The following is a 57,671-nucleotide window of genomic DNA, read 5'->3' as shown; positions in this document are numbered from 1 at the left end:
ATATTGATAGGTAGTTTCGATATGTTTTTCCCACTTTTGAGTATGTATGAAAGAGCTATAATCTCACCTAAAAATAGAAATAAATTTTATACGTTATTACCAATAATAAGTGAAGGAGTTAAAGCTGTTTTATTTATACCAATGTTATTTTTTATTGACTATGATAAAACGCCAATAACTTTTTATAGAACAGTATTTTTAATTGTTTTTTTATTGAACTTAGTTTATTCTTTGTTTATGTTAAAAGTTTTTCCAAAGGTCAAGAATGGAAATGAATTAACAAAATCTCATTCACTTAATCACAATCCGAATAAAAGAAAGTATTTGACTGTTTTATTGAATCAAATATTGTTTTTCTCAAACTTTGGATTTGGTAGTTATTTAATTATATCTTATTATGTTAAAGAAAGTTTGAATGGAGATACTAAAATAATGTTAATTTATGAAATTATTTTTTCTCTTATTGTTTTAAGTTCTATTTTTTGGAGAAAACATATTAAAATGAATGCTGAAAAAACTTTGATAATTGGAACGTTCATAATGTCATTTTTTTATTTTTTATTGATGTTTAAAAGTTGGACTACTTTTTTCTTATCTCATGCAGTATTAGCTATTGGTTTTACACTTTGGATATCTGCAAAAGAACCACTTAAACAAGAATATGCACCAAAAGAGTTTGGTCGTTGGGAAGGATTTTTTAATGGTATTCAAATTTTTTCAAAAATATTTACTCCAATTTTAGCAGGTTTTATTGCTTCAAAATTTTCTTATTCAATGGTATTTTTAATTTCGTTTTTGGTTTTACTTTCAAATACAGTAATTACATTATTTGGATTTAAATATAAAGGAAGAGTTTTATGAAGAAAAATTATATTGCACTTTTAATGGCAGCAGTAATAATGGGAAGTACTTTTCCAATTCAAAAATTGGGTTTAATTAATATAAGCCCATTGCAGTATATTATTTTTAGATTTGGTATAGCTTCTTTAATATCATTTTTTATTTTTGGATATGGAAAATTTTTAGAATCTTTTTTTCTTGGTTTGGTTTTGTCATTTAGCTATATAACTCAAATTATAGGTTTAACTTATACAACGTCATCAAAGTCTGGATTTATTGTTTCTCAATATGTTGTATTAGTTCCAATATTTTCTTATTTTTTAGAAAGAGAAAAAATATCTAAAAATCAATTAATTTCTTTTTTACTTTCTATAGTAGGATCTTATTTATTAACTGGAGGAATAGCTGGTTTTAATTTTGGAGATATGTTAATGTTTTTATGTGCTATAGGCTTTTCTCTACATATAGTATTAATTACAAAGTTTAGTAAGGTTGTTGAGGAAAAAAAATTATTGTTTTTTCAGTTTTTTACTGTAACAATAATAAGTGTTTTTTTATCTTTTGTATTTAAAATAAAGTACGTTTTTAATTTTACTTCTTTGAATAGTATTTTGTACGTTGGTACTATTGGAACTGTTTTAGTGATTTTTTTACAGTTAAAATATCAAAAAAAAGTTGGAAGTAATTTAACTGTTTTATTATTTTTAGCTCAGCCAATTGTTTCAAGTTTTTTGTCTATTCTTATTTTACATGAAGAATTTACTATTATACAAGTATTTGGTGCTTTTTTATTAATGTTAGCAGTTGTTATTTCAACTTTAAAACTATCACAAAAAAATGTATAAAAATTTTATTATTTTTCACTTAATATTTCTATGGCTTTATTTAACTGTAAATCATTTTTAAAGTCTAAAAACACGTTAGTTGTTGTGCAGTATAAAGCTCTATATTTTTCAGCTTCACTTATTTTAGAGGTTAATTTTTCTTCATAATCAACTATAATATCTGGGATTATTCCTTTAAGATTTATATCATAATTTTTTGGAGTGAAGTAATGACCTACAGGCAATTTTATTTCGCCCCCATTTTTGAATTTATAAGTGCTTTGTATTGCTGCTTTCCCGTATGTTTTTGTTCCTAATATTGTTGCAGCATTGTTATCTTTAAATGCACCTGTTAATATTTCTGCAGAAGATGCAGTATTTTTATTTACAAGTATAATTTTTGGTACGTTGTTTAAAAAATAAAAGTACTTTTCAGAGATGGTTCTTTTTGTTTCATTGTAGCCATTACTGTATTTTATGTGTGTAATTACTTTGTTTTTCATGAGCATTGAAGCAATATCAATTGAAATACGTACTAATCCACCTAAGTTTCCGCGTAAGTCTAAGATAAAACCATCAAATTTTTTATCTTTAAATTTTTCTAAGGCTTTTTGCATTTCTATTGCACTATTATTTGCAAATTTTGTTAATTTTATATATAAAAATTTTTTTGAATTTTTTTCAAAAGTTTTATATTTTACTGTTGGAACTTTTATTAAACTTCTTTTAATTTTAAATGCTTTAGGGTTTTTCCAAGTGTTTCTTTTTATTTTTAAGGTTATGTAAGTATTTGGTTTTCCTAATATTTTTTTTTCAGCTTGTTTCCAACCTAATTCAGATACAGTTGAGCCATCTAAACTTATTATTTTATCTCCAACTTTTAATCCGGATTTTTCGGCTGGCGAATATAGCATGGGAGCGACTACAAGAACTTTTTCTTCTTTGTTATATTTTATCATTGCTCCTATTCCAGCGTATTGACTTGAATAATATTCATTATCTTTTTTAACTTTTTCGGGATCGAGATACCAAGCAAATTTATCTCCAAGCCCTTCAATCATTCCGTTTAAAAGTGAGTCTAATATTTTAGAATAATTTGGAGTTCCATAATATTTGTTATTTATTATGTTGATCATATTCAATACTGATTTTTTGTATTGTTCATTATTTGGGTAATTACTAAAAAAAATAGCAGATATAAGAATAAAAATTAATAAGAATTTTTTTAATTTCATTTATAAAGCTCCTTTTATTTAAAGATAAATTAATTATATCAAAATAAAATATTATTTACAAATTAAAATTAATAAAACAAAAGTAATGAAATAATTATACATAGATAAAAATTTATACTTTGAAAATTAATAAAAAAATGGTAAAATTTACTTGATTAAAGTATAAAAGAGAGGAGATGTTTATGTATAAAAATAGACACGATGTTCTTCATATGATACATTCAATAAACACAATTATATCTAAAAATATAGAGTCTAAAATGAAAAAATATTGTGAAAAAGGATTAGTCACATCTCATAGTGAAATTTTAGAATATTTATATAAAAATGAAAAGGCTACGATGAAAGATATATCAAGGTTTACTGGAAGAGATAAATCAACAATAACTTCTTTAATAAAGAAGTTGAGTTCTGGAGGATATGTAGAAAAAGTTTCGGATGATAAAGATAAGAGAAAAACGTATGTTAAACTTACAGAAAAATCTAAAAGATTAAAACAATTATTTCTTGATATTTCTTCTAAATTAGATAATCAAACTTTTAGTGGATTAACAGATGAAGAAACTAATATTTTACATATACTCTTAAATAAGATGTACAAAAATTTAGAAAGGGAGGAGAAATAATGGAAAATTTTACATATTTAAATCCTACAAAAATAGTTTTTGGAAAAGATACAGTAAAAGATATTGGGAAAAATTTATATAAATTTGGTTCTAAAAAAGTTTTATTATTATATGGAAAAGGGTCTATTAAAAAAAATGGAGTTTATGATACGGTTGTAAACTCTTTAAAAGAAAAAAATATAGATTTTGTAGAAGTATCTGGGGTAAAACCAAATCCAGTTTTAACTAAGGTTCATGAAGCAATAAAAATAGCAAGAGAACAAGAAATAGATGGAATATTAGCAGTTGGTGGTGGAAGCGTTATTGATTCAGCAAAGGCTATTGCTGCTGGATTTTACTATGATGGAGATGTATGGGATTTTTTTGAAGGTAAAGCAAAACCTTATAAAGGATTACCGATTTTTACTGTTTTAACTATTTCTGCAACGGGTTCGGAAATGAATTCAGGTGGAGTTATAACTAACGAAAAAGAAAATAAAAAGTGGGCATTTGGTTCGCCATTAGTTTATCCCAAAGTTTCTATAATTGATCCAACTGTTCAATATTCTTTACCAAGAAATCAAACTATAAATGGTGGAATAGATGCTATGACACATGTCTTTGAACTTTATTTTGATAAAACAAAAAATAACGATATAATGGATGAAGTTTCAGAAGGTATAATCAGAACAGTAATGAAACATATTCCTGTTTTATTAAAAGATCCAAAAAACTATGAATCAAGAGCAAATCTAGCATGGAGTGCTACCCTTGCATTAAATAGAATAAATGGTACAGGGCGTCAAGGTGGAGATTGGTCAAGTCATATGATTGAGCATTCTTTGAGCGCATTTTATGATGTGTCTCATGGTGCTGGACTTGCAGTAATTGCACCTGCGTGGATGAAATATGTTTATAAAGAGGATATATCAAAATGGGTAAGATTTGCAGAAAAGATATTTAATATACATGATGGAACTGATGAAGAAAAAGCTTTAAAGGGTATAGATAAGTTGATAGAATTTTATAAAAAAATAGGAGCTCCAACAACTTTGAAAAAATTAAATATAATTGAAGATGATTTAGAAAAAATAGCAAATAATGCCGCATTACTTTGCCCAATGGGAAATATGAAAAAACTTGAAAAAGATGATGTTTTAAATATTCTAAAAATTGCTTATGAATAATGGTGGTGTTTATATGAAAATATTTTTAAAAGTTTTTTTATTTTTACTTTTTATCTTAACTTTAGTTTCTTGTAGTGTGCAAAAAGCTGAGATTGTATTACCAGAAAATCAATTTGATGAATTTCTTTCTTCAAATAAAGATAATGAAAAATATATTTTTATTGGTTTTGATAGTGAATATGATGATTCTGAAAAAGTTTTTTATGAAAATAAATTTTTAGAAAGTTTAATAAAAAATAATTATTCCGTATTAGATAGAAATGATTTAAAGGATATTTTAAATGAACATAAACTTCAATTGACTGGAATAGTTAATAATGAAAATATTAAAGAAACTGGAAGTTTAACTGGTGCAGATATTTTAATAAAAGGTAATTTTTCAAATTTTAATGGCAAAAAGATGTTATCAATATATTTTATAGATATTAAAACTTCTCGAATTAAAAGTTTTCATAATTTCACTTTTGAAAGTAATAATATTATAAAAGTTAATGATAAAAACAATATTCAAAATGAGGCTAAAACAAATAATAAAGAAAAAAAATATAAGTATAAAACATTTAATATGAAAGTATTTTTAGAAGATAATTCTTTTGAAAGTTTTCAAAAAGTGATGAGGACTTTTCAGAAACTTTTAATTAGTAAATATGGTAAAAGTGTATATTTAAAACCAGAGTATAAAAATACATTTATTGATGTAAAAATAAACTATAACGAGAATATTGAATTAAAAGATTTGAAAAATACAGTAAAAATATTGGAAATAAAACCAAAAATATCTTTTGCTATTGGAAAGATGATAAATGGGAAACCCCAATATAGAGCAAATTTTAAAATTCAAAATAAAATTATTAAATTGGATTTTAGATTAATTGATAAGATTAATATAGAAAAGGATAAAAATACTAATAAAAATTTTGTTTTGATTACTTTTAATAAATTTGGTGAAAATATAGTTAGTAAATTAACCTCTAAAAATATAGGAAATTATTTTTTCATATTGTTGAATAATAAAATTATTTCAAAAATAAGAATTATAGAACCAGTAAAAAGAACCGCAAGAATAAATAACTTAAATGAAGAAAAAGAATTAATTCTTAGATTTTTGTATCAATTGAATGATTTAAAAATAAAAAAGGTAATTTATAACTGAATTTAAAATAAAAGATGCCAATGGCATCTTTTATTTTAAAGATCTTTTATAATACATCTTGAATAGAGGTTTTCTAATGAAAAATAATAAAAAAGAAAAATATTTAGAAATCAAAAAAGTATTAAATATATTTTTTAAAAACATATATTTATATATTTCATACGAAATAATTTTTAAAATAATGAGTTTTTTTATAATACTTCCAATTTTTAATGGGATTACAAATTATGTTATTTCAAAGACTTCAAGTAAATTATTTTTTAATAATGATACTTTTAAATTTTTTATAAGTTTTCAAGGAATAATTACAACTATAATTTTAGGTATAATAGCTTTTATTTTTATATATGTTGAAAATGCAGGTTTAATAATAATTACATATCAAAAAAAATTAAACGAATTAATAAATATAAAATCAGCTATTATAAATTCTTTAAAAAAATTAAAAAATACAATGAGTTTGGGTATTTTACAGCTTTTACTTTATTTTTTGTTAATAGTGCCTTTTTTAGGCTTTGGAATGGTACCAACTTTAATAGATGAGTATGAATTGCCAACCTTTATAGAAGATTATATTTTCAATAATGGTATAACTACATTAATTTACATATTTGTTTTTTTGTTTTCTATAAATTATTTAATAAAATGGATTTTTGCTATACATGTTGTTGTTTTAGAAGATAAAAATTTTTCAAACTCTTTGAAAAGAAGTAAAGAATTAGTAAAAGGTTCATTTTGGAAAATTTTGGGTGTTATGCTATTTTGGCAATTTGTTATTTTATTTATAATTATTCTAATAATTATTTTAGGTGTTTTATTAATAACATTGATTTCTGGTTTCTTTGGAGAAAATTCTATTGTTTTTGAAGGTATTGAATATATATTTACATCTTTAAGTATAAGTTCTACATTTTTAATTTCAATATTTACAGTTCCTTTAAATATGATAGTTATAACGGATTTGTATTTTAAAAGGTTAAAAAGTATTAAAAATAGTGAATTTGAAATAAAAAAATTTAAAGTATATAATTCTAAGTTTGAGTTAGATAAATTCATAAAAAAACATATAAAAATAGTAGTGTTTATTCTTATTTTAACAATATTTTTTATGGGTAATTATACATTTTCTATGGAAAAAGTAAATTTTAATTCAAAAGTATACGTTAATGCTCATCGTGGAGATTATTTAAGTGCTCCAGAAAATACTATTTCTGCAATTAAAGTTGCGGTAAAAAACAAAGCTGATTTTGCAGAAATAGATGTTAGATTAACTAAAGATAACATTGTTGTATTATCACATGATAGCTCTTTGAAAAGAGTTGCAGATAAAAATATAACTGTTGAAAATAGTTTTTATAAAGATTTAAAAGATATAAATGTTGGCGAAGATTATGAATTTGATGAAAAAATACCAACACTTGAAGAGGTGATTGAATATGCAAAAAATAAAATTAAATTAAATATAGAAATAAAAATAAAAAATCATGATTATAAACTTGTAGATGAAGTTATAAAATTAATAAAAAAATATAAGTTTGAACATGAATGTATAATAACTTCACTCGATTATAATGCTTTGAAAAGAGTAAAAGTATTGTATCCTGTATTAAAAACTGGTTTGATAATGTATGTTAAATTAGGAAAAATGGAGCCTATTTTAAAAAATAAAAATATAGATGTATTTAGTATGGAAGAATCACAAATAGATAAAAGAGTAATTGAAACAATACATAAATATAATAAAAAAATCTTTGTTTGGACTGTAAACGATGAAGAGTCTATGGATTTATTTATAAATTTAGGTGTTGATGGTATAATAACGGATTATACAGATTTATTAGTAAAAAAAATAAAAGAATATAAGGAGCATAAAGATGAAAGAAATAAAATTAAATAAAGATCAAAAGCGAGAATTATTAGATAAAATAAAAGTATTTTTCTTAGAAGAAAGAGATGAAGAGTTAGGTGATTTATCTGCTGAAATCGTTTTGGACTTTTTTCTAAAAGAACTTGGTGATGTTATTTATAATAAGGCAATAGATGATGCACATAGTTTAATGCAAGATATAATAGAAGATATTTTATCTTTACAGAGAATATGATGGAGGTATAGATATGGAATTAAATAACAATTCAATGAGTTTTGCATGGGGAAAAGAAAATGAAAAAGGATTAAAGTTGGATATTGATTTTAAAGAAGGAAAGTCTAATACTAAATTTTCTTTAAATAAAAGTTTTTGTGGTTGGGCCGATGTTATTCATGGTGGAATAATAGCTACTATTTTAGATGAGGTAATGGCTTGGTCTGTAATTTCGCTTGATAAAAGAGTTGTAACTGCTGAAATGAACATAAAGTATAAAAAACCTTTGTATAGTAATACAGAGTATAAAGCTTTTGGTGAAATAATAGAAAATAAAAAAAGAGTTTTTAAAACTTATGGAAAGATTGTAGATACAAATGGAAAAATATTAGCAGAATCTTATGGAACTTATATGGCTTTTAAAGGGTGATATTATGAAGAAAAAATATTTTCAAAGATTGTATAAATACGATGATGAAAATAATAATTATATAATAGAAGTTTCATTAAATAATTATGAAGAAGTATATGATGATTGGGATCCTTCACCATTTAAAAAAAGAGATATTGAAGAAGAATTTAATTATTTTATAATGAATTCATCAAAAGATATACCATTAAAATATGGATTAACAATTGTTTTATATCTTCCTGAATCAAAAAAAGATGATAAAAAAGAAAAAACTTTAAAAACAGCTTATTTAAACTTTTATAATTATATAAATGAAAGAATAAAAGATAAACTTTTGAAATTATATAGGAAGATATTTTATTCATTTTTCTTTTCAATATTTTTATTAATAATGTCTATGTTTATTTTAAAAGATGTAAATAATATGTTTTTTAAACTGGTTAGAGAGGGATTTTCTATAGGTGGATGGGTTTTTTTATGGGAAGCTTTTACAGATTTTTTTTGGACAAGAAATGATATAATATCAGAATATAAAATTTATAAAAGATTGAATGAAGCTAAAATAAATTTTGTTTATAAATGAGGAGAGAAAAATGTTTGTGCATGTATATACTGGAAATGGAAAAGGAAAAACAACAGCTGCTTTAGGGTTAGCTTTAAGAGCAATAGGTGCTGGTAAAAAAGTTTTTATTGGTCAATTTGTAAAAAATATGGATTATTCAGAAATAAACTCTTTAAAGCTACTTCCAAATAATAAAATTGAAAAGTATGGCGTTTCTTGTTTTATTGATAGAAATCCAGAAAAAAAAGACTATGAAGCAGCAAAAAATGGTTTGAAAAGAATTAAAGAAATTTTAAGTACAAATGAATATGATATAGTTGTTTTAGATGAAATCAATATAGCTATGTATTTTAAATTAATATCAGTAGAGGAAGTATTAAAGGTGTTAAAAGAAAGAAATAAAAATATAGAAGTAATATTAACTGGTCGTTATGCACCAAAAGAATTAATTGAGTATGCAGACTTAGTTAGTGATATAAAAGAAGTTAAACACTATTATAATAAAGGAATTTTATCAAGAAAAGGAATAGATAAATAATTGTAAAAAATTATATGCTTGTATTAAAAAAACTGTATTAATTTATAATATATGATATAATAGAGGTATAAATAAAAAAAATATTGGAGGTGCCTTTTTATGAAAAAATTTTATGTAACTACTCCTATTTATTATGTTAATTCAGAACCGCATATAGGTTCTGCTTATACTACAATAGTGGCTGATATAGTGGCAAGATACAAAAGGATGATGGGCTATGATGTTTTCTTTTTAACTGGAACAGATGAACATGGTCAGAAAGTAATGCAATCTGCAGAATTAAAAGGCATTTCTCCAAAAGAATTTGCTGATGAACTTTCAAATAAATTTAGAGTATTGTGGGAAGAAATGGGAATAACTAACGATTATTTTGTTAGAACTACTGATGAACAGCATGAAAAAACTGTTCAAAAAATAGTAAAAAAATTAAAGGATAACGGAGATATTTATAAGGGAAAATATGAAGGGAATTATTGTATTTCCTGTGAATCTTTTTTTAATGATGATGAAGTTATTTTAAAAGATGGAAAAAAACTTTGTCCAGACTGTGGAAAAGAATTAAAATGGGTTGAAGAAGAAAATTATTTTTTTAAACTTTCAAAATACAATGATGCTTTATTAAAACTTTATGAAGAAAATCCGGAATTTGTAGAACCTGAATTTAGAAAAAATGAAATGCTTTCTTTATTAAAGAAAGGTTTAAATGATATAAGTATTACAAGAACAACTTTTAATTGGGGAATTCCTGTCCCAGATGATCCAAAGCACGTTGTTTATGTTTGGGTAGATGCTTTAATTAATTATATAAGTGCTATTGGTTATGAGGAAAGTGAAAAGTTTAAAAAATATTGGCCAGCCGATGTTCATTTTATTGGAAAGGAAATAAACAGATTTCATTCATTAATATGGCCAGCTATTTTAATGGCTGCAAATATTGAATTACCTAAAAAAATATTTGCACATGGATGGTTAACAGTAAATGGAGAAAAAATTTCAAAATCTAAAGGTAATGCAGTTGATCCAAGAATCTTAATGAATGCTTATGGAAAAGATGCAATAAGGTATTATTTGTTAAGGGATATAACGTTTGGAAGAGATGGTGATTTTTCTGAAGATAATTTAATAACAAGATATAATGCAGATCTTGCAAATGATTTGAGCAATCTTGTGCACAGAACTCTTTCAATGTTAGATAAATATTTTGATGGTATTATATTAGAACCTGATAAAATAGAAAAAGTAGATGATGAACTTCATACTTTAATAGAAAAAAATTCAAAAAAATACTTTGAATTTATGGATAAATATCAATTTACCCATGCTCTTGAAGCTTTGTGGGAAATTATAAGGTTCTCAAATAAATATATTGATTTAACAGAACCATGGAAACTTGGAAAAGATGAAAGTAAAAAAGATAGACTTTCTACGGTTATGTATAATTTAGCAGATTCAATTAGAAATATAAGTATATTAGTTTCACCAATAATGCCTGAAACATCTGAAAAAATATTAAAAAAATTAAATTATAATAAAGATCATATAAACTTTGAAAATATAAAAAATGGTGGATTGCACACGGGAGTAAAAATAAGTAGAGGTGAACCTGTTTTCCAAAGATTGGATATGGAAAAATGGGAAAAGGTAATAAAAACAAATAATGAAATAAAAGAAGAAAAAAATAATGAAAATGTAATAGAATTGATTGAAATAAATGATTTTAAAAAAGTTCAATTAAAAGTTGCAAAGGTAATAACTGCTGAACCAATCCCAAAATCAAAAAAATTATTAAAATTAATGTTAAATGATGGAAGTAAAGAGAATAGACAGATTCTTGCTGGAATTTCTAAGTTTTATAAACCTGAAGATCTTATAGGAAAAAATATAATAATAGTAGCTAATTTAAAACCAGCAAAATTAATGGGACAGATATCAAATGGTATGCTGCTTGCTGCAAAAAATGGAGATGATTTAACGATTCTAACAACTGATAAAAATATAGAACCAGGATCGATAATATCTTAAATGGAGGTATAGGGAGTGTCTGAAAATAATGAAGAAATGTTGGAAAAACATTTAGTTGATAGAAGATTTACCGATGAAATGAAAGAATCGTACCTTTTGTATTCTTTAAGTGTTATAGTTAGTAGAGCTATTCCAGATGCTAGAGATGGATTAAAACCAGTTCAAAGAAGAATTCTTTATTCAATGGATGAACTTGGCTTGAAACATACATCTGCATATAAAAAATCTGCTAGAATAATTGGAGAAGTAATGGGTAAGTATCACCCACATGGAGATGCTTCCATTTATGATGCTCTTGTTAGAATGGCTCAAGATTTTTCAATGAGATATCAACTTGTAAATGGTCAAGGAAACTTTGGGTCAATAGATAGAGATCCACCAGCTGCTATGAGATATACAGAAGCAAAAATGCAAACTATCTCAGAATATATGCTTCAAGATATAGAAAAAGATACGGTTGCTTTTAATGATAATTTTGATGGCTCTTTGAGAGAGCCCGAAGTTTTACCAACAAGATTACCAAATTTATTAATGAATGGAGTTAGTGGTATAGCAGTTGGAATGGCTACAAGTATTCCACCACATAATTTAAGAGAGCTTGTAGGTGGATTCAAATATTTAATAGACAATCCAGAAGCAACAGTTCCGGATTTAATGCAATATATAAAAGGTCCAGATTTACCAACTGGAGGTATTATTGTAGATGGTGAAAGAATAAGAGACTTTTATGAAACCGGAAGAGGAAAGTTTACAACTCGTGCAAAGTATGAAATAGTTGAAAACAAAAATAAAAGTGCAATAGTAGTTACAGAAATACCTTACAATGTTTCTAAGATTGATATAATAGAACAAATTGTTGCTTATGTAAAAAGAATGAGAGATATGAAAAAAGATTCAGGAATAAGCGATTTAAGAGACGAATCAGACAGGAGAGGTATGAGACTTGTAATAGAATTAAAGAGAAATGCAAATCAAAATAGAATAATAAATGATTTATTAAAGCATACATCTCTTCAATCAACATTTTCTATACAAATGAATGTTATAGATAATAAAAAACCAAGTTTAATGAATTTAAAAGGGCTTATGAACGCTTTTATAAATCATAGAGTAGAAGTTGTAACAAGAAGAACAAACTATGAATTAAAAAAAGCAGAAAAAAGAGCACATATAGTTGAAGGATTAATAAAAGCTGTACAAGGAATAGATACAGTAATTGAAATAATAAGAAATTCAGATAATCCACAAGATGCATTAAAAAATTTACAAGAAACAATAGGTGTTTCTGCAGAACAAGCAAAAGCTATTTCTGAAATGAGATTAATTAGCTTATCAAAATTAGAAATAAATAAACTTACAGATGAATTAAAAGATTTAAATGAAAAGATAAAATGGGCAAATGAAGTTCTTGAAAACACAGATAAAAAGATGGAAATAATAAAATCAGAATTAGATGAGATTGATAAAAAATTTGGAGATGACAGAAGAACAGAAATAACATTTAATTTATCTAATTTGAAGTCTAATGAAGAATTAATAGAAGATGAAGATATAGTTATTGTTTTAAGTCAATATGGATATATAATGGCTGTACCAAGTACAGAATATAAAGTTCAAGGTAGAGGTGGAAAGGGAGTAAAAGGTCTTAAAATATCAGATAATGATAATGTTTTAGATGTTATTTTTGCAAGAAGAAAATCTAAATTAATGATAATAACTTCTGCTGGAAAGGCTTATCAATTACCAGCATATGAAATAGAACTTGCTGCTAAAAATAGAAAAGGTAAACATGTTGCAAATTATGTATCTCTTTCTGATGGAGAAAAAATAAAGACAGTTGTTCCAATAGGTTTAGATGGAGATTATGATAAATTTGTTATGTTCTTTACTAAAAAGGGAAAGGTAAAGAAAACATCATTGAGAGAATTTGCAAATGCAAGGAAAAGTGGAATAAAAGCCTTAAATCTTAAAGAAGATGACGAAGTTGTAGATGCATTAATAATTTCAAATGATTCAGAAGAAGTTTTAATAGTAACTAAAAGAGGTATGGCATTAAAATTTTCTTCATCAGATGCAAGAGCAATGGGAAGAACTGCAGGTGGCGTTATTGCAATAAAATTAAAATCAAAAGATGAAGTTGTAAATGCAGTTAAGATTGATAATAACAAAAAACTTTTAATAGTTACTGAAAATGGATATGCAAAAAGAGCAAAGTTTTCTTCTTATAGACTTCAATCGAGAGGTGGAATAGGTTTAAAAACAATAAAAGATATTAATAAAATAGGAAATATTGTTGCTGCTTTAAGTGTAGAAGAAAATCAAAATCTTTTATCATTTTCTAAAAATGGAAAAGCAATAAGAGTACCTATTTCTTCGATAAACACTTTGGGAAGGGTGACGCAAGGTGTAATAACTGTTAGATTGGATAAAGGAGATTTAATTTCAAGTGTTATAATCGTAAATGCTGAAGAAGAGGAGGAAATTTAATGAAAAAATTAACTTCTAAACAATCTTTAGTCCTTGAATTTATTAAAGATTATATATCAAAAAACAGTTATGCCCCAAGTGTTAGAGATGTTATGAAACATTTTAATTTTAAAAGTCCAAGAGCAGCACATAAACATTTAATTACATTAGAAGAAAAAGGATATATAGAGAGAAATAATGTTTCAAGGGGAATAAAATTGACTTCTAAATCAGGAGAAATTTTCACTAGTGAAAAAGTAGTTCCAGTGGTTGGTAAGATAGCTGCTGGAGCTGCTATAGAAGCTATTGAAAATATAATAGATACTGTTCCTCTTTCTTCTAATTATTTTTCAAAGAATAATGAGTACTTTGCATTATTGGTAGAAGGAACTTCAATGATAGAAGCTCATATAATGAGTGGAGATTATGTTATAATAAAAAAACAAGATTTTGCAAAAAATAATGATATAGTTGTTGCATTAATAGATGGAAATTATGCAACTTTAAAAAAATTTAGAAAGAAAGATGATATTATACATTTAATTCCAGAAAATAAAAATATGAATATTATTAAAGTAGAACCAGATAGGTTACAAATACAAGGGGTTATGGTTGGATTAATAAGAATGTTTGAATAAAAATAAACAAGAACAAGGAGGTATATTATGGAAATAGTTTTAAATGAAGTTGAAGGTAAAAAAATAATAAAGATTTCTGGTGAAATAGATATGTCTAATATAAAAGAAGTAAAAGAAAAAATTTTAGATCTTAAATTATCTGAAATGATTTTAGATTTTAAAGATGTTTCTTATTTAGACAGCTCAGGAATAGGAATGCTTATAAGTTTACATAAAACAGCACAATTAAAAAGTGGTTCTCTTGAAATAATAAATATTGAAGAAAAAATAAGAAAATTATTTGAAATGGTTGGCTTGGATAAAATATTAAATATAAAATAAGGAGGATTTTATGAAAATAGCTATTGGATCTGATCATGCTGGTTTTGATATGAAAGAGATTATAATAAATTACTTGAAAGAAAATAATCATGAAGTTGTAGACATGGGTGCATATTCAACAGAAAGTGTTGATTATCCAGACTTTGCAGAAAAGGTTGGGAAAGCTGTTGTTAATAAAGAAGTTGATTATGGTATTTTAATGTGTGGAACTGGAATAGGAATTTCAATTGCTGCAAATAAGGTTAAAGGAGTTAGAGCTGCACTTTGTTTTTATCCTACTATGGCAGAACTTTCAAGAAAACATAATAATGCAAATGTATTGGTTATGGCTGGTAGGTTAATGGGATATGATGTAGCAAAATGGACGGTTGATAAATTTTTAAGTACTGAATTTGAAGGAGGAAGACATCAAAGAAGGATTGATAAAATTTCAAAGATTGAGGAGTGATTTCTATGAAAATAGTATATGATCCCAGACATATGTTTTATAATCCAAAATCTGAATTTGATAGAATTAAAATGGTAGAAAATCCAGAAACACCAATAAGAGTAGAAGAAATAATAAAAGTTTTAAAATTAAAATATGAGGATAGTTTTGTAAAATCAAGAGATTTCCCAAGATCATATTTATATTTAGCACACGATCCAGATTATATAACATGGTTAAAAGCAAAATCTAAAACTTTAAAGGATGGAGAAGAATATTTTCCTAAAGTATTTGGATATGATAGGATATTTGATAATGGTACACCGATTTTAAATAATTCATTTGAAATGGCTTGGATTTCTATTAAAAATGCATTAACTGGTGCACAAATAATATATGAAAATAGTGACGATATAGTATATGTAGGAACAAGACCTCCAGGACATCATGCTGGGTTGAGCATGGGTGGAGGCTATTGTTATTTTAATAATACTGCCGTTGCTGCTAAGTACTTACAAACTAAAACAAATGGATTTGTTGCAATACTTGATTTGGATTTTCATCATGGGAATGGAACACAAGAAATTTTTTATCAAGATGTTAGTACATTGTTTATAAGTATACATGGTAATCCATCAAATAATTATCCATACATTTCTGGATATGAATGGGAAATAGGAGAAAATGAAGGAAAGGGGTATAACTTTAATTTTCCACTTGAAGATGGTATAGGAGGAACAATTTATCAAAGAGTTTTAGAAAAATCATTATTGGAAATTGAAAGTTTCGACCCAGATTATCTTTTAATATCTTTTGGTAGTGACACACACAAAGATGATCCTTTGGGGACGTTTAATTTAAATAAAAGAGATTATGAAGAAATTGGAAGAATGATAAATCAAATTACAATTCCTAAATTAATACTACAAGAAGGTGGATATAATCCAATAGCAAATGCTGAAGCTGTTAATTCTTTGTTGTCTGGATTGTTAAGATGAAAAGGTGAAATTTTTGAAAAATTTAATTTTATCTAAAAATATAAAAAGTGATATAAATGTATTTATAAAAGAAAATTTTCATGAAAAAATAATTGATAACTATGATGAAAAAGAAGACGTTTTATTTATTGTTGATACTAAATTAAGAAATTTTTTAAAGATAAAAAATAATATAAAATTTATAAAAGGTGGAGAAGAGGCTAAATATTTAGATAAGTATTTAGATCTTTGCCAAACTATAGAAAAAAATAAATTTAATATTGTTATAGGCATTGGTGGAGGATCTTTAATGGATTTAATTGGTTATACCTTAAACACATTAAATCACAATATAAAAAAAATTATTTTAATACCAACAACTTTAACCTCTATGATATTTCCACCAATTTCAGGTTTTTTTGGAATAGATATGAATTTTAAGAGAGATTATTTAAAAGTTTTTGGCTATGTAAATGAAGTTTATATTGATCAAAGTTTTTTAAGTTTATTATCAAAACAATCTTTAAAAAAGCAATTTTTTTGTAGTTATATTCTTGGAACTTATTTTGATAGTAATCTTTCTAAATTATCATTACATTATTCTAAAAATTTTGATAATACAGATTTAGAGGAATTTTTAATTAATTCAATAAAAAATTCAATGAAATTTTATAAAGATAATTATGAAATTCCGGGATATAACCTAATAAAGTATTTTATTAAAAATCCAATAGAGATAAACAATAAATTTTTTGAAATATACTCTTCAATTTTCTTATTATTATCGTATATTTCTTATATTGAAGGATTAATTTCTTTAGAAGAATTTAAGATGATTTTAAATGACACTAATGAGTTTGGTGTTTTTAATAAAAAAATAATTTTAAATATGAAAAATAATTATATAAATGATTATGTTACAGATATAATTCCAGGAAAAAATAAAAATACTTTAAAATATTTTTCAGTAAATGAAATAAATATTTACATAGATGATTTTATTAATTTTATAAGAGGTGAAAAAGTTGGATAAAAATTCATTTTTAAAAATAACAATTGTTTTAGTCTTTATTTTGCCTCTAATTACACTTCTTCTTACAGTTTATACTATATACTTAAAAGTTCAAATTAAAGATTTAAGTATTTCAATAAATGATTTAAAAACTAATGTAATAAAAGAAGAAATAACTTCAAACTTAAAAGAAAATATAACATTACCAGAAATTAATCCTAAAAAAACAAACTTAAAATATGAAATAAAAGAATTAAATTTTGAAAATCTTTTAAATGGGTCTTCTGGATCTTTAAAGCTCTATAATCTTGGTGCAGTAAAAGTATTTAATGATAAAATTAAAGCTTTTTCAAAAGCAGTAGAAGCTTATGAAAAAAATATTAATTATTATATCTTTATGTATAAAGATAAGTATTATTTATATAGAAGAGATTATAAATTAATTAATAGTGATGATTATAAAATTGTTGATGAAAAACAATATATATATACTGTACAATTAAGATATTTTGCTTCAGATCAAGCTCAAGCTTTTGTTACTGCAACAACCTTAAAAAAAGCAGGGTTTCCAGCTTTTATAATGACGAGAAATTATGCTAATAGTACAGAAAAAAACTTTACACTATTAAGTGGATTGTTTTTTGAAAAAAAAGAAGCAGAAGATTATATGAATAATATAAACGAAACTGAAATAAAAGATTTAATAGGTCTCAGCGTTAAGGATAGATTTATAAGAGGGATTTATTTTTCAGGAGAAAAAAATTGAAAAAATTTTTTTATGTTATAATTGTTTTGTTAGTTTTATTAATTGGATATGTAAACTTTAAAATAAATATTCCTAAAAACATGGAAGATACGGAAAATAAAATAAATATTCAAACAAGTTCTATTCATGAACTTATTAAAGTTCCAGGAATAGGATATTCTAAAGCTAATGATATAATTTTATATAGAGAAAAAATTGGATTTCATGCATTAGAAGACTTAAAAAATGTAAGTGGAATAGGAGAAAAAACATTTGAAAAAATAAAAAAGTATTTTTATTTAGAAAAAAAAGAATATATATTTGAAAAACAAAAAATAAACATAAATAATGATTCAATTGATAAATTAAAGTTATTACCAGGGGTAGGAGAAAAAACAGCTAAAAAAATTATAAATTATAGAAATATAAAAAAATTCAAAAATTTTGAAGATTTAAAAAAAGTTGGTTTATCAGAAAAAGAAACGATTAAATTGAAAGGACTGATAGAGTTTTGAAAATTTTTTTACATGTATGTTGTGCACCAGATTTAACAATATCTTATAAACGTTTAATAGAACTTGGATACACTCCAACAACATACTTTTATAATCCTAACATACATCCAAAATCTGAATATGAAAAAAGATTAAATGCTTACTATCAATTAAAAGAAATATGGAACTTTAAAGAGATAAAAGCTGAATACAATATAAAAAAATTTTTTGATAATTTAGACTTAAATAAAAGATGTGAAAGTTGTATTGAACATAGAATAATACAAACTGCTAAAATTGCACAAAAAAATGGGTTTAAACAATTTACTACTACGTTATTAGCTTCACCAAGAAAATCACATGAGATGATTATAAAGTGTGGTAAAAAAGCAGAAAAACTTTATAACATTGAATTTAAATACTTTAATTTTAGAGAAAATTCAGGTATTTCAAAAGCAGCAAAAATGTGTAGGACTTTAAATATATATAGACAAAATTATTGTGGATGTTCTTATTCTATTTTTGAAGCTAAACAAATAACTAAAAAATCAAAAGAACAAAAATTTAATGAATTAAAACATTTGATTGGTGAAGAAAAAGCAAAACAATTATTTTATTTATTTAAAAAAGATATTTTAAAAGTTCCTGAAGATTTATCATACATATACTTAAAAAAGTATGGATTAAAGTTAATAAAACTATTAAAACCAAGAATTATATTGATGAAGAAAGAAATTGCTAATGAGCTTAATATAAATAAAAGTGGAAGAAAGAAGGTAAATGGATGGAGGGGAAAGTTTATAATATGGTGAAGGGGGTTAATTTATGGATTTTTTTAAAATTACTATTCCAAGTAAAAATATATATATAAAATTATTAAGACATGCTTTAAAAAATTTTTTATATTTATGTAATTTTAAAAATGATGAAGAAATTTTTATGATGGAACTAGCTTTAAATGAATCAGTTGCTAATGTTATAGAACATACTTATAGTTATAATGAAGAAAAATTAATAGACATAGAATTTTTATTTGATGGAAAAGAACTAATAATAAAAATAAGAGACTATGGAAAAAAGATAGATGTGTCTAAGGTAAAACATAGACCATTAGAAGAATATAGAGATGGTGGATTGGGCGTTTATATAATAGAACAAGTATTTGGAAAACCAATTTGGGAAGATATAGAAATTGGTAACTTAATGATATTAAAGAAAGATATATTTTAATTTGGAGGGAGATTATGGCGATAATAAATGTTAAGGTATCTTCAGATAATATGGTAGCCTCTATAAACTTAATAGATGATGCAAAAAAATTAGATATGTCAGATATAGAAAACGCATTAAAAGAAAACAATATAGTATCTGGTATAAGATATGATATTATTTCAGAAATTATAGCTGAACCTAAATATTCAGTAGATTTACCAATTGCTTATGGTCATGCACCAAAAGTTGGTGAAAATGGTGGAATAAAACTATTAGCAAAAAAGAAAAGACAGAATATGGAAAAAAAATATATAGATTTAAGAGAAAGAACAAATATAATAAGTATAGAAAAAGATGAAATAATAGCTGAAATAATTTCACCAACTCAAGGCGAAGTTGGTATGGATGTTTATGGAAATGAAATTGAAGGATTGTTTGGCAAAGAATTAAAATTTAAACTTGGAAAAAATGTGATTAATAAAGAAGGAAAAATAATTGCACAGTATGCTGGAGAGTTAATCTATAAAAAAGAAATAGATGGAAGTATTTTTATAGATGTTTCGAGAGTTTATACTGTTGATGGTGATGTTGATTATTCTACTGGAAATATAAGATTTCCTGGAAAAGTAACGGTGAATGGAAATGTTAAACCTGGATTTACAATTGAAGCAGAAGGAGATATAGAAATAAAAGGTGTTGTTGAATCTGCAACTTTAATTTCTGAAGAAACTATAACAGTGTCAGGAATAAAGGGTGCAGGAAAAGGAATTATAAAAGCTAAAAATGTAATTGCAAATTATATAGAAAATGCAAATATAGAAACAAATAATAATATTGAAGTTAAACAATCAATAATAAACTCTAATTTAAAATCAGGAAATTCAATAATAGTTACAGGAAAAAACAGTAGAATATTAGGTGGAGTATTAAATGCAATGATAAAGATAGAGGCAGATATAATGGGAAGTGAAAGAACTGTAAAAACACATCTAGAAGTTGGTGTGGATCCTCATATAAATGAAGAAATAACTATAGTGAAATCTCAAATAGCTATAGATCTTGAAAATTTAAAAAAATTGAGTTTAATATTAAAAGGTATAATGAAATTAAAAGAAGAAGGAAAAATGGATAAAAATAAACTTGAACAATATAAAAAAACACTTCAAACTGCAAAAAATTTAAAAAATAATTTAGAAGAAAATGAGAAAAAATTAAATGAATTACAAGAAATAATAGATAATTCTGAAAATAAAGGTTTAATAAATGTTAGACAAATTGTATATCCTGGTGTTGAAATATATATACATAAAAGAACATTTTTTCCATCTAAAGCATTAACTAAAACAGTATTTTATTTGAGTGATAATCAAATAATGATAAGGGGGTATAACGAATCAAATCTCTAAAATTTTTACTTTTGTTTTTAATTATAATGATTTCAATTTCTAATTTTTCAAATTTAAATGATTTTTTAAATAATTTTGATGAAGAAATTATTATTAATTCTGAAAATAAAGAAATGAATATATTAGGTTTATATTTAAAATATTGGAAAACAGGGTATGAAGATTATAAAACAACTGCAAATATAATGAGATCTGAATTATATAAAAATTTTTCGGCAGATGAATCTGTACTTTTAAATATATTATCTGAAACGATTCCATTTGATTATTTTAAACCACAAAAAGATTTAGAAGAAGCATTGAATATTTATAATAATTCAATAATTTTAAATTCTATGTATATTTATTTTGCATATACAGATTGGGAAAAATCTAGAAATTTAATAAAATTAAAAAAAATAAATGGAGCAATTTCTAAAATAGAACAGCTTAAAGGAAAAACACCATTTACTTCTTATTATCATTCACTTATTCTTTGGAACTCTAAAATATATCAAAACAAAAATGAAGCATACAATGAATTAAAAGCAATGTATATTAATCATAAGGATAATCAAAAAATTTTAGAATTACTAATAAAATTTTGTTATTCATTAAATAAATTAGATGAAATAATCTCTTATAGTGAGTTATACAAAAATTTTTCAAAGAAAGATAATAAAATACTATTATTAATAGCTAAAACGTATCAAAAAAATAAAAATTATAAAAAATCAAGAGATTTAATTCAAAATATAATCAATAATACAAATAAAAACAATGTATTAGCCTCTTCATATGAAATATTGGGAGATATGGCCAGTACAACATCACAAAAGATAAATTATTATAGACTTTCATTAAAAAATGATCCTAAAAATCCAACTGTTCTTGAAAAATTGGGTAGAACATATTATACTGGAAATGAAAAAAATTTAAATCTTGCAAGAATATATTTAAGTAAATCATTAACCTTTGATCCAAATCAAGAAAAAACTTATAAAATGTTAATATCAATTCAGAAAAAGTATAGAATATATGCTTTTTTTTCTTATGTATTACCTTTATTTTTAATAAGCGTGTTATTAATTTTTATTTTAATACATAAAAAAAATGAAAAAGAAATAATTGTTGAAAAAATTGGAGAAAAAATAAATGTAAAAAACGAAATTATGAGGAGTGAAAAAAATGAAGAGTGAAGAAATAAACTTACTCGATTCTGGATTTGTGAAATTAATTGATTTTATGGGAGATGATAATGCTGCAATAAGAGCTGCACGTGTTTCATACGCTGGTGAAATGAAAAATGATGAAAGAGATAAAAAATTATTATTTTATTTAATGGAACATGGACATCATTCACCTTTTGAACATATTACTTTTACATTTCATATAAAAACTCCTATATTTGTTGCAAGACAATGGTTTAGACACAGAATAGGAATGTCTTACAATGAAATAAGTAGAAGATATACTTCAAAGTATGCAGAAGAATTTTATATACCAGAACAAGTTAGAACTCAAAATACACAAAACAAACAATCTTCTGATATTATAAAAGATAAAGAAATTACAGAAGAAGCAATAAAAATTTTTAAAAAATCATATGAATTAGCATATAAAAATTATAAAAAATTATTAGAAATGGGAATTGCAAGAGAAATGGCAAGAATGGTTTTACCAGTAGGACAGTATACGCAATTTTATATGACAACAAATGTTAGAGCACTTATGCACTTTTTAAATTTAAGAGCTGATTCTCATGCTCAACTTGAAATTCAAGAATATGCATTGGCTATGGCAAAGATATTTAAAGAAAAATGTCCATGGACATATGAAGCATTTTTAAAGTACAATTATACTGGTGATTTACTTGGGAATGATAGCATTGAAAATAATTGAAATATCAAAACTTCTAAAAGCAAAAAAAATTTATTTAACTCCAAATGTAGAAAATTTTAAAATAAAATATGCTGGGGCTGGAGATTTAATGAGTGATGTTTTAGCATTTTCCAAAGAAGACATGCTTTTAATTACAGGACTTGTTAGTCCACAAACAATTACAACGGCAGCGGTAATTGGAGCTAAAGTAATTTTATTTGTGAGGGGAAAGAAAATTTCTGATAAAGTTATTGAAATGGCAAAAGATTTAGATATTTCTATATTGAAGACAGATTTATCAATGTATGTTGCATGTTCTATGTTATTTAATAATGGAATAAAAGATGCAATGGGAACAGATTTGGGGATAGAAATATGAACAAAACAGTTGATAAGTTAGTTGAATTACTTTCAAATGTTTTTTCAAATACAAAGATAAAAGAAATAATGAGTACACCACCAATAGTAGTTACAGAAGAAACGAAAATAAAGTATGCAAAAGAAATAATGAGAATTAAAGGTATTTCAGGAATGCCTGTTGTAAATAAAAAATTAGAATTAATTGGAATATTAAGTATAGAAGATTTAATAAAAGTATTTGAAAATGGTGGTATAGAAAGTAGAGTTTTAAATTGGATGACAAAAGAACCATTTTATTTAAGTGAAGAAGATACAATAAGAGATTTTTTGGATTTTAATCAAGAAAAAAAATTTGGTCGTTATCCAGTTTTGAATAGAGATAAAAAAGTTGTTGGTGTTGTAACAAAATTAGATATAATGGAATGGTTATTTAAAAAACTTGGGCATATATATATACATGATGAAAGAAGAAAAAGAGTTTTAGAAAATGAATTTAAATCAATAATTATCAATGAAAAAAAATCTGGGGCAGATTTTTCATATGAAATAAATTATAATTCAATAGAAAGTATTGGAATGGCAGCTACAAAATTAAAAAAATTTTTATTAAGTAAAGAAATAGATTCAAAATTAACAAGGAAAATATCAATAGCTACATATGAAGCCGAAGCTAATGTAGTGATACATAGTGGATCTACAGGACATATATATTGTTATATAAAAGAAGATTTTATAAAAATTTATGTTGAAGATTTTGGAAAAGGTATAGAATGTATAGATAAAGCTATGAAAGAAGGCTATTCAACAGCATCAGAGACTATAAGAGAAAAAGGTTTTGGAGCCGGAATGGGATTACCTAATATGAAAAGATTTTCAAATAAAATGACAGTAGTTTCTAGTCCTGATAAGGGACTTAAAGTAGAAATGATATTTTTTAGGGGGGATAAAAAATGAAATTAAAAAAGATAATTGATGAATTAAATTTAGAATCAATAACTAATTTTAATGATGAAGATATAAATTCAGGACATGTTGGAGATTTATTAAGTGAAGTAATGGGAAATGCTCCAGAAGATTCAATATGGATAACACATCAATCACATCAAAATATAATAGCAGTAGCTGAAGTTGTAGGTGCAAGGGCAATTATTTTACCAGAAAATGAAGAATATATGGAAGAAACTATAAAAATAGCAAAAGAAAAAAATATTGTATTATTAAAATCTAAAAAATCAGCATTTGAATTGGCTGGAAGTCTTTATAATTTATTGAGGGAATAATGGCAATTTTTAAATGTAGTTTTCATAATCATACAGTTTTATCTCCTTGTGGAGAAATAACTATGACACCAGAAGTATATTTAGATGTTTTACAAAAAATAGGAATAGATTGGATATCAATAACCGACCATAATTCTGCCAAAAATGTTTTAGTTTTTTCGGATATATTATCTAAAAATGGAATAAAAGTTATTTTTGGAATAGAAGTACAAACAATTGAAGAAGTTCATATATTGGTATATTTTAAAAATATTAATGAATTATTAGAATTTTCAAAAAAAATCGAAGAAAGTTTAATAATAAAAAAATATGATCCAGAAAAACTTGGATATCAAATATTATTAAATGAAAATGGAGAATTTAAAAAAATTATAGAAACGCCTTATTATGGAAGTTCTTCTAAGTATAGTATAGATAATATATATATAATGGCAAGAAAATATGAAACTTTAATAGTTCCAGCACATATTTTTAGATCATTTGGATTAATTAAACAACTTGGAATACCGCCAAAATTAGAATTTGATGCAGTTGAAGTAAAATCAGAAAAAGAAATGATGAAAGCAAAAAAGTTAGGTTTTAAAAGATTTATTTTTGGAAATGATGCACATTTCCCACAAGAATTAAACATGATAGCATGTAATGTAGACGCTTCATCAAGAACGTTTGAAGAATTAAAAAAATCTATATATAATAATAAGGTGATTCCAATATGGCAACGTTAAAAACTATTGCAGACCATATTTCAGATATATGTGAAAATGCAGTTGCTTCACATTCTAAAAAATGTGAATTATATATTGAAGAAGATAAAACAAATATTAAATTTATTATTAAAGATTATGGAAAAGGAATGGATGAGGATGACATAAAAAAGGCATTAGATCCATTTTTTACAACAAAAAAAGAAAGAAAAAAAAAGTTTGGAGTTGGACTGCCATTTTTAAAATTTTCCACAGAATTAACTGGTGGATATTTAAAATTACAATCTAAAAAAGATGAGGGAACTATAGTAGAAGCATTATTTAATAAAACTAACATTGATTGTCAACCAGTTGGAGATATTTCAATGTGTATTTTTTCTGTGATATATATAGATCCAAATGTTGATTGGTATATAAAACGTACATTTAACAATGAGTCATATGATTTAAACACAGAAAAATTAAAAGAATTATATGAAGATATATATTTTAAACCAACTTTTATGAATGAAATAAAACAAATGCTAAAAACATTAGAAACAGAAATCAAGGAGGAAAATTGATGAAAAAATTTTTATTGATAGTATTTTTAACCTTTATATTTATTACATCTTTTTCTATAACTAAACTAACAGATATAAAATTTAGTAATGATATTAGTTATGCTGCAACTAAAGTAGATAAAATTTTAAAAGATTATGAAATACAAAAAGATCATCTTGTTGGTGATATTGATATACAATTAGCTTTAAAACAAATAAATGAACTTGGTTATTTTACATCGTTAAACTATAAATTAGATGAAAAAACTGGAGTATTAAATATAGAAATAACCCCAAATCCTATTGTAAAAGATATAAAAGTAGAAATATTAGGAGACGGTTTAGTAGATAAAAAGGATATATTATCTAATATAACTTTAAAAAAAGACATTCCATTAAATATAACAGATTATAAAAATAGTGGTAAAAATATACAAAGACTTTATAATTCAAAAGGTTATGTTTATATTTCAATAAATTCTAATATAAAACTCAATTCTAATAAATTAACTATTGAAGCTACTAAAGTAAATAATAAAGAATATAAAAACGGAACACTTGTTTTTGAAATTAAAGAATATTCTTTATGGGATATAGAACTTCAAGGAGATATGAAAAAATTAAATAAAGAAAAAATAAAAAATGAACTTGGCTTTGAATTTAGAAAAGAATATAATAATAAATTTTTCTTATTTAGACCAGATGTAAAAGAAACATATTTAAGTATACAAAAATACTATCAAATAATGAATAAATTAAAACAACTTGAATACTTTGATGAAAATACAAAAATGGGATTTAAAGAAATAAACATAAAAGAAAATAAAGGTGGAGAATTATTATTAGTATTTAGTGGTAAACCAAAACAAATAATTGATAAAGATATAAAAATAAAAAATGTAGTATTTAAAGGAAATAATAGTATAGATAACTTTAAATTAAAAGAAAGTATATCATTATTTATGAAAAAAGAAACTATTTCAAATATTGATTTATTAAATGCTTTGGATAACTTAAAAAAAGTGTATTTAGATAATGGGTACTTATATGTTAATATAACTCCTATTATAGAAAATAACATTATAACTTTTAAATTTGATGAAATGAAAGTAGGAAAAGTAGAAATTAGTAAAGAAGCAACTGCTAAAACACAAGACTATATAATAAATTCTTTTGTAAAAATAAAAGAAGGAAATGTCTTGAATCAAAAAGATTTAAGAAATACATATACATCTTTTACTGGATCAGGTTTTTACAGTAAATTAGATATATTACCAAAAGAAGATGGGGATAAAATAGATATAATTTTAAAACCAAAAGAATCAACAAAACTTAGAAAATTTATGTTTGGTGGAACATGGACACCATTAGAAAATAAACAATGGTATGAAGGTTTTAGTTTTACAACGGACTTAAAAATGCCAAATCCATTTGGATATGGACAAACTTTTGGGTTAAATGTTAAATTAAATCCAGTATCAAATCAGTATGAAGCTGGATTTGATTACAATGTAATTAAATTATTTAGTTCAAATGTAGATATGGGATTTAACTCTAAATATATGTATTTACCATCAGGAAAGTATGAAAGTACATTTGGTTCTACAATTACTAATCAAATATCAGTAGGTATTAGCCCAAGATTTAAAATTTCAGATTTTTCTTATATTACAACGTCAATGGCTTATAATGATTATACAAAAGAAGATAATTCAAAGTACTCTGATTTTACAGCAAGTACTGGATTTTTATATAATAAATTAGATGGTTTATATAGAGTATACAATGGTGAATATTTATCTTTAGATGTTATGGGAGGAATAAATGTAATTGAACCATCAAAAAAATATCTGGGTGGAAATATAGAAACAAAATACTTTACAACATTTCAAAAATTCACACTTGGAACGAGAGTTAAGGTTGGATATGTAAATGATCCATCTAATTTAAAATCATTTTATTCAATTGGTGGTATGTATACAGTTAGAGGATATGATTTTGGAACATTAAATGCAGATTCTCAATTATTGATGAATGCTGAACTTTCATATGAACTATCTACACAAACTATTCCAATTGATTTATTTATATTTGGAGATTATGGAAATGCAAAAGATGATCCATCAAAGTTATTAGAAGATTCAATATGGTCATTTGGTACTGGATTGAAGTTAACAATACCTATGTTAGGACAAGTAAGATTTGAATATTCATGGGATAAAAACTTAGTTGGAAAGTATACATTTGGTTTTGGACAAGTTTTTTAATAAACAAAAAAAATAACCCAAGTATTTTACTTGGGTTATTTTTTTTATAAAGCAACACCTATTACTAAAGATAAGATAGAGAATACGAATAATATTGCTAATAATTTCCATAAAAATTTTAGCCATGTTCCGTAAGGAACTCTTGCAATAGCAAGACCACCCATAACAACTGCACTCGTTGGTGTAAATAAATTAAGTATACCATTTGCTGATTGATAAGCAGTTATAATTATATCTCTTGATACATGTGCAAAGTCTCCAAGTGGAGCCATAATAGGCATAGATAAAGTTGCCAATCCTGATGTTGAAGGGATTAAGAAAGATAAAGGTAAATAGAATAAATAAGTTACTATTGCAAAAACAGAAGAACTTAATTTTGCCAATGATCCTTCACCTAAATGAAGAATGGTATCTGTTATATTACCATTATTCATTACTATAGTTATACCTCTTGCAACACCAATTATTATTGCAACACCCAATAAATCTCTTGCACCATTTATAAATGCTCCAACTAATTCTTCTTCTTTCATTCCATAAACGATACCTATTATTACAGCTGATACAAAGAATAATGTTGTTAATTCCCCAAACCACCAGTAAAGAGTTGGAATTGCTGTAATACCTATATCAGAAAATGGAATTACACCATAAACCATAACAATAAACGTTGCTGCAAAAATCCAAAGAACAGCTTTTCTTCTTCCATTTAACTCTGGAAAATCATTTTCTGATTTTGCATGTAAAAAATGTTCTTTGTTTTTATCAAACATATCTGCAACTAAAGATTTACTTGGATCTTGTTTTACTTTTTTTGCATACTTCATAACATAAAAAATAGTAATAGCTTCACCAACTATAAGCATAAAAAGTCTTAAACCAATACCTTCACCAAGAGAAATATTTGCAAATCCAGAAGCAATTCCAGTTGCAAAAGGATTAACTGTTGAAGCTAAAACACCAACACCAGCTCCAAGCATTATTACAGCAACAGCAGTAATAGCATCGTAACCAGCTGCAATAAAAACCGGAATTATTAATGGATAAAAGGCAATTGTTTCTTCACACATTCCAAAGGTAGTTCCACCAAGACCAAATAAAATCATTAGAATTGGAATCATTAACTTTTCTCTACCTTTTAATTTCTTAGTTACAGAAGCAATACCAGCATCTACTGCTCCTGTTTTCATAACTACACCTAAAAATCCACCAATAACAATTACAAATAAAGCTACATCTACAGCATCATAAAAACCATCGATTGGAGCCTTAATAATTGCACCTATACCTTGTGGATTTTTTGGAACGCTATGATAAGTTCCTGGAATAGGTTGTAACTTTGATGCATTTGGATCAACATAATCATAGTTTCCAGTTGGAACAACCCATGTCATAATTGCAACTATTGCAATTATTATCATTAGAATTGTATAAGCTGTTGGCATCTTAAACTTTTTCATAAATACAATACCTCCATAAATTTATTTTGCTAACTCAAAAATTGCTTTAGAATATATGTTCATACATTTTACTAAATCTTTTATTTCAATGTATTCATTTGGTTGATGTTCTGTTTCAGCACTATCTGGAAAAATTGCTCCAAAAGCAACACAATTTTTAATTGCTCTTGCATAAGTGGCACCGCCAGAGGTAAGTGGGGTTGAATCCAAACCGGTTTCTTCTTCATATACTTTTCTTAAAGTTTTTATTAAAAAATGATCTTTAGGGATATATATAGAATCTAAATAATCATATTCATTATAATCTAATCCATATAATGAAGCTTTTTCCTTAATTTTATTTACAACAGTTTCTTTTTTTATAGTTACTGGGATTCTAATATCCATACCTAATTCTTCTTTTTCTGAATTTATAAAGATTCTACCTATATTTATAGTGAGTTTTCCAGAAACATCATCTTCACAATTAGGAATTATTAATTCTCCATTATATGTTTCTTTAATTTCATTAGCAATAAAATTAATTGTATTTGATTCTATACCAATATTTTTTAAAGCAATACATAATCTTGAAATTGCATTTATACCATGTTGTGGAGTAGAAGCATGAGCGCTTTTTCCATGAATTATTATTTCATCATTTTTTCTTGAATAATTGTAATTTAAAATTTTTAACTCTTTTTCAAGTTCATCTATTTTTTCTGATGAGTAAATTATTTTATCAGGAACAGCATTTAAAGCTTTTCCACCATCAAGAAATATATTCGTATTAGTTTTACTACTTAAAGTTGCTTGTAATAATCCTTTTTCGGCATAAATTAAAGGGAAAACAGAATCTGGAGTAAATCCTACTGATGGAGTTTCTTCTTTTTCTAAATACTTATTTATTCCTCGCCATAGATTTTCCTCATCTACTCCAAATATAAATCTAACTCTTTTTTTAAAATTAAAACCAGAATCCATTAAAGCTTTTGTACCATAAATAGCAGATAATAAAGGACCCTTATCATCTTGTGTTCCTCTTCCATAAAGTTTTTCATTGTGAACAGTACATTCGAATGGTGGAAACTTCCAATTACTTAATTCTCCTGCAGGAACAACATCTAAATGTCCTAAAATACCTATTAATTCTTCACCTTGACCAATTTCAGCATATCCATAATATCCGTTTTCATCTCTATATGTTTTAAAGCCTAAAGTAGTACATAATTTTAAAGTTTCATTTAAAGCATCATTTATATTCTTTCCAAATGGATAATTTGAATCATTTTCATCTAAAACACTTGGAATACTGATTAGTTTTTTTAGTGAATCAATTAATTTATCTTTATAAATATCTGTATTTATATTCATTTGGGAACTCCTTATAGATTTCCAATAGTAGCAACCATAACAGCTTTAATGGTATGCATTCTATTTTCAGCTTCATCAAAAACCTTAGAATGTCTACTTCTAAATACTTCATCAGTAACTTCCATTGATTCAAGACCAAATTTTTCGAATATATCTTTACCTACAACTGTATTTTTATCATGGAATGAAGGTAAACAGTGTAAGAAGATAACATCATCATTTTCTGTTTTCTTTATCATTTCCATATTAACTTGATAATCTTTTAATAAATTAATTCTTTCTTCAAATTTGTCTTCTTCTCCCATTGAAACCCATACATCTGTATAGATAACATCTGCTCCTTTTACATCATCTACATTTTCTGTTAATGTTATTGTTGCTCCTGTTTCCTTTGCTACTTCTTTCATTTCATTTACAAGTTCTTCACTTGGCCATAATGATTTTGGTGCCAATGCAACAAAGTCCATTCCTGTTTTTGCTGCTCCTATCATTAATGAGTTTCCCATATTGTTTCTTGCATCTCCTACGAATACAAATTTTACTTTATTTAATGGTTTTGCTACATGTTCTTTTACTGTTAAAAAGTCTGCTAAGATTTGTGTTGGGTGGTATAAATCTGTTAACCCATTCCATACTGGTACTCCTGCATATTTTGCCAATGTTTCTACTGTTTCTTGTTTGAATCCTCTAAATTCTATTCCATCATAGAATCTTCCTAATACTTTTGCTGTATCTTCTATTGTTTCTTTCTTTCCCATTTGACTATTTGTTAAGTAAGTTACATTTGCTCCTTCATCATATGCTCCTACTTCAAATGCACATCTTGTTCTTGTTGATGACTTTTCAAATATTAATACTATATTTTTTCCTTCTAATAAGTTTCCTTTTATTCCTGCTCTTTTTTTTGCTTTTAAGTCCATTGATAAATCCAATAAGTATCTTATTTCCTCTGGTGTATATTCTTTTAATGTTAAAAAGTGTCTTCCTCTTAAGTTTACTGACATTGTATCCTTCCTCCTTCACTTTTTTTGTTGTGTTTTATTTTCAATATTTTTTATTTTAATTTTTGAGTTTTTAATGTTTGAGAACTATATTATTCTTCTCTAAATAGTGGCATACTCATACATCTTGGACCTCCACGTCCTCTTGAGAGTTCGCTTGATGGGATTTCGAGTATTTCTATTCCTGCTTCTTTAAATAATCTGTTGGTTACATAATTTCTATCATAAACTATTATCTTACCTGGAGCTATTGCCAATGCATTTGATCCATCATTCCATTGTTCTCTTTCTGCTGCTATTTCATCTGAGTCTCCACATCTTATTACCGTTGCTTTTTCTAATTCTAAGTGTCTTTTCAATATTTCAGATAGTTCTCCACTTTCTTCTGATACTGAATATCCTTTATCTTCTTTTCTCAATACAAATATTTTTATTATTCCTTCTAACTTTGGATGTACTACAAACTTATCATAATCCAACATTGTAAATACTGTATCTAAGTGCATGTATGCTCTTGATTCTGGTATTAAAAATCCCAATATGCTTTCAAATGAATCTCCATATTTATGAAATATGTTGTTTGCTAATGCTTCTAGTGCTTCTGGATCTGTTCTTTGAGATATTCCAACTGCCAATGTCTTTTTGTTTAATACTAATACATCTCCACCTTCTAATGCGTATGGACAATCTTTTTCATAATACTTTGGTGTTCCTTTGTATTCTGGATGATTATTTATTACATATTCCATTAACATTGCTTCTCTTCTTCTTGCTGGTGTTCTCATTTTATTTATTGTTATTCCTTTTCCTATTGTTGCTGCTGGATCTCTTTGAAAGTATAAGTTTGGCATTGGATTTAAAAAGAAGGGTATTCCTAACTTGGCTTTTCTTACCTTTACTGAAAATATATCTTGTTTTAACTTCAATTCATTTGTTCTTACTCCTGCTATTAACTTGTCTACCATTTCTCTTGTACTCATTGAAGTTAACATCTCTATTAAGGCTTCTCTTATATATTGATTGTTTATTTCAGATAGGTCTAAAAATTCTTTTACAAAGTCAAGTTTGTTATTTTGTGAGTCCATGGCTTCTACGAATAGATCTGTTACATACTTTACTTCTACGCCATTTTCTCTTAGAAGGTTGGCAAATGCATCGTGTTCCTCTTGTGCCTTTTTTAGGTAGGGTATATCATCAAATAGAAGATCTGCTAAGTAGCGTGGGGCTAAGTTTTCTAACTCTTTTCCTGGCCGATGTAATAACACTCTCCGTAATTTACCTATTTCACTATATACATTTATTTTCATATTGACTCCTCCTTAGACTGTTTTTTACAAAAAGAAAATCTTATTTTTCCTTTTTTTACTTTTTTTTCATAAATTTAAAAACCAAAATCATTATAAACTATAATAAAAAATTTTTCAAATATAATTTTAAGCAATTAAAAAAACTTACAGTCAATAAAATGAAATTTTTCTCATATTTTATAGTTAAACTTCAAAATTCAATATGTTAAAAATAAAAAAGCATTTTGAAAATTTCAAAATGCTTTTTTTAGTACTAAAATATATTCAATTTTATAAATCCTTTAGCGTTTTTCAAGTGTATTAATGCAAATTTTATTAAGTCTTCACCATAAACTTTTGTATCTAATTCTATACATAATTTTAGTAAATTTTCTACTTCTAAAATTTTTTTTCTTAATTTATTTATATCCTCATTATTAAATTTTTCATGTATTAATGGTTGAGATAATTCAATTAACTCTGATATTTTTTCAATTAAAAAACCAGAATTTTTATAATTTTTTAACCATGGAATTAAATTTTCCTTTAATTTTTTTTGAAGGCTCATTAATTTAGAATAAATTTTAAAAATTTTTTTTGATTCATTTTTTAAATATTCTATACCTTTTGAAGATGAATTTTCATATAATTTATTAAAAGTATTTATAAAATTTTTAGTATATGTGTTTTCTTTATTTAAAGGACTTTGTACATTTACTTTTGAAAATTCGTATAATTCATTTTTTAAATTAGTTAATCTTGAAATTGAGTTTCTTAATGAAATATCTGGATCGTATGATTCTGGATTATTTAAGTATTCAGATATTGCTCCTAAAGTTATCATTGAAGCATATGCTTGATTCATTGGATTTATTAAAAAACCTTTTGAATTTTTAAATAAATTTTTATCTCTTCCAATATAAGGTCCTAAGTGCATTTCTGAAACCATTGTTGAATCATTAACAGGATAATTATCCCAATACAATACTTTTCTTTTAAAAGCTTTACTAATTTTTTCTGAATCATTTAAAGGGATTTTTTCTGAACAAACTTCAGGTCCTGTCCAAATTATTTCTATTTCACTATTTAAAGTTTTTCCTAATTTTTTTTGATAATCTCCAACTTCACCATGATAATGTGTTGGACAAAATATAAATTTTTCTATTTTGTTTGAAAGTTCATTATATAATTTATTAGTAAAATCTTGTTGTGCATCAGCTAAATCATTATATTTATTTTTGTCTTCTTCATACTGTAAGTTTGTAGGAATATCATCCAAAAACAAACAAATTGTTTTAACTCCTATATTTATAAAAGTTTCAAATTTTTCCTTTAGTTTTAATAATTGATCATTGTTTGAATATTTTAATGAAAGTCCAGGGCTTATTGCGATTGAAACATCAATGTTACTTTTTTTACCTTCTATTATTAAGTCTTTAAATTCTTCCATAAATGAGCTTGGATATTTTTTTCCCCAATTAAATCTATGATATGTATCTGCTTTTGGCGCATAAATATATAGATTATAATTATTTTTTTCCATAAATTTTATTAGATCTTTTCTTTCTTGATGAGTCCAAGGTTTTCCATAAAACCCTTCTACAATTCCTCTTATATCAAAGTACATATTTTATCACTCCATTTCTTATGATTTTACTGCGCCATCTACAAGTCCTGATATTATCTTTTTTTGAAAAATTAAAAAAATTATAATAACTGGAACTGCTGCAATAGTAGAAGCTGCCATTAATATTGGCCAACTAACTTGATTTAATTTTTGAAACATAGCAAGTCCTACTTGGACAGTTCTCATTTCTGGTGTGTTTGTTAATACTAATGGATAATATAAGTCATTCCAACTGCTAATAAAAGAATTAATACCAAGAACTGCTAATGCAGGACCACTTAAAGGTAATATTATTTTTGTAAATATTTGAAAATCATTTGCGCCGTCAACATATGCTGCTTGATCAAGTTCTTTTGGTAATTGTTCTATATACTGTCTCATTAAAAAGATTCCAAAAGGTGTAACTATTGAGGGTAATATTAAAGCCTGATAAGTATTTATCCAGTGTAATTTACTCATTAAAATAAATATTGGAATAATTGTAATTTGTGGTGGAATCATCATTGTTCCAAGAACTATAGCAAATAATATTTCTTTTCCTTTAAAGTTTTTTCTAGCAAAAACATAAGCTACCATAGTACAAAATAATAAATTTCCTGCAACTGAAAGTATAGATACTAGAGAACTATTTAATATATATCTTGCAAAGTCATTTTCCTTCCATACCTTTATAAAATTATATAAAGTTGGAAATTTATAACTCATTTTTACTTCATCAATTTGAATAGGATTATTTGAATTAAATAATAATTCTATTTTAGATATATGTTTAATATCTATGTTATTGTATTTTTTTAAATTTAATTTTAGAGAAATTTTTTCCCATTTATAATTATTCATTAAATTATAAGATATTTTTTGTTGATTATCATCTATATCCTTTAAAAGAATATCAAAAGATTTTATATCTTTAGCATTAATATAAAAATCAATACTATTAATTGTATTCATATCTTTATCTCTTACTTTTAAAATTAAACCCGAAGTATTGTTGCTTGATATTTCAATACCTTTGCTATATGGAGAATTTATTATTTTATACTTTCCAATTACACTCATTTTATTTCTTAAAAACATTGGATTTAATTCAAAATCCAATAAAGTTTTTTCTTTTACTATATGAAAAAGATCTCCTTGAGATATTAAAGATGTCATTATCATCATGAATAAAGGTATCATAGAAAAAATTAATAATATGCTTAATAATATTAAATTTATTTTTTTTACTGTCATTAATAGTCACTCCTCAAAACTCTTTTTTGAACAAGTGTAATTGTCATTATTATTATGAATAGTATATATGAAATTGCTGAACCATAACCCATTTGAAATTTATTAAATGAAACTTGATAAAGATAATGAACTACAGTTTGAGTGGCATTTTGTGGGCCACCACCAGTCATTGTATAAATTTCACTAAATATTTGAAATGAACGAATTGTATTTATTGAAATAACAAAAAACAAAGTAGGTTTTAACATTGGAAGTGTAATTTTAAAAGCAACTTGTCTTGGATTTGCACCATCTATTTTAGCAGCTTCATAAACCGAATCTGGAATATTTTGAAGTCCAGCAAAAACTAATATAACATAGTATCCAAAGGCAGCCCAAACATCCATAATCATTATTGAAATTAAAGCAGTTTTTTGATTAGCAAGAAAACTTCTTTGATCTACATGCATGCCTAAAAAAGATATAATGGTATTAAAAAAACCATTTGAACTATATAAATAAATCCATATCATTGATATTACAACCATTGATATTACTGAAGGTAAAAAAAAGCCTGCTTTAAAAATTCCACTTCCTTTTTTATAGGTATTTAATAAAATAGCTATTAATACAGCAATTCCTATTGTAAAAGGTATTGTTCCTATTACAAATATAAATGTGTTTTTTAATGCTATTAAAAATGTTTCATCTTGAAATGCATGAATATAATTTTTTAATCCTACAAACTCCATAGTTGGATTTATTCCAGAATATTTTGTAAAACTAACATAAATAGAAAAAAGTATGGGATATAAACCAAAGATTAAAAATGATATTAACCATGGTGAAAGAAAAAATAATATAGTTAATCTTTGTTTGGTTTTTGATTTCACAAATCATACCTCCTAAAATCCGGAGATTCAAAGGAACCTCCGGAAAAAACTTTTATTTTGAATTATCTAAAATTTCTTGTATTTTTTTGTTGTATTTATCTAAAGTTTTATTAATATCTTCATTATTTAAGATTATTTCTTCTATTGCACTTGTTACTTCAGTTTGAATATCTCCCCACTTTGGATGTGGTGGAACAGGTACTGCAGTTGCATTTTGTTTAAAGAAAATTAAAGACATTGGATTATCCTCAAACCATGGATCATTTGAAGCTTTTGAATTAGATGGGAATATTGCAGGTACTCTTTTTGTTATTTTCATAGCAACTTCTGGTCTTGTTAAATAGTTTATTAATTTAACTGCTGCATATTTCTTTTTTGATTGATTTGAAATAGTTAAAATTTCTCCACCTGCAAATGATGCACTAAATCCTCTATAATTTGAAGGTTTTGGTACATAACTAACATAGAAATTTGTATTTGGATATGTAGAAGATAATTGAGAAATTGCACCACTACCAGTAATCCACATTCCGATTTTTCCTTCTCCAAAAGCTGCTTGTAAATCTGAAATCTTTGTTTTTAAGGCATATTTTGATAAATCTTTATAAAATTTAGCAGCTTCTTGTACTTCAATTGAATTAAATGTAGCCTTTTTTAAGTCTTTTGAAATAACTCTTCCTCTATTACCCCAAACTGCTGGTAAAAACCATTCTTGCCAAGGAGAATAAGGTTCGCCAGAAGCCATTGCGACACCATGAATATCTGAACCTAAAGCATCTATTTTCTTTGCAGCTTCTAACATTTCATCCCAAGTTTTTGGTGGGTTTGTTGGATCTAATCCAGCTTTTGTGAATAAATCTATGTTATAGTACATTGCACGTGTTCCTAATAACCAAGGAACTCCCCAATATTTACCATTAAATTCTGATTGATTCCATCCTACAATTTCTGGATTGTTTTTCATTGTGTTAGACATATCAAATAAAACGCCTTGTTTTGCAAAGTTTGCAACCCAGGTGTTTCCGAGTTCTAAAACATCTGGAGCAGCATTTGCTGCAAAAGCTGTTACTATTTTATCGAAACCATTTGCCCAAGATAATTGAACTACTTCAACATCTATATCTGGGTTTTCTTTTTCAAATCCAGCTAAAATATTTTTAGATACATCATCCCCCATCATGAATTGCCATAAAACAATTTTAGTTTTTGAAAATGATAAAACAGAAAAAATAACTAGAACAAAAATAAGTAACTTGGTTTTCACACCATCCACCTCCACTTTAATTTTGTATTTTTGAAATAAATTCAAAGTTATTCATAACTTCATTTAAAAAAGCAGTTACAGTGCCGACAGCAACAGTTTTTATTTCACCGGTATCAATAACTATGAACTTATTTTTTTTATTTAGTTTAGAACATATGTTTGAAATAAAGTAATTTTTCATTTTTTTAGAAAATAAAGTTATGTCTCCACCTAAAATTATTTTTTCTGGATCTAAAAAACTACTCATTTGAACTATTTTTTCTGAAATTATATTTAAAAAACTATCTACAAGTTCTTTTTTCTTTGAATTTTCATAATTTTTAATATCATCTAAAGTAATAGAAAAATTTAATTCATATTTATTAAATTTTATTTCTCCAGCAGCACTATTTGATCCATTATAAAGTTTTTTATTAATAATAATTCCTGCACCTAATCCTTCTAAATTAATTAAGTTATTAGGAAAAAAGAATATAAAATAAATTAGATTTGAAATTTTTAGTTTAGAATGTAATAAATAAGCAGCAGCACCAGCATTTGCATCATTTTCTATATAAACAAAAATATTATATTTTTCTTCTAAAATACTTTTTAAACTATAATTTTTTAAATTTAATTCATCAGATAAAATAATTATTCCTTTTTGAGAATCAACTATTCCAGGCATTGCTAAGCAAATACCAACAATATTTTCATAATTATTTAAATATTGATCAATAATTTTATAAATATTTTTATCAATATTTCTATTGTTAATATGACCTGAAATAGAAAATGAATCAATAATTTCTCCTTTTATATTTGTTAATATAGAATATACTTCTTTTCCAGTTATTGAAATTCCAATAATATAAAAACTATTTTTATTTAAAGATAATAAATTTGTCTTTCTTCCACCTTTTTTACTTGAACTAGTTTCACCATTTTTTAAAACTAAATTTTGTTTCATTAAAACTTCTAAATTTCTTGATATTGTAGAACGATCAACATTTAATTTTTCACTTAATTCTTGTCTTGTAAAAGTATCTTTTAACCATATATATTTTAGTATTGAATGTTGTGTTTTGTTTTTTATTTTAAGCATATTTCACCGCCTTTTTAGTTGTGTGCATCATGCAACTAACTTAATAATACTACATTTAACATATTTTTCAAAATGCTAAATTTTACAATTTTAGATTATAAATAGTAATTAAAACTTATTAAGATTAATTATGTTAATTTTTTATTATAAGAAAGATAAATTCAAATATATGTAATTACTTATATTTGAAAAAATATATCAAATAATGCTTTTATAAGTAATTTTAATTTTTTATATTTGACAAATAAAAAAAAATATTGTAAAATAAATTATGTATGTTATTACATATATAATAATGTATAGTTTTTTAGAGGTGATATTATGACGAAAGATCCACTATATTTATCTGTATATAAAAAAATAAAATCTGATCTTATTAATAATAAATATAAAAAAGGAGATAAAATTCCAAAAGAATTAGAATTGTGTGAAACATATAATGTAAGTAGATTAACTGTAAGAAGAGCGTTGGACGAACTTGTAAGAGAAGGTCTTTTAAAAAGAGTAAAAGGAACTGGAACTTTTTTTAATGGTTTTAAGACTGAAGAAGTTTTAACAAGGCTTTCTAGTTTTACTGATGAATCTATAAAAAATGGATTTAGTAGTAAATCTATTGTTTTAGAAAATACTTTAATTACAATTCCAGAAGAGTTAATTCCTGTATTTAATCTTCCTATAAATTCAAAAATACTTAAATTAAAAAGAATTAGATATAGAAATGAAGAACCATATGCGATAGAGACTGCTTATTTAAATCTTGCGGCAGATATAAGATTATTAAATATATTAGATGAAGATATGAATAAAAAATCGTTATACTCAATATTAATTAATGAATATAAATTAAGTTTAAAGTATGCAGAAGAAACAATTGAAGTAACGCAACTTTCTTTAGAAGAATCAAAATATTTAGAGCAAAAGAAAAATTCACCAGCAGCTTTGAGGAGGCAAATAACAAAATTAGATAATGGAATTTGTATAGAGTACGTAGTAGCAGTTTACAGAGCCGACAAATATAAATTTAAGGTGGTGAAAAATTTTTGAAAATATTGGGAATTGATGGTGGTGGAAGTAATTTAAGATATTGTATAAATAATAAAAAAGCAGTTTTAAAGTTTGGAGTTAATTTAACTGCTGAAACTTCAGAATTTTTAACTAAAAAATTTTCTGAATTAAAAAAAATTACTGGTAAAGTTGATAAAATAGTTGCATCTCTTTCTGGAGTTGAAAATGAAAAAATAAAAGAGAAAACATACAATATATTAAAAAATGTTTTTGAAATAAATAATATCATTTTAAAAAATGATATAGAAGCACTTGTTGAAGTTACAAATGAAAAAAAATTTGCTGTAATAATTTGTGGAACAGGCATAAATGTTATGGGTATTGATAAAATTAATAATAAAAGATATCAGAATGGAGGATGGGGATATTTATTTGGAGATATAGGAAGTGGTTTTTGGCTTTCATTAAGAAGTATACAGGAATATTTAAAGTATAAAGATAATCTTAGAAACTATGATGAAATATTTGAAAGTTTAGAAAAATATTTTAAATTAAGTAAAACTTCAGATATATTAAATTTATTATCTGAAGATAATTTTAAAACTAAAATTGCATCTTTTACTCCAGTTCTCTTAAATGAAAAAAGTAAATTAATTGATGATTTGGTAAATGAAGGAACAAATATTTTAGCTAATCGTTGTAAAATTGTTTTGAAAAGAATAAATTCAAATATACTTTATCTACATGGAGGTACATTTAAGTCAAAATACTTTTATGATACTTTTGTAGATAAATTTGAAGAAGATATTATTTTTAAATTTACAACTAAAAATTTAGAGTGCTTATTAGCAGGAGGAATGTTATGAAAACTTTAGAAGAAATTTTAAAAATACCTAAATTATTAAATAAAAAAATATCTTTTGAATTAAATAAAGAAAAAAAATATTTATTTGTTGGATGCGGTTCTTCTTATAATATTGGATTAACTGTTTCTGAAGTAATGAAAAAAAATGGGTATAGTGCTAATGTGAAAACAGGTGGAAATATTGTATTATTTGATAATGAAAATTACGATGAAGCAATACTAATAACAAGGACAGGAACATCAACAGAAACGGTAAATTCAGCAAAAAATTTAAAAAAGAAAAATATACATACAATAGGAATAACCTGTGGAAAGGATACAGATATAGTAAAAAATACAGATGAAAGTTTTGTTTTTGATTTTGCAAATGAAGAAAGTGTTGTTATGACGGGATCCTTTGTTTATATATTGAATTTTTTGTTAAATGGAATAAAAGAATTTGATTTATCAGAAGATTCAAAAAAAGTATTAGATGAATCTATAAAAAAAATAGATAAATTAAACTTAAAAAATTATGATCATTTTGTTTTTTTAGGATTCAATGAAAATTATGGGATTTCAAAGGAAGGAGCTTTAAAACTACAAGAAATGGCTCTTGCAAGATGTGAATTTCATGAACCATTAGAATATAGACATGGTCCAAAATCTACGTTAACAAATAAAACTTTAGTAATTTTTAATACTACTGGAACTGAAATGGAGAAATCTTTGGAGGAAGAATTAATAAAAATGGGAGCTCGTGTTCTTACAATTGGTGAAAAGAAAGAAATAAATATAAAAAATTTAAGTGGTTTTGAAACACCATTAAGAATTATACCTATTCAATATTTAGGTTATAAGTTAGCAATTTTAAAAGGACTAAATCCAGATAATCCTAAAAATCTTTCTAAATCAGTGATATTATGATATTAAAAAATTGTCTTATTGTTGATCCATTGGATGGTGAATATACTGGAGAAGTTTTAATTGAAAAAAACATTATAAAAAAAATAACTCAAAAAACTTTATCTTATGACAAGATATTAATGCCAGGTTTTATAGATACGCATACTCATGGTTACAATGGAATTGATACGATGAATGCTACAAAAGAAGAGTTTAAAAAATGGAGCTTATTAAATTTCAAAAATGGAGTTACTACATTTTTCCCTACAACAGTAACAGCTTCTAATAAGAATTTATTGAAAGTTTTGGATACTGTTGAAAAAATAAATGATACATCAATAAAAGGAGTCCACCTTGAAGGACCTTTTATAAATAAAGAAAAAATGGGAGCTCAAAATCCTGATTATATTAGAATATTTACTAATGAAGAGTTAAATGAATTAATGAGACCCATAGTAAAAATAATGACTATTTCTCCAGAATTAAATGATATATCAGCTTTTAATGATGTTAAACTTTCAATTGGACATTCTAATGGAAAGTATGAAGATTTTAAAAATGCTTTTAAAAAAGGGATAAATAGAATAACACATTTTCCAAATGCATTAAGACCTTTACATCATAGAGAAATTGGTGGAATGGGAAGTGGATTATATTTTGATTTTAATTTAGAATTAATTTGTGATGGTTATCATACTTCTCCGGAATTTATAGATATGGTCTATAAAATAAAGGGGGCAGATAAATTATTTTTAATTACTGATTCAATATCTGCAACAAATTTAAATGATGGTACTTATACACTTGGAGATTTGAATGTATTTGTAAAAGATAATAAAGCAACATTAAAAAATGGTACTATTGCGGGAAGTACTTTAAAGTTTATAGATGCAGTAAAAAATTTTAAAAAGTTTACAAATTGTACTCTACAAGAACTATCAAAAGTTTCATCTTATAATGCTGCAAAAGATTTAAAGCTTGAAAAAATTGGTAGAATAAAAGAAGAGTTTTATGCAAATATAGTTGTTTTGGATAAAAACTTAAATATATTAAAAACTATTTTTAATGGTATAGATCAAAATATCAGCACTTATTAATAAGTGCTGATATTTTATTAATTTGTTTTTAAAAAACTATAACCAGAAAATGATACTATTTCTTTAAAATCTAATTTTATTTTATAATTAAAAAGAGGTCCATCAGTAACTATAGTATGAAATTCACCACCTTCTGCACTAGGATCTATATTATTATCAATTAATTTATTTATTAATTGTTCATTTAATTCTTTACCCAAAAAACTTTTATCTAAAATAGAATCTTTAACAGCTATTATTGTTGCTTTAAATCCTGATTTTATGAAATCAATAGGTAAACTTTTTCTATTTAACTTCCATAAAGGTAAATGCGCGTTTAAATTTGCTTTTTTACATACCATTTTTTCCCATTCTTTGTGTTGTTCTAAATCAATATCTCCAAAAACTATATTTTCAATACCTTCCTTTTTGTAATTTATTAATTTTTTTATAAATATTTTTTCATAATTGTCCCAAGTTGCATTTTCTTTTTCTAATTCAATATTCATTGATTTTGCTTGTTCAGATAAAACAGAAATTGGAAGCGCATGAGATCTTGAACGTTCACCATCTTCTTTAAACATTGTAAATAATTTATAAGGAATCCAACCATTTTGTTTCATTTTGTATAAAGCAAAACAGGAATCTTTGCCTCCACTCCAAGAGCAAACAATTTTTTTATTCATTTTTTTCACCTATAGGTTCTGTTTTTTCTTTTAACCATTTTTTTTCTTCTTCATTTAAAAATGGAGATAATTTTTTATAAACCTCTTCATGATAGTCATTTAAGTAGTTTATTTCTTCTGAAGAAAGCATACTTGTTTTTACACCTTTTAAATCAATTGGACAATATGTAATTATTTCAAATTTTAGAAATTTTCCAAATTCTGTTTCTTTATCTTCAACGACTAAAAGTTCATTTTCTATTCTTATTCCATGTTTTCCTTCTTTATAAACTCCAGGTTCATTTGTTATTATCATTCCAGGTTCAAGAACTATTGTATTTGGAATTGGTCTAAATTGTTGAGGTCCTTCATGTACATTTAAAAAGTATCCAACTCCATGTCCTGTTCCACACTTATAATCAATACCTTCATTCCAAAGAGGTTGCCTTGCTAGTATATCTAAATTTGAACCTGTTGTTCCATAAAGAAATTTTATTTTTGATAGTGATAAATTTCCTTTTAAAGTTAATGTGTAGTCATACATTTCTTCATTTGTTAAATTACCTAAAGAAATAGTTCTTGTTATATCTGTTGTTCCATCAAAATACTGTCCACCAGAATCAACTAAAAAGAATCCTTCATTTTTTAGTTCATATTGTGTATTTTCTTCAGCTTTATAATGCATCATAGCTGCATGATCTTTGTAAGCTGCTATTGTATCAAAACTAATTTCAAAAAAATCTTCTTGTTCTTTTCTAAAACTTTCTAATTTTTCTGTTGCTGAAATTTCTGTTATTTTCTCTTTATTTATATTTTTTTCAATCCAATATAAAAATTTTACCATTGCTACTCCATCTTTAATATGGCATTTTTTTATATTTTTTATTTCGATATTATTTTTTATGGCTTTTAAGTATGTTGTGATGTTTTTTTCTTCTAAAATTTTTTCGGGTTTATTTAAACTTAAGTATATTTTATAATTTGTTTTTTGAAGATCAAATATGTATCTTTTATTTTTTTCTAATGAGTTAATAAAAGTATATATTTCATCGTATTTTTTTATAATTATTTTATTTTCATTTAAATAATTATAAACAGTATTGTCTAATTTATTTTTATCAATAAATAAGTAAGTTTCTTCTTTTGAAATTATTGAATAGGCTAAAAATACAGGATTATTTTTAACATCATTTCCCCGTAAATTAAATAGCCATGCAATATCATCGAGTGAAGATAAAATATAGTAATCAAAATCTTTCATATTTCTTTTTACTTCAATTAATTTTTCTTTAAAACTTTTTCCGGCATATTTTATGTTATGAATAAAAATATTTTCTTGAGGTAATTTTGGTCTGTTTATCCAAATTTCATTTATTAAATCTTTTTCTGCATACACTTTTAATTTCTTGTATTTAATTTTATCCTTTAATTTTTTTACTTGTTCAATGGAAAAACATTTGGCATCAAAGCCTATTGTATCTCCTTCTTTTAATTCTTTTAAGAGCCATTCTTCATAAGTAGGAACTTCTGGTTCATTCATTTTAAATAACTTTATTTCTGAATTTTTTAATTGTTTTTCAGCTTGTATAAAGTATCTTCCATCTGTCCAAAGACCAGAACTTTCTTTTGTAATTACAACAATTCCAGCAGATCCAGTAAATCCAGAAATCCAAGCTCTTGATTTAAAAAAATCAGCAACGTATTCACTTTGATGATAATCAGAAGTTGGTATTATATAAGCTTGTATATTATTTTTTTTCATCAACATTCTTAACTTTTTTATTCTTTCATTTATCATAAGATCCCCTCCTTTTTTAATGAATTATACTATAAAATATTTAGTAATAAAAACTAAAAAAATGGAATAATCAGAAGATTATTCCATTTTTTTTTATAATTTAGGCCAATTTCCAGAAATTATTAACATTACTAACATTCTTATTGTATTTGGAAAATATTCTATATCTTCAAAGGATGTTTCGTCGTCATAAAGCATGAAATCCCATAATTTATTTAACCATTTTTGATTATTTTTATTTATCATTGCACTAACTGCGAATGGTGCAACAAAACTAATATCCGTACCTTCCCAATCTCTTATTATTTTATTACCATTTAAGTAATATCCGGGATTTATTTTTGATGGATTTAAATTTGTCTTTTTTTCTATCCATGTATTCATAGTTTGAAGTTGTGTATATAATTCGTTATTTTTATTACCTAAGATTATGTCTAATGAAAGTCTCCAAGGATCTCTACAAGCATTCCAATTATAATTACCATCATTTTCATCTTCTAAAAAATTAGATTGAGAAGGAATATAATCTCCATTACTATTTTTTACTAGAAAATCTGGTAATAGCCCAGTTTCTTTAGAATAATTATTAAAGATAAAATTGCTGATTTTTATAATTTTATTGTACACTTTTTCCCATTTTTTAGAATTTTTGTCATCATACTTTATAAATGTAGATATAGTGTTCAATATAAAATCAGAACTTCTTGTTGAATACATATAATCTTTATCATTATGAGCCCAATCACCAAGTTGAAGTATCCAATCTTCATGATTTACTTCACTTTCCATGATTGCATTTATCATATTTAATGCTTCTTTTTTATAGTTTATTTTGCCATTACTTCCCCATTGTTTATCTGCTATTATTAAAGATAAAGCTATATCTAAATCTCCATCAATTGCACTATCATTATCTTCAGTATCGACTATTTTCCCATTATTGTTTATTTGTTGCCAAGCCATTAAATTTGGATTTATTGAACTTGGATGAGCTTTAAAAAAATTAAACATTGCATCATAAATTTGATGAGCTTGTTTATCTTTATCTCCAATTATTGAAAAAATAAGCATACCATATCCATGAGCTTCTGATACAGTTACAGCATTTTGGGGTTCGACCCAATCTCTTTTTAAATAATTCCAATTAATATACATTTGATCTTTTTTAGAAACTTTAGTTAAGTATCTATTTTTCCATTTTTGATAATACTTATAAACTTGATCATCTAATTGGTTTTGTGTATAAATAGATGGTTTTATTATATTTTCACTATATTTTGTATGATTTGGAAAAGGTATTGACAATGAAATCATCTCCATAGTTAAAACTATTAAAATAAAAAATTTTTTCAATTTGAAGCCCCCCATAACATTATTTTTTTGATATATCTATTACAGAGTCTCTTTCAATTATTTCAGTTGGTAAAAATATTTTTCGTTTAACCTTACTTGTGCTTTTTCCTTCTACTCTTTCTAATAGTAATTGTGCAGCTTGTATTCCTATTTCTTTTGTTGGTTGTTTTACAGTTGTTAAAGCAGGATCTAAATAAGGAGAAAACTCAGAATCATCAAATCCCATTATACTTACTTCTTTTGGACATTTTATATTTAATTCTTTTAAAACTTTTAAACCTCCTAAAGCTGTCCAATCATCTATAAAAAATATAGCTGTAAAGTTTATTCCATTTTCTTTTATAAAATTTTTTACAGAATTATAGCCATTTTGTATTCCAAAATTGCTTTTTTTAAAATGTATTTCAACATTATTTTTTCTTATAAAAAAATCTTCAAATGCCTTTTTTCTTAGTATACAAGAATAAATTTCTTCTGGTCCTTCTATAAATAATATTTTTCTATGACCTTTTTTATACAAATATTTTGCTGCTTCTTTTGCAGAATTATAATTATCTATTCCAACAGTATCAATTTTTATATCTGATTTACCTCTATCTACAGTAACTATTGGCAAAATCTTATCTATATATCTTTTTATTAAATTATCATCATCAGATGATGTACAGAGTATTATTCCATCAACACGTCTTGTTGACATTTCTTTAAAAGCTTGAGCTTCACGAGATATAATTTGATTCATTGTAGTTAAAAGCATTTCATAATTATTTTTTATTAAAATGCTTTCTATTCCTTCAGCAATTAAACTATAATGATCTCCTTGTAAATCAGGTACTAAGACACCAATTGCTTTTTTTAGTCCTTTTTTTATAGTATCGCTTTGTGTATAATTATATTTTTTTAAAGCTTTTAAAACTTTAGTTCTTGTTTTTTCAGAGACATTTATACTTCCATTTAATACTCTTGACATAGTAGAAATAGACAACCCAGTTAATCTTGATATTTCTCTAAGTGTAGGCATTTTATCAACCTCATTTTTTTAAGTAATTATATGGTAAAATAGTTAATCCCTTCATTGCTTCTGTGATTTCTCTTTTTTCTATTATTTCTTTGTATACATAATAACTTGGTCTTGGAGATCTTAATTTGGTTTTAAAATCTACTTGGATTAAGCCAAATCTTTTTTCAAAGCCACTTGACCATTCATAATTATCTGTAATAGACCAATGCATATAACCAAAAATATTTGCACCATCTTGTATTGCTTCATTTATTTTTATTAAATGAGATATTAAAAATGCAGATCTTAATTTATCAAATTTATCTGCTATACCATTTTCAGTTATTATCATTGGTAAATTATATCTATCTTTTAATAATAATAAATTTCCTTTTAATCCTTCTGGATATATTTCCCATCCCATATCTGTTGATGGTGTGTGATTTGCTGTAAACCCAGATTTTTCACAATCGTATCCATACCCACTCATTTCTTCAAAGTTTAATATTTCTTTTTCAAATATTGGTTCTGATTTTCTGACCATAGTTCTTGTATAGTAATTCACTCCTATAAAATCAATTCTTTTTTCTAAATCTTTTCTAAATCTTTGTTTTCCAGTTAATTCGTCATCTACAAGACCTTTTGTTATTGTATCCATAAAATGATAATTATAAAAGTATCTGGCATTTTCTATTATTTCTTCATCTTCTTTTTTGTAAGGTGTTGCCCAAGAGAAAGAATAAATCATACCAATAGGTTTTTCAGTATATTTTTTTGCATTATCATAAGCTCTTGCGTGAGCTTCGCTTTGCCTTTTAATAGCCTCTAAGTATACATCTAAACTATATATTGCAGGTATAAAACCAGTAGAAGGTATTAAATATCCACCAGAAGCAATTATTTGAGGTTCATTCATTGTTGCATAATAATCAACATATTCATCTAATTTTTTTGTTATATATGCTGCATATTTGGAAAATTCAATTACAAACTCTTTTGAAGCCCATCCCATTATACCTTTTCTATTTCTATTTATATTTATACAGTCATGAATCCATATGGGTAATGTAAAGTGAGAATAATCAATCATAACTTTTAAACCATTTTCTTTTGCATTTTTTAATATTTTTATATAATGGTTTAAATTGTCATGATTTGCTATTTTATCCATTTCTTCTAAAGTTTTATCATTCACATTTATATCTATTATATCATTGTTATCATACTTAACTTCCGCTTTAACATCAAAAGTGTTTTTTGGAAATATTCTTGACCATTCAATACCAATTCTTATTATTTTTAAGCCTAATTCTTTCATTAAAATATGATCTTCTTCATATTGATTCCAATAATTTGTTCCATATTCAGGATAATCACCACTAACAAATCCAGCATTCATATTTGCGGCATTATGAGTCCAAACATACCAATCACTTTTATTATCTATATCTTTTTCACTACCCATTTCAAATTGAAAACCAGACATTGATGCTCCAAATAAAAAATCTTTGTTAAAATTCATTATACTACCTCCCATTTACTATCACTTTATGATTTTTTTCAACTTCTAATTCAGTATCTTTATTAATATTCTTTTTATAAAAATTATTTACTTCTATTTCTATTTTTTCTGGTAAAAATTTTTCTTCTTTTTTCCATTTAAATCCTATATCTGGTATTGAATTTAATAGCATCTTTGTATAAGGATGAACCGGATTTTTGTAAATTTTTTCTGTACTACCTTTTTCTACTAATTTTCCCTTGTACATTATAAGTGTAGTATCACTCAAATAATATCCAAGAGATAAATCATGGGTTATAAAGATAACAGACATACCATTTTCTTTTGATAACTTGCCTAATAAATTTAAAACCCCTATTCTTGTTGAAGCATCTAACATACTTATTAATTCATCTGCTATTAATAGATCTACATTCATTAATAATGCTCTTGCTATTAAAAGTCTTTGTAACTGTCCTCCACTCAATTGATGAGGATACTTATTTAAAACTGATTCTGGTTTTAAACCAACATCGTTTAGAGCTTTTTTTATTTTTCCATCTTTTTTTTCTTCATGTGGAAAGTAACTATTAAAAATCATATTAAAGATTCTATCTACTTTGTACAAAGAATTGAATGAAGAAAATGGATCTTGAAATATTCCTTGAACCTTTAAATAATAATCTTTCTTTTCTTTTTTTGATTTTATTTCGGTTATATCTTTATCTTTAAATATTATTTTCCCTTTTGAAGGTTTTAATAACTTTAATATCATTCTTCCTATTGTTGTTTTTCCACTACCACTTTCTCCAATTAAAGAAATGATTTCGCCTTTTTTTACTTCAAAAGAAACATTTTTTACAGCTGATTTTACTTCTTTTGAAAATACTCCCAATGTAAAATCTTTGCATAAATTTTTGACCTCTAAAATTACTTCATTCATTTTTATCACCTACATTTAACCAACAATATACTTCATGATCATTTGAAATTATTGTTTTTGGTGGTGCTTCTTTTTCGCATTTATCAAAAGCATAAGGACATCTAAATCTAAATCTACAACCATTACCAAAATTTAATAAATTAGGTGGAGTACCTTCAATTCCATCAAGCTTTTCATTTTCAAATCTTGTTCCAATTTTTGGAAGAGATGAAATTAGAGCTTTGGTATATGGATGTTTAGGATTGAAAATTATATCTTCACTTGAAGCTATTTCGGCAATGTGTCCTGCATACATGATCATTATTTTGTCTGCAATTTGATATAATATTGAAAGATCATGAGTTATAAAAATTATTGAATCTACTATTTTTTCATCTCTGAAATTAGAAAGCATTTTTGCCACAAATTTTTGTGAACTAACATCTAAAGCAGAAGTTATTTCATCTGCTATTAATAACTTTGGATCTAAAAGAGTTGAAATTACTAAAATTACTCTTTGTTTCATTCCTCCTGAAAGTTCTATTGAATATCTATTTAAAACATCTAAAGACAAATTAACCATTTTAAATCTTTTTTTGACTTTTTCAAAAAAATTTTCATCAGCTTTTATGCCATGCTCTTCTACTAAATCTTTTATAAAATCTTTTATCTTTTTTGTTGGCGAAAAAGAATCCATAGCCGCTTGAGGTATTATTGAAATATCTTTAAACCGAGTTTTGTTCATTTCTTTTGCATTTAATTTCATTAAATCTTTATTCAAGAGATTTGCTTCTCCAGAGATATATTTCATAGGTTTTTTTAGTAAGATCAAGCTATGGCCAAGAGTTGTTTTACCACATCCAGATTCTCCTGCTACACCAAGAATTTCTTTTTCATTTACTTTAAAAGATATACCATCTAATGCTTTAACATAACCTTTTAAGGTTTTATAATAAACCTTTAAATCATTTACATTTAAAATATTTTTTGACATAATCACATCTCCCTTAATTTTGGATTAAATACTTCATCCAAACCAGTATTTATAAAGTAAAGTGATGTAACTAAAACTGTAAGGATTAATCCAGGTAATATTGCCCACCACCATAAGCCTAAGGGAAGTGCATTCCAATTTACTGCGTTTTGCATAATTAAACCAAGTGATATACCTCTTGTTGGTCCAAGACCTATAAAATCAAGTCCAACAGCAGTTAAGATTGCTCCAGCGAATTGTAAAATATAAACCATAAATACATAAGAAAACATATTTGAAGCTATATCCTCTATTATTATTTTTAATGTAGGAACTGATGAAATCCTTGAAAGATTTACAAATTCTTTATTTTTTATTGCAAGAGTTTGAGCTCTAACGGCTCTTGCAGACCAAGGCCAACTAGTTATTCCTATTATTATGCTTTGAACTAATATACCTCTGTAAGGTAAATAAGCAGAAAGAATTATTAATATAGCTATAACTGGTATTACAAGTAATATATTAGTTAACATCATTAATCCTTCATCTAGCAAAGTACCACTTTTGTATCCAGAGATAAATCCTAAAAGAACCCCTATTACTAAAGCAATAGTTCCACCAACTAATCCAACAAAAAATGTAGATCTTAATCCATATAAGACTTGTGTAAAAACATCTCTTCCAAATATAGTTGTTCCCATTAAATGTTCTAAACTTGGGGAAGAATAAGGGGCTCCAGCTATTTCTTCATAATCAAATTTTGTTAAAATAGGAGCTAAAAGTGCTAAAATTAAAAAAAATAAAAATATGGAAAAACCTATAATAACTTTTTTGTTTTTTAAAGCATAGTACCAATTATCATGATTTTTTAATTTTTCTTTTAAATTCATAATCATACCTCCCCCGAATAAGAATAACGTACTCTAGGGTCTATAAACATATAAAGGATATCTACTAAAAAATTAGCCAATAAAACACCAATTATTATGAATAAGAAACAACCTTGTACTAAAAAATAATCTTGATTTAAAATTGCTTTTAATAAAGTATAACCAAGACCAGGATAAGAAAAAACTATTTGTGTAGTTAAGTTTCCTGCTATTATTGTTCCAAGACTTAAAGCTAATCCTGTTACTTGTGGTAGTTCAGCATTTCTAAATGCATATTTACGAATTAATTTTTTTGAGCTACCCAAAGCTTCCATATATTTTGAATAATTTGATCCCATTTCATATATAATCATATTTCGCATGCCTATTGCCCATCCTCCAAGCATTACACTAAATAAAGATAAAAATGGAAGTATCCAATGTTTAAAAAAATCTATTATAAAGGAAAATGAAAAAGAAGGTAGCATAGTAGAACTATAAGCACCATTTATAGGAAAAAGCCCCATAACAACACCTAATACATAAACTAAAATAACTGCAAACCAAAAATATGGTGAAGAAGTTAAAAAATAAAATATTGGCATTAATATATTATCTATTTTTTTATTTACACCTGAAATAGCTCCAAGTTTATTTCCAAATATCCAACTAAGTATTACAGCTGGTAATAATAAAACTATGTCATAAATTGCAGCCTTGCTTATTATTTCAATAACTGGCTTTGGATAAAGATAAATACTAACTCCAAAATCTCCTGTAAACAATGCTTTCCAAAAATCTAAGTACTGTTCAAAAAAAGATTTGTTTAAACCAAAAGAATCCAGAAAAAAACTTTTTAATGCTGCTTTACCTTCATTTAATCCATGTAATTTAGCCATTAAAAGACTCATGGGGTCTCCTGGCATAAAACGAGGAATTAACCAATTCAAAGTAACAGCAAAAAAGAAAGTTATTAAATAAATAATTATCTTTTTTCTAAAGTATTTATTTTGCATACTTTTTCCCCCATAATACACGCAGGCCAAAAAGGCCTGCATATTTTTAATTTTTATATTTTATTCTTCATGGTTCGAAGGCTTTAAGTTTAATAACATATCAATTCCACCTCTTGACCAATAACCACTCCAAGAACATGGATAACCAACAGGATTTTTTTCAGTTGGCCAATTTGTCCAATAATCACTGCTTGCTTGATACCATAAACCATTAAACCATAGAGGAATTACTGGCATATTTTTTAACATTTCTTCTTCAATTAAAGAAGCAATTTCATAGCTTTCTGTAGATCCTAATTTTTTCGTATTAAAATCTTTAATCATTTTAAATAATTTTGGATTATTGTATCTTCCAAAATTTCCATCTTCAACAACATCTTGATTTATTCTATAATTCATAACAGAATTCCAATAAGTCCAAGGAGTTGAACTTGCTTCATTTCCATAATTGTTTATTGCCATATCAAAATCGCCTTTTGTTAAATCATCCCAATAAACACCTTCATCTGGAAATTTTGCGTCTGCTTTTATTCCTATATCTTGAAGATTTTTAGAAATTATTTTTATAGCTTCCATCCAATCTGTCCATCCACTTGGAACTATTATTTCGAATGAAACTTTTTTTCCATCTTTATCTTCTAAAAATCCATCATGATTTATATCTTTAAAGCCTAATTTTTTTAATAAAGATTTAGCTTTTTCTTTATTAAAATCAAAACCATACTTTTTATTTACTTCTTTGTTATAATATTTCATCCACGAATCAATAGGTAAAAGACCTGAAGGATTAGCTTTTTGTGATTGATATTCAAAAACATTTTTTATAATCATATCTCTATTTATTGCATAAGCTATTGCTTTTCTAAAATCAGTATTATTTAAATATTTTTTATGTGTATTTAAATATAAAGTGGCAGAATCTCCAGGTAACATATAGGGTTTACCTTCATACCAAGTTGTTAAATTATAAAATGATTTAACCTTTGGAATACCTGGTAAAAAGAAATTAGATAAATCTAATTCTCCTTTCATTAACATACCAAGAGCTACATTATTTGAATAAATTAATGGTATTACAATTCTTTTTGGAGCAGGCAACTTTCCAAAAACATCTTTTCCCCACCAATTATCATTTCTAATCCAAACCATTTTATCATTTGTTGCAACTTCATATTTATAACTTCCAGTTCCAATTGGGTTTTTATTATCAGTATTAATAACTTCTTCAGCTGTTTTTTTGGACCAAATATGTTCTGGAATTATACCTTGATCATAAAGCATTGTATTCCATTCACTATATCTTGGTTCACTAAAAATAAATTTTAAAGTATAATTATCTATAACTTTTATTTCTTTTAACCACTTCCAAACATAAGAAATAGGAGCTTCTTCATTTTTTCTTCCAACATCAAATGTAAAATAAACATCTTTTGAAGTAAAATCAACTCCATCTGTCCATTTTATACCTTTTCTTAACTTTAATAAATATTCATTATCACTTATCCATTTTCCATCTTCGGCTAAAAATGGTTTCATAGAATTATTAAGAGTATCATATTCAAATAGTGTTTCGTAAACAAGCCCTACTGTTCCAGAAACAGCATCCCATGGAACAAATGGATTCCAATTAGAAGGAACATCCCACAGAGCTCCCCCAGCAACAAATGTTGTTTTCCTATCAAATTCTTGTGACAATAAAACAGAAGATAATAAAACTATTATTACAATAGTTAGTATCTTTTTCAACTTTCTCCCCCCTTTTTTTGAATTCTATTATAGGATATCTTGAAACATGTTTCCGAAACAAAATGGGTTAGTTTCAAAAAAATGTTTCATATGTATTTATATTCAAATATAATAAAAATACTTTATATTTCTAAAAAAATTATTTATTTTATTTATAATTAGAAAATAAACATTGAAGTTTAAAAATGTTTTAATTGTTAAAGTTATAAAGAATTTTTAAATTTAATGAATTTATATTATTTAGTGGTAAACATGTAGAATTTTTACAAAAATAAAAAGTATATTATTGAACAATATAATCATATTTGGACTTTCACAATAAAACTCTAATATTCAAAAAGAACAAGTAGATTAAATTATTCAAACAATAGAAAATGTTAATTTTAATGATAAAAATATAATTGATATAAACTCCAAAAATGGAGATGTTGTGAAAATATATGTTAAATATTTATTACGAATTTTACTGTATTACATATATAGTACAGCATTATGGTATAATGCTAATTGGAGGTGATATTATGAAAAAAATTTTAGTTATAATTTTTTTAATTTTTAGTTTTATGGCATTTTCGGAAAGTTTTGAATATAGTATAACTTCAAATGAAAGTAGAATAGGAACATCTACTGTGAATTTTGATGAATTTAAATTTAATGAAAATACACTAACGGAGCTTCAAATTGGTAAAACTTTTGTTAAATATGAATCATATACACAATATAACGAATCATGGTACTTTAAAAATTATAAACTTGATATATTTGTTAATGGATATAAGCAAGGAACATTAATTTCAAAGTATGATAATGGTATGATTATTAGTACTTTTAATGGATCAAAATTGAAAAACATAAAAATAAAAGATCCCATAATATTAGATAATAACATTATTGGACATTTTTTTATATTTAATAAAATGAATAATTTGAAAAATAAAAATATTAAGTTGTTTATTCCATCTTTATTGTTATCTCCAAGAACAGAAAAGTATGTAATCATTGATTCTGATTTTACAGAAAGTGATAGTTTTTATAAATTAAAAACTTTAAATTCAGTTTTAGAAATAAAATTTAATGATAAAACTTTAGAATCTGTATTTGATACAATAAAAAAAGTAAAAATTTTTTTAAATGGAAAAGATATGAAAAAGAATGTTTTAGAAAAAGAAATTACATTTAAAAGTAATAACTTTACTCTATATGGAAGTTTAATGTATCCTCAGAAATTAAAACAAAAAAATCCAGCAGTAATATTAATTCATGGATCTGGTCCAAATGATAGAGATGAAACTTTAGTGATTAATAAAAAAATTTATAAACCTTTTTTGGAAATTTCAAAAGAGTTATCTAAAAATGGATTTATTGTTTTAAGATATGATAAAAGAAGTTATACTATTTTACAAAAAAAATTAAAAAATTTTGATAACTTATCAGTAAAAGATTTTGTTGATGATGCAAGAGCAGGGATTGATTTTTTGAATACTTTAGATGAAGTAGATAAAAATAATATTTTTATTTTAGGTCATAGTCAAGGTGCATCATTTTTGCCATTGATTATAAAAAATAAAAATATTAAAGGAGCAATAGCTATTTCACCAGGGCTTTTAAATATTTTTGATCAAATGGAGTATCAATTAAAGTATCAATTAGATTATATAAAAGCTTTAAAAAATGATGAAAAATACAAACAAACAATAGATTTAATAGAAAAATATCTTGAAGAAATAGAAGACGCAAACAAAAAATTTAAAGATGATTCTTTAAAAAATGATGATGTTATTTTAGGTCAAAAGGCTAAAGTTTTTATAGATTGGGTAAAGTTTCAACCAGATCCATACAAAGATATTTTTTCTATAAATATTCCACTTTTGATTTTAAATGGAACTCAAGATTTAAAAACACCAAAAGAACTTCTTGAAAGTAAAGAGTCTTCATTAAAGGAAAATAAAAATATAACCATTGAATATTTAGAAAATACTACACACGAAATGTTAAATAATATAACCATGAATTTCAATGATGAAATAATAAAAAATATATTAAATTGGGTAAATAATTTAAATTAAAAAAAAAATGTTATTTTTATACTTTAAATGTAAAAATAAAATCAATTAATGTTAAATTTAATTGATTTTGTTTGTTTTATGTTATAATTTTAATAGTTGAAAAATTTGATTTAAAAATAAGGGGGATATAATGAAATATTTAAGTAAAAAAACTTTTTTGCTTATTTTTTCTATTTTATTATTATTTTTATTTAAACCTGATTTTAAAAATATAAAGTTATTTCAAACTATTATAGTTTTAGTAATTACATATTTTACAGATAATATAATAATAAAATATAAAAAAATAAGATTAATAACTAATGCAATAGGTTTTTTAATAGCTTTTTATTTTGGAAAAGAATATATAATAATAGCATCATTAGTAATTATATTTAGAATTAAGAAAAAGTCATATGAAAATAATTTAAAAAAATTTTTAGTTTATTTTATAATGTATTATTTAAGTGCAAATTTAGCATTGATGATTACCAAAAATATTTATTTAGAATTATTTTTATTTTTAAGTTTTTCGATTTTAATAAATCAAATCTTCTTTGATTTAAAGAAGTTTGATAAAAAAATATTTATTACAGAATATG

The 57,671-nt window shown here is 24.9% G+C and carries 56 protein-coding genes (2 of these 56 running past the window's edge); 36 read left to right on the top strand and 20 right to left on the bottom strand.

Annotated features, from left to right (window positions below; all coding sequences use genetic code 11):
* A protein-coding gene (locus IGS63_RS09420; RefSeq protein ID WP_190614440.1) for an MFS transporter crosses the window boundary here: on the top strand, positions 1 to 861 show its 3' portion. The gene continues 291 nt to the left of window position 1, outside the view; only the last 861 of its 1,152 coding nucleotides appear in the window; its start codon lies beyond the left edge, outside the window; the stop codon is at positions 859 to 861.
* On the top strand, positions 858 to 1,685 hold the full coding sequence (locus tag IGS63_RS09415; RefSeq protein WP_190614439.1) for a DMT family transporter: 828 nt from the start codon (positions 858 to 860) through the stop codon (positions 1,683 to 1,685). The genes IGS63_RS09420 and IGS63_RS09415 overlap by 4 nt, the downstream gene beginning before the upstream one ends.
* A gap of 8 nt (positions 1,686 to 1,693) precedes the next feature.
* Here IGS63_RS09415 and IGS63_RS09410 read toward each other — a convergent pair whose 3' ends face one another.
* Positions 1,694 to 2,899, bottom strand: a complete 1,206-nt coding sequence (locus IGS63_RS09410) for a S41 family peptidase (RefSeq protein WP_190614437.1) — start codon at positions 2,897 to 2,899, stop codon at positions 1,694 to 1,696.
* A 182-nt stretch (positions 2,900 to 3,081) separates the two neighbouring features.
* On the opposite strand from IGS63_RS09410, the gene IGS63_RS09405 reads away from it, so the two are divergent.
* From IGS63_RS09405 to IGS63_RS09270, 28 genes are all read left to right on the top strand, one after another.
* Positions 3,082 to 3,525, top strand: a complete 444-nt coding sequence (locus tag IGS63_RS09405; protein ID WP_190614436.1) for a MarR family winged helix-turn-helix transcriptional regulator — start codon at positions 3,082 to 3,084, stop codon at positions 3,523 to 3,525.
* Complete coding sequence (locus IGS63_RS09400) at positions 3,525 to 4,691, top strand: iron-containing alcohol dehydrogenase (protein WP_190614434.1); 1,167 nt, start codon at positions 3,525 to 3,527, stop codon at positions 4,689 to 4,691. Before IGS63_RS09405 ends, IGS63_RS09400 begins: the two co-directional genes overlap by 1 nt.
* A gap of 13 nt (positions 4,692 to 4,704) precedes the next feature.
* Positions 4,705 to 5,844, top strand: a complete 1,140-nt coding sequence (locus tag IGS63_RS09395) for a CsgG/HfaB family protein (RefSeq protein ID WP_190614432.1) — start codon at positions 4,705 to 4,707, stop codon at positions 5,842 to 5,844.
* 76 nt (positions 5,845 to 5,920) lie between these two features.
* Positions 5,921 to 7,741, top strand: coding sequence for a glycerophosphodiester phosphodiesterase (locus IGS63_RS09390; RefSeq protein WP_190614430.1), 1,821 nt, complete (start codon positions 5,921 to 5,923; stop codon positions 7,739 to 7,741).
* Positions 7,719 to 7,946, top strand: a complete 228-nt coding sequence (locus IGS63_RS09385) for a DUF2164 domain-containing protein (RefSeq protein WP_198423046.1) — start codon at positions 7,719 to 7,721, stop codon at positions 7,944 to 7,946. Before IGS63_RS09390 ends, IGS63_RS09385 begins: the two co-directional genes overlap by 23 nt.
* 13 nt (positions 7,947 to 7,959) lie before the next feature.
* Positions 7,960 to 8,355: a PaaI family thioesterase gene (locus IGS63_RS09380; RefSeq protein ID WP_190614428.1), complete on the top strand. Its 396-nt coding sequence runs from the start codon at positions 7,960 to 7,962 to the stop codon at positions 8,353 to 8,355.
* A gap of 4 nt (positions 8,356 to 8,359) precedes the next feature.
* A complete protein-coding gene (locus IGS63_RS09375; RefSeq protein WP_190614426.1) occupies positions 8,360 to 8,920 on the top strand; it encodes a hypothetical protein in 561 nt (186 codons plus the stop codon).
* A 10-nt stretch (positions 8,921 to 8,930) separates the two neighbouring features.
* Positions 8,931 to 9,437: a cob(I)yrinic acid a,c-diamide adenosyltransferase gene (gene cobO / locus IGS63_RS09370; protein WP_190614424.1), complete on the top strand. Its 507-nt coding sequence runs from the start codon at positions 8,931 to 8,933 to the stop codon at positions 9,435 to 9,437.
* Between the two features lie 99 nt (positions 9,438 to 9,536).
* Entirely contained in the window at positions 9,537 to 11,459 is a 1,923-nt protein-coding gene (gene metG, locus IGS63_RS09365; protein ID WP_190614422.1) for a methionine--tRNA ligase, read from the top strand.
* A 36-nt stretch (positions 11,460 to 11,495) separates the two neighbouring features.
* Positions 11,496 to 13,946: a DNA gyrase subunit A gene (gyrA, locus tag IGS63_RS09360; protein ID WP_190616157.1), complete on the top strand. Its 2,451-nt coding sequence runs from the start codon at positions 11,496 to 11,498 to the stop codon at positions 13,944 to 13,946.
* Positions 13,946 to 14,563: a transcriptional repressor LexA gene (lexA, locus tag IGS63_RS09355; RefSeq protein WP_190614421.1), complete on the top strand. Its 618-nt coding sequence runs from the start codon at positions 13,946 to 13,948 to the stop codon at positions 14,561 to 14,563. The genes gyrA and lexA overlap by 1 nt, the downstream gene beginning before the upstream one ends.
* A gap of 27 nt (positions 14,564 to 14,590) precedes the next feature.
* Positions 14,591 to 14,884 carry an STAS domain-containing protein gene (locus tag IGS63_RS09350; RefSeq protein ID WP_190614419.1) on the top strand — a complete coding sequence of 98 codons (294 nt, stop codon included), beginning with the start codon at positions 14,591 to 14,593 and terminating at the stop codon, positions 14,882 to 14,884.
* A 10-nt stretch (positions 14,885 to 14,894) separates the two neighbouring features.
* Positions 14,895 to 15,332 (top strand): ribose 5-phosphate isomerase B, encoded by a 438-nt coding sequence (gene rpiB / locus IGS63_RS09345; RefSeq protein WP_190614417.1) that lies wholly within the window; start codon positions 14,895 to 14,897, stop codon positions 15,330 to 15,332.
* A 5-nt stretch (positions 15,333 to 15,337) separates the two neighbouring features.
* Positions 15,338 to 16,309 (top strand): histone deacetylase family protein, encoded by a 972-nt coding sequence (locus IGS63_RS09340; protein ID WP_190614415.1) that lies wholly within the window; start codon positions 15,338 to 15,340, stop codon positions 16,307 to 16,309.
* A gap of 13 nt (positions 16,310 to 16,322) precedes the next feature.
* Positions 16,323 to 17,321 carry a dehydroquinate synthase/iron-containing alcohol dehydrogenase family protein gene (locus IGS63_RS09335; protein ID WP_190614412.1) on the top strand — a complete coding sequence of 333 codons (999 nt, stop codon included), beginning with the start codon at positions 16,323 to 16,325 and terminating at the stop codon, positions 17,319 to 17,321.
* On the top strand, positions 17,314 to 18,066 hold the full coding sequence (locus IGS63_RS09330) for an SPOR domain-containing protein (RefSeq protein ID WP_190614410.1): 753 nt from the start codon (positions 17,314 to 17,316) through the stop codon (positions 18,064 to 18,066). The genes IGS63_RS09335 and IGS63_RS09330 overlap by 8 nt, the downstream gene beginning before the upstream one ends.
* The gene (locus IGS63_RS09325; protein ID WP_190614408.1) at positions 18,063 to 18,560 is read left to right on the top strand and encodes a ComEA family DNA-binding protein; all 498 of its coding nucleotides are present in this window, start codon (positions 18,063 to 18,065) and stop codon (positions 18,558 to 18,560) included. The genes IGS63_RS09330 and IGS63_RS09325 overlap by 4 nt, the downstream gene beginning before the upstream one ends.
* Positions 18,557 to 19,351 (top strand): epoxyqueuosine reductase QueH, encoded by a 795-nt coding sequence (locus tag IGS63_RS09320; protein WP_190614406.1) that lies wholly within the window; start codon positions 18,557 to 18,559, stop codon positions 19,349 to 19,351. The genes IGS63_RS09325 and IGS63_RS09320 overlap by 4 nt, the downstream gene beginning before the upstream one ends.
* 13 nt (positions 19,352 to 19,364) lie before the next feature.
* A complete protein-coding gene (locus tag IGS63_RS09315) occupies positions 19,365 to 19,769 on the top strand; it encodes an ATP-binding protein (RefSeq protein WP_190614404.1) in 405 nt (134 codons plus the stop codon).
* Positions 19,770 to 19,783: 14 nt separating this feature from the next.
* Entirely contained in the window at positions 19,784 to 21,157 is a 1,374-nt protein-coding gene (locus IGS63_RS09310) for a DUF342 domain-containing protein (RefSeq protein WP_190614402.1), read from the top strand.
* An 11-nt stretch (positions 21,158 to 21,168) separates the two neighbouring features.
* Entirely contained in the window at positions 21,169 to 22,335 is a 1,167-nt protein-coding gene (locus tag IGS63_RS09305; protein WP_190614400.1) for a tetratricopeptide repeat protein, read from the top strand.
* The gene (thyX, locus tag IGS63_RS09300; protein ID WP_190614398.1) at positions 22,325 to 23,038 is read left to right on the top strand and encodes an FAD-dependent thymidylate synthase; all 714 of its coding nucleotides are present in this window, start codon (positions 22,325 to 22,327) and stop codon (positions 23,036 to 23,038) included. The genes IGS63_RS09305 and thyX overlap by 11 nt, the downstream gene beginning before the upstream one ends.
* Positions 23,025 to 23,396 carry a hypothetical protein gene (locus IGS63_RS09295; RefSeq protein ID WP_190614396.1) on the top strand — a complete coding sequence of 124 codons (372 nt, stop codon included), beginning with the start codon at positions 23,025 to 23,027 and terminating at the stop codon, positions 23,394 to 23,396. The genes thyX and IGS63_RS09295 overlap by 14 nt, the downstream gene beginning before the upstream one ends.
* Positions 23,393 to 24,331: a CBS domain-containing protein gene (locus tag IGS63_RS09290; protein WP_190614394.1), complete on the top strand. Its 939-nt coding sequence runs from the start codon at positions 23,393 to 23,395 to the stop codon at positions 24,329 to 24,331. Before IGS63_RS09295 ends, IGS63_RS09290 begins: the two co-directional genes overlap by 4 nt.
* Positions 24,328 to 24,657: an iron-sulfur binding hydrogenase gene (locus IGS63_RS09285; RefSeq protein ID WP_190614392.1), complete on the top strand. Its 330-nt coding sequence runs from the start codon at positions 24,328 to 24,330 to the stop codon at positions 24,655 to 24,657. The genes IGS63_RS09290 and IGS63_RS09285 overlap by 4 nt, the downstream gene beginning before the upstream one ends.
* The gene (locus IGS63_RS09280) at positions 24,657 to 25,382 is read left to right on the top strand and encodes a PHP domain-containing protein (RefSeq protein WP_190614391.1); all 726 of its coding nucleotides are present in this window, start codon (positions 24,657 to 24,659) and stop codon (positions 25,380 to 25,382) included. Before IGS63_RS09285 ends, IGS63_RS09280 begins: the two co-directional genes overlap by 1 nt.
* The gene (locus tag IGS63_RS09275; protein ID WP_190614389.1) at positions 25,370 to 25,924 is read left to right on the top strand and encodes an ATP-binding protein; all 555 of its coding nucleotides are present in this window, start codon (positions 25,370 to 25,372) and stop codon (positions 25,922 to 25,924) included. Before IGS63_RS09280 ends, IGS63_RS09275 begins: the two co-directional genes overlap by 13 nt.
* Positions 25,924 to 28,170 (top strand): BamA/TamA family outer membrane protein, encoded by a 2,247-nt coding sequence (locus IGS63_RS09270; RefSeq protein ID WP_190614387.1) that lies wholly within the window; start codon positions 25,924 to 25,926, stop codon positions 28,168 to 28,170. The genes IGS63_RS09275 and IGS63_RS09270 overlap by 1 nt, the downstream gene beginning before the upstream one ends.
* Before the next feature lie 44 nt (positions 28,171 to 28,214).
* Here the strand turns inward: IGS63_RS09270 and IGS63_RS09265 are convergent, their stop codons facing one another.
* The 9 genes from IGS63_RS09265 to IGS63_RS09225 form a co-directional block, all read right to left on the bottom strand.
* Entirely contained in the window at positions 28,215 to 29,630 is a 1,416-nt protein-coding gene (locus IGS63_RS09265) for a YfcC family protein (protein WP_190614385.1), read from the bottom strand.
* A gap of 21 nt (positions 29,631 to 29,651) precedes the next feature.
* Positions 29,652 to 30,983 carry a M20 family metallopeptidase gene (locus tag IGS63_RS09260; RefSeq protein ID WP_190614383.1) on the bottom strand — a complete coding sequence of 444 codons (1,332 nt, stop codon included), beginning with the start codon at positions 30,981 to 30,983 and terminating at the stop codon, positions 29,652 to 29,654.
* Between the two features lie 11 nt (positions 30,984 to 30,994).
* Positions 30,995 to 31,987: an ornithine carbamoyltransferase gene (argF, locus tag IGS63_RS09255; protein ID WP_190614381.1), complete on the bottom strand. Its 993-nt coding sequence runs from the start codon at positions 31,985 to 31,987 to the stop codon at positions 30,995 to 30,997.
* Between the two features lie 89 nt (positions 31,988 to 32,076).
* Positions 32,077 to 33,291 carry an arginine deiminase gene (gene arcA / locus IGS63_RS09250; protein ID WP_190614380.1) on the bottom strand — a complete coding sequence of 405 codons (1,215 nt, stop codon included), beginning with the start codon at positions 33,289 to 33,291 and terminating at the stop codon, positions 32,077 to 32,079.
* 253 nt (positions 33,292 to 33,544) lie between these two features.
* Positions 33,545 to 34,897 carry a protein O-GlcNAcase gene (locus IGS63_RS09245; protein WP_190614378.1) on the bottom strand — a complete coding sequence of 451 codons (1,353 nt, stop codon included), beginning with the start codon at positions 34,895 to 34,897 and terminating at the stop codon, positions 33,545 to 33,547.
* Positions 34,898 to 34,915: 18 nt separating this feature from the next.
* Entirely contained in the window at positions 34,916 to 36,130 is a 1,215-nt protein-coding gene (locus IGS63_RS09240) for a carbohydrate ABC transporter permease (RefSeq protein ID WP_190614376.1), read from the bottom strand.
* A complete protein-coding gene (locus IGS63_RS09235; RefSeq protein ID WP_190614373.1) occupies positions 36,130 to 37,002 on the bottom strand; it encodes a carbohydrate ABC transporter permease in 873 nt (290 codons plus the stop codon). The genes IGS63_RS09240 and IGS63_RS09235 overlap by 1 nt, the downstream gene beginning before the upstream one ends.
* A 52-nt stretch (positions 37,003 to 37,054) precedes the next feature.
* Positions 37,055 to 38,266, bottom strand: coding sequence for an extracellular solute-binding protein (locus IGS63_RS09230; protein ID WP_198423045.1), 1,212 nt, complete (start codon positions 38,264 to 38,266; stop codon positions 37,055 to 37,057).
* A gap of 16 nt (positions 38,267 to 38,282) precedes the next feature.
* Positions 38,283 to 39,350: an ROK family transcriptional regulator gene (locus IGS63_RS09225; protein ID WP_190614371.1), complete on the bottom strand. Its 1,068-nt coding sequence runs from the start codon at positions 39,348 to 39,350 to the stop codon at positions 38,283 to 38,285.
* 321 nt (positions 39,351 to 39,671) lie between these two features.
* On the opposite strand from IGS63_RS09225, the gene IGS63_RS09220 reads away from it, so the two are divergent.
* The 4 genes from IGS63_RS09220 to nagA are packed head-to-tail and all read left to right on the top strand — an operon-like array spanning position 39,672 to position 43,202.
* Positions 39,672 to 40,394 carry a GntR family transcriptional regulator gene (locus tag IGS63_RS09220; protein ID WP_190614369.1) on the top strand — a complete coding sequence of 241 codons (723 nt, stop codon included), beginning with the start codon at positions 39,672 to 39,674 and terminating at the stop codon, positions 40,392 to 40,394.
* Positions 40,391 to 41,221: a BadF/BadG/BcrA/BcrD ATPase family protein gene (locus tag IGS63_RS09215; RefSeq protein ID WP_190614367.1), complete on the top strand. Its 831-nt coding sequence runs from the start codon at positions 40,391 to 40,393 to the stop codon at positions 41,219 to 41,221. Before IGS63_RS09220 ends, IGS63_RS09215 begins: the two co-directional genes overlap by 4 nt.
* Positions 41,218 to 42,126 carry an SIS domain-containing protein gene (locus IGS63_RS09210; RefSeq protein ID WP_190614365.1) on the top strand — a complete coding sequence of 303 codons (909 nt, stop codon included), beginning with the start codon at positions 41,218 to 41,220 and terminating at the stop codon, positions 42,124 to 42,126. The genes IGS63_RS09215 and IGS63_RS09210 overlap by 4 nt, the downstream gene beginning before the upstream one ends.
* On the top strand, positions 42,123 to 43,202 hold the full coding sequence (gene nagA / locus IGS63_RS09205; RefSeq protein WP_190614364.1) for an N-acetylglucosamine-6-phosphate deacetylase: 1,080 nt from the start codon (positions 42,123 to 42,125) through the stop codon (positions 43,200 to 43,202). The genes IGS63_RS09210 and nagA overlap by 4 nt, the downstream gene beginning before the upstream one ends.
* A gap of 17 nt (positions 43,203 to 43,219) precedes the next feature.
* Here nagA and IGS63_RS09200 read toward each other — a convergent pair whose 3' ends face one another.
* The 10 genes from IGS63_RS09200 to IGS63_RS09155 form a co-directional block, all read right to left on the bottom strand.
* Positions 43,220 to 43,867 (bottom strand): Dph6-related ATP pyrophosphatase, encoded by a 648-nt coding sequence (locus tag IGS63_RS09200; protein WP_190614362.1) that lies wholly within the window; start codon positions 43,865 to 43,867, stop codon positions 43,220 to 43,222.
* Entirely contained in the window at positions 43,860 to 45,644 is a 1,785-nt protein-coding gene (locus IGS63_RS09195) for an aminopeptidase P family protein (RefSeq protein WP_190614361.1), read from the bottom strand. Before IGS63_RS09195 ends, IGS63_RS09200 begins: the two co-directional genes overlap by 8 nt.
* Before the next feature lie 93 nt (positions 45,645 to 45,737).
* The gene (locus IGS63_RS09190; RefSeq protein ID WP_190614359.1) at positions 45,738 to 46,997 is read right to left on the bottom strand and encodes a glycosyl hydrolase family 8; all 1,260 of its coding nucleotides are present in this window, start codon (positions 46,995 to 46,997) and stop codon (positions 45,738 to 45,740) included.
* Positions 46,998 to 47,016: 19 nt separating this feature from the next.
* A complete protein-coding gene (locus IGS63_RS09185; RefSeq protein WP_190614357.1) occupies positions 47,017 to 48,018 on the bottom strand; it encodes a LacI family DNA-binding transcriptional regulator in 1,002 nt (333 codons plus the stop codon).
* Positions 48,019 to 48,028: 10 nt separating this feature from the next.
* Positions 48,029 to 49,519 (bottom strand): beta-galactosidase BgaS, encoded by a 1,491-nt coding sequence (bgaS, locus tag IGS63_RS09180; protein ID WP_232521195.1) that lies wholly within the window; start codon positions 49,517 to 49,519, stop codon positions 48,029 to 48,031.
* A 4-nt stretch (positions 49,520 to 49,523) separates the two neighbouring features.
* On the bottom strand, positions 49,524 to 50,441 hold the full coding sequence (locus IGS63_RS09175) for an ABC transporter ATP-binding protein (protein WP_190614355.1): 918 nt from the start codon (positions 50,439 to 50,441) through the stop codon (positions 49,524 to 49,526).
* Complete coding sequence (locus IGS63_RS09170; RefSeq protein ID WP_190614354.1) at positions 50,434 to 51,414, bottom strand: ABC transporter ATP-binding protein; 981 nt, start codon at positions 51,412 to 51,414, stop codon at positions 50,434 to 50,436. Before IGS63_RS09170 ends, IGS63_RS09175 begins: the two co-directional genes overlap by 8 nt.
* 2 nt (positions 51,415 to 51,416) lie before the next feature.
* Positions 51,417 to 52,283, bottom strand: coding sequence for an ABC transporter permease (locus tag IGS63_RS09165; protein WP_190614352.1), 867 nt, complete (start codon positions 52,281 to 52,283; stop codon positions 51,417 to 51,419).
* A gap of 2 nt (positions 52,284 to 52,285) precedes the next feature.
* Positions 52,286 to 53,278, bottom strand: coding sequence for an ABC transporter permease (locus tag IGS63_RS09160; RefSeq protein ID WP_190614350.1), 993 nt, complete (start codon positions 53,276 to 53,278; stop codon positions 52,286 to 52,288).
* A gap of 60 nt (positions 53,279 to 53,338) precedes the next feature.
* The gene (locus IGS63_RS09155) at positions 53,339 to 55,024 is read right to left on the bottom strand and encodes an ABC transporter substrate-binding protein (protein ID WP_190614347.1); all 1,686 of its coding nucleotides are present in this window, start codon (positions 55,022 to 55,024) and stop codon (positions 53,339 to 53,341) included.
* Positions 55,025 to 55,545: 521 nt separating this feature from the next.
* Here IGS63_RS09155 and IGS63_RS09150 point away from each other — a divergent pair.
* Together IGS63_RS09150 and IGS63_RS09145 are read left to right on the top strand one after the other, a co-directional pair.
* On the top strand, positions 55,546 to 57,090 hold the full coding sequence (locus IGS63_RS09150) for an alpha/beta hydrolase family protein (RefSeq protein ID WP_190614346.1): 1,545 nt from the start codon (positions 55,546 to 55,548) through the stop codon (positions 57,088 to 57,090).
* A gap of 130 nt (positions 57,091 to 57,220) precedes the next feature.
* Positions 57,221 to 57,671 carry the 5' portion of a GGDEF domain-containing protein gene (locus IGS63_RS09145; RefSeq protein ID WP_190614344.1) on the top strand. 1,181 nt of this gene lie beyond the right edge of the window, so 451 of the gene's 1,632 nt are visible here — the first part of the coding sequence; it begins with the start codon at positions 57,221 to 57,223; its stop codon lies beyond the right edge, outside the window.

The organism is Tepiditoga spiralis, assembly GCF_014701195.1.
In the GTDB taxonomy this organism is placed as follows: domain Bacteria; phylum Thermotogota; class Thermotogae; order Petrotogales; family Petrotogaceae; genus Tepiditoga; species Tepiditoga spiralis.
Note: the sequence above shows the minus strand (reverse complement) of the source record. Positions and strands in the feature narration are given on the sequence as shown.

Bases quoted from the DNA above. Each gene is read 5' to 3' on its own strand.
- IGS63_RS09415 (WP_190614439.1), top strand. From the start codon at position 858: ATGAAGAAAAATTATATTGCACTTTTAATGGCAGCAGTAATAATGGGA.
- IGS63_RS09410 (WP_190614437.1), bottom strand. From the start codon at position 2,899: ATGAAATTAAAAAAATTCTTATTAATTTTTATTCTTATATCTGCTATT.
- IGS63_RS09405 (WP_190614436.1), top strand. From the start codon at position 3,082: ATGTATAAAAATAGACACGATGTTCTTCATATGATACATTCAATAAAC.
- IGS63_RS09400 (WP_190614434.1), top strand. From the start codon at position 3,525: ATGGAAAATTTTACATATTTAAATCCTACAAAAATAGTTTTTGGAAAA.
- IGS63_RS09395 (WP_190614432.1), top strand. From the start codon at position 4,705: ATGAAAATATTTTTAAAAGTTTTTTTATTTTTACTTTTTATCTTAACT.
- IGS63_RS09390 (WP_190614430.1), top strand. From the start codon at position 5,921: ATGAAAAATAATAAAAAAGAAAAATATTTAGAAATCAAAAAAGTATTA.
- IGS63_RS09385 (WP_198423046.1), top strand. From the start codon at position 7,719: ATGAAAGAAATAAAATTAAATAAAGATCAAAAGCGAGAATTATTAGAT.
- IGS63_RS09380 (WP_190614428.1), top strand. From the start codon at position 7,960: ATGGAATTAAATAACAATTCAATGAGTTTTGCATGGGGAAAAGAAAAT.
- IGS63_RS09375 (WP_190614426.1), top strand. From the start codon at position 8,360: ATGAAGAAAAAATATTTTCAAAGATTGTATAAATACGATGATGAAAAT.
- cobO (WP_190614424.1), top strand. From the start codon at position 8,931: ATGTTTGTGCATGTATATACTGGAAATGGAAAAGGAAAAACAACAGCT.
- metG (WP_190614422.1), top strand. From the start codon at position 9,537: ATGAAAAAATTTTATGTAACTACTCCTATTTATTATGTTAATTCAGAA.
- gyrA (WP_190616157.1), top strand. From the start codon at position 11,496: ATGTTGGAAAAACATTTAGTTGATAGAAGATTTACCGATGAAATGAAA.
- lexA (WP_190614421.1), top strand. From the start codon at position 13,946: ATGAAAAAATTAACTTCTAAACAATCTTTAGTCCTTGAATTTATTAAA.
- IGS63_RS09350 (WP_190614419.1), top strand. From the start codon at position 14,591: ATGGAAATAGTTTTAAATGAAGTTGAAGGTAAAAAAATAATAAAGATT.
- rpiB (WP_190614417.1), top strand. From the start codon at position 14,895: ATGAAAATAGCTATTGGATCTGATCATGCTGGTTTTGATATGAAAGAG.
- IGS63_RS09340 (WP_190614415.1), top strand. From the start codon at position 15,338: ATGAAAATAGTATATGATCCCAGACATATGTTTTATAATCCAAAATCT.
- IGS63_RS09315 (WP_190614404.1), top strand. From the start codon at position 19,365: ATGGATTTTTTTAAAATTACTATTCCAAGTAAAAATATATATATAAAA.
- IGS63_RS09310 (WP_190614402.1), top strand. From the start codon at position 19,784: ATGGCGATAATAAATGTTAAGGTATCTTCAGATAATATGGTAGCCTCT.
- thyX (WP_190614398.1), top strand. From the start codon at position 22,325: ATGAAGAGTGAAGAAATAAACTTACTCGATTCTGGATTTGTGAAATTA.
- IGS63_RS09290 (WP_190614394.1), top strand. From the start codon at position 23,393: ATGAACAAAACAGTTGATAAGTTAGTTGAATTACTTTCAAATGTTTTT.
- IGS63_RS09285 (WP_190614392.1), top strand. From the start codon at position 24,328: ATGAAATTAAAAAAGATAATTGATGAATTAAATTTAGAATCAATAACT.
- IGS63_RS09280 (WP_190614391.1), top strand. From the start codon at position 24,657: ATGGCAATTTTTAAATGTAGTTTTCATAATCATACAGTTTTATCTCCT.
- IGS63_RS09275 (WP_190614389.1), top strand. From the start codon at position 25,370: ATGGCAACGTTAAAAACTATTGCAGACCATATTTCAGATATATGTGAA.
- IGS63_RS09270 (WP_190614387.1), top strand. From the start codon at position 25,924: ATGAAAAAATTTTTATTGATAGTATTTTTAACCTTTATATTTATTACA.
- IGS63_RS09265 (WP_190614385.1), bottom strand. From the start codon at position 29,630: ATGAAAAAGTTTAAGATGCCAACAGCTTATACAATTCTAATGATAATA.
- IGS63_RS09260 (WP_190614383.1), bottom strand. From the start codon at position 30,983: ATGAATATAAATACAGATATTTATAAAGATAAATTAATTGATTCACTA.
- argF (WP_190614381.1), bottom strand. From the start codon at position 31,987: ATGTCAGTAAACTTAAGAGGAAGACACTTTTTAACATTAAAAGAATAT.
- arcA (WP_190614380.1), bottom strand. From the start codon at position 33,291: ATGAAAATAAATGTATATAGTGAAATAGGTAAATTACGGAGAGTGTTA.
- IGS63_RS09245 (WP_190614378.1), bottom strand. From the start codon at position 34,897: ATGTACTTTGATATAAGAGGAATTGTAGAAGGGTTTTATGGAAAACCT.
- IGS63_RS09240 (WP_190614376.1), bottom strand. From the start codon at position 36,130: ATGACAGTAAAAAAAATAAATTTAATATTATTAAGCATATTATTAATT.
- IGS63_RS09225 (WP_190614371.1), bottom strand. From the start codon at position 39,350: ATGCTTAAAATAAAAAACAAAACACAACATTCAATACTAAAATATATA.
- IGS63_RS09220 (WP_190614369.1), top strand. From the start codon at position 39,672: ATGACGAAAGATCCACTATATTTATCTGTATATAAAAAAATAAAATCT.
- IGS63_RS09210 (WP_190614365.1), top strand. From the start codon at position 41,218: ATGAAAACTTTAGAAGAAATTTTAAAAATACCTAAATTATTAAATAAA.
- nagA (WP_190614364.1), top strand. From the start codon at position 42,123: ATGATATTAAAAAATTGTCTTATTGTTGATCCATTGGATGGTGAATAT.
- IGS63_RS09200 (WP_190614362.1), bottom strand. From the start codon at position 43,867: ATGAATAAAAAAATTGTTTGCTCTTGGAGTGGAGGCAAAGATTCCTGT.
- IGS63_RS09195 (WP_190614361.1), bottom strand. From the start codon at position 45,644: ATGATAAATGAAAGAATAAAAAAGTTAAGAATGTTGATGAAAAAAAAT.
- IGS63_RS09185 (WP_190614357.1), bottom strand. From the start codon at position 48,018: ATGCCTACACTTAGAGAAATATCAAGATTAACTGGGTTGTCTATTTCT.
- bgaS (WP_232521195.1), bottom strand. From the start codon at position 49,519: ATGAATTTTAACAAAGATTTTTTATTTGGAGCATCAATGTCTGGTTTT.
- IGS63_RS09175 (WP_190614355.1), bottom strand. From the start codon at position 50,441: ATGAATGAAGTAATTTTAGAGGTCAAAAATTTATGCAAAGATTTTACA.
- IGS63_RS09170 (WP_190614354.1), bottom strand. From the start codon at position 51,414: ATGTCAAAAAATATTTTAAATGTAAATGATTTAAAGGTTTATTATAAA.
- IGS63_RS09165 (WP_190614352.1), bottom strand. From the start codon at position 52,283: ATGAATTTAAAAGAAAAATTAAAAAATCATGATAATTGGTACTATGCT.
- IGS63_RS09160 (WP_190614350.1), bottom strand. From the start codon at position 53,278: ATGCAAAATAAATACTTTAGAAAAAAGATAATTATTTATTTAATAACT.
- IGS63_RS09150 (WP_190614346.1), top strand. From the start codon at position 55,546: ATGAAAAAAATTTTAGTTATAATTTTTTTAATTTTTAGTTTTATGGCA.